60 protein-coding genes and 1 tRNA gene (2 of these 61 only partly in view) are annotated in these 54512 nt (G+C 67.9%); 32 read left to right on the top strand and 29 right to left on the bottom strand.

Annotated features, from left to right (window positions below):
* On the top strand, positions 1 to 498 hold the 3' portion of the coding sequence (cobO, locus tag JHW45_RS01835; protein WP_272859265.1) for a cob(I)yrinic acid a,c-diamide adenosyltransferase. Its footprint begins 132 nt before the window's first position; the window shows 498 of its 630 coding nt (coding positions 133–630); the start codon falls outside the window, past its left edge; it ends in the stop codon at positions 496 to 498.
* Here the strand turns inward: cobO and JHW45_RS01840 are convergent.
* On the bottom strand, positions 495 to 1037 hold the full coding sequence (locus JHW45_RS01840) for an NADPH-dependent FMN reductase (RefSeq protein ID WP_272859266.1): 543 nt from the start codon (positions 1035 to 1037) through the stop codon (positions 495 to 497). The two genes, cobO and JHW45_RS01840, sit on opposite strands and share 4 nt — an antisense overlap.
* 49 nt (positions 1038 to 1086) lie before the next feature.
* Positions 1087 to 2028: a ring-cleaving dioxygenase gene (locus JHW45_RS01845; RefSeq protein ID WP_272859267.1), complete on the bottom strand. Its 942-nt coding sequence runs from the start codon at positions 2026 to 2028 to the stop codon at positions 1087 to 1089.
* 124 nt (positions 2029 to 2152) lie between these two features.
* Between JHW45_RS01845 and JHW45_RS01850 the strand changes: the two genes are divergently transcribed.
* The gene (locus JHW45_RS01850; RefSeq protein ID WP_272859268.1) at positions 2153 to 3082 is read left to right on the top strand and encodes a LysR family transcriptional regulator; all 930 of its coding nucleotides are present in this window, start codon (positions 2153 to 2155) and stop codon (positions 3080 to 3082) included.
* A 106-nt stretch (positions 3083 to 3188) separates the two neighbouring features.
* On the opposite strand, the gene JHW45_RS01855 is transcribed toward JHW45_RS01850, so the two are convergent.
* From JHW45_RS01855 to JHW45_RS01875, 5 genes are all read right to left on the bottom strand, one after another.
* The gene (locus tag JHW45_RS01855; RefSeq protein WP_419181821.1) at positions 3189 to 4265 is read right to left on the bottom strand and encodes a DUF1513 domain-containing protein; all 1077 of its coding nucleotides are present in this window, start codon (positions 4263 to 4265) and stop codon (positions 3189 to 3191) included.
* Entirely contained in the window at positions 4262 to 5251 is a 990-nt protein-coding gene (locus JHW45_RS01860) for an imelysin family protein (protein WP_272859269.1), read from the bottom strand. Before JHW45_RS01860 ends, JHW45_RS01855 begins: the two co-directional genes overlap by 4 nt.
* Positions 5251 to 6840, bottom strand: a complete 1590-nt coding sequence (locus tag JHW45_RS01865; RefSeq protein WP_272859270.1) for a di-heme oxidoreductase family protein — start codon at positions 6838 to 6840, stop codon at positions 5251 to 5253. The genes JHW45_RS01860 and JHW45_RS01865 overlap by 1 nt, the downstream gene beginning before the upstream one ends.
* On the bottom strand, positions 6824 to 8080 hold the full coding sequence (locus JHW45_RS01870) for an imelysin family protein (RefSeq protein WP_272859271.1): 1257 nt from the start codon (positions 8078 to 8080) through the stop codon (positions 6824 to 6826). Before JHW45_RS01870 ends, JHW45_RS01865 begins: the two co-directional genes overlap by 17 nt.
* 127 nt (positions 8081 to 8207) lie before the next feature.
* A complete protein-coding gene (locus JHW45_RS01875; RefSeq protein WP_272859272.1) occupies positions 8208 to 8630 on the bottom strand; it encodes a MarR family winged helix-turn-helix transcriptional regulator in 423 nt (140 codons plus the stop codon).
* A gap of 86 nt (positions 8631 to 8716) precedes the next feature.
* Here JHW45_RS01875 and JHW45_RS01880 point away from each other — a divergent pair, with 86 nt between their 5' ends.
* Positions 8717 to 9169, top strand: coding sequence for a hypothetical protein (locus tag JHW45_RS01880; RefSeq protein WP_272859273.1), 453 nt, complete (start codon positions 8717 to 8719; stop codon positions 9167 to 9169).
* 50 nt (positions 9170 to 9219) lie between these two features.
* Here JHW45_RS01880 and JHW45_RS01885 read toward each other — a convergent pair whose 3' ends face one another.
* The 11 genes from JHW45_RS01885 to pobA are packed head-to-tail and all read right to left on the bottom strand — an operon-like array spanning position 9220 to position 18769.
* On the bottom strand, positions 9220 to 10005 hold the full coding sequence (locus JHW45_RS01885; RefSeq protein WP_272859274.1) for an SH3 domain-containing protein: 786 nt from the start codon (positions 10003 to 10005) through the stop codon (positions 9220 to 9222).
* A 35-nt stretch (positions 10006 to 10040) separates the two neighbouring features.
* Positions 10041 to 11360: a TRAP transporter large permease gene (locus JHW45_RS01890; RefSeq protein ID WP_272859275.1), complete on the bottom strand. Its 1320-nt coding sequence runs from the start codon at positions 11358 to 11360 to the stop codon at positions 10041 to 10043.
* Positions 11357 to 11887, bottom strand: a complete 531-nt coding sequence (locus JHW45_RS01895) for a TRAP transporter small permease (protein WP_272859276.1) — start codon at positions 11885 to 11887, stop codon at positions 11357 to 11359. Before JHW45_RS01895 ends, JHW45_RS01890 begins: the two co-directional genes overlap by 4 nt.
* A 24-nt stretch (positions 11888 to 11911) precedes the next feature.
* Complete coding sequence (locus JHW45_RS01900; RefSeq protein ID WP_272859277.1) at positions 11912 to 12937, bottom strand: TRAP transporter substrate-binding protein; 1026 nt, start codon at positions 12935 to 12937, stop codon at positions 11912 to 11914.
* 22 nt (positions 12938 to 12959) lie between these two features.
* The gene (locus JHW45_RS01905; protein WP_272859278.1) at positions 12960 to 14240 is read right to left on the bottom strand and encodes a lyase family protein; all 1281 of its coding nucleotides are present in this window, start codon (positions 14238 to 14240) and stop codon (positions 12960 to 12962) included.
* The gene (locus JHW45_RS01910) at positions 14237 to 15070 is read right to left on the bottom strand and encodes a 3-oxoadipate:acetyl-CoA acetyltransferase (RefSeq protein ID WP_272859279.1); all 834 of its coding nucleotides are present in this window, start codon (positions 15068 to 15070) and stop codon (positions 14237 to 14239) included. The genes JHW45_RS01905 and JHW45_RS01910 overlap by 4 nt, the downstream gene beginning before the upstream one ends.
* A gap of 8 nt (positions 15071 to 15078) precedes the next feature.
* Positions 15079 to 15702 carry a protocatechuate 3,4-dioxygenase subunit alpha gene (pcaG, locus tag JHW45_RS01915; RefSeq protein ID WP_272859280.1) on the bottom strand — a complete coding sequence of 208 codons (624 nt, stop codon included), beginning with the start codon at positions 15700 to 15702 and terminating at the stop codon, positions 15079 to 15081.
* Positions 15703 to 15704: 2 nt separating this feature from the next.
* Complete coding sequence (gene pcaH, locus JHW45_RS01920) at positions 15705 to 16427, bottom strand: protocatechuate 3,4-dioxygenase subunit beta (RefSeq protein ID WP_272859281.1); 723 nt, start codon at positions 16425 to 16427, stop codon at positions 15705 to 15707.
* Positions 16424 to 16819, bottom strand: a complete 396-nt coding sequence (pcaC, locus tag JHW45_RS01925; protein ID WP_272859282.1) for a 4-carboxymuconolactone decarboxylase — start codon at positions 16817 to 16819, stop codon at positions 16424 to 16426. The genes pcaH and pcaC overlap by 4 nt, the downstream gene beginning before the upstream one ends.
* Entirely contained in the window at positions 16812 to 17600 is a 789-nt protein-coding gene (pcaD, locus tag JHW45_RS01930) for a 3-oxoadipate enol-lactonase (RefSeq protein WP_272859283.1), read from the bottom strand. The genes pcaC and pcaD overlap by 8 nt, the downstream gene beginning before the upstream one ends.
* Complete coding sequence (gene pobA, locus JHW45_RS01935) at positions 17600 to 18769, bottom strand: 4-hydroxybenzoate 3-monooxygenase (protein WP_272859284.1); 1170 nt, start codon at positions 18767 to 18769, stop codon at positions 17600 to 17602. The genes pcaD and pobA overlap by 1 nt, the downstream gene beginning before the upstream one ends.
* A gap of 89 nt (positions 18770 to 18858) precedes the next feature.
* On the opposite strand from pobA, the gene pcaQ reads away from it, so the two are divergent.
* Positions 18859 to 19773: a pca operon transcription factor PcaQ gene (pcaQ, locus tag JHW45_RS01940; RefSeq protein ID WP_272859285.1), complete on the top strand. Its 915-nt coding sequence runs from the start codon at positions 18859 to 18861 to the stop codon at positions 19771 to 19773.
* A gap of 28 nt (positions 19774 to 19801) precedes the next feature.
* On the opposite strand, the gene JHW45_RS01945 is transcribed toward pcaQ, so the two are convergent.
* The gene (locus tag JHW45_RS01945; protein ID WP_272859286.1) at positions 19802 to 21868 is read right to left on the bottom strand and encodes a catalase; all 2067 of its coding nucleotides are present in this window, start codon (positions 21866 to 21868) and stop codon (positions 19802 to 19804) included.
* Between the two features lie 181 nt (positions 21869 to 22049).
* On the bottom strand, positions 22050 to 22907 hold the full coding sequence (locus tag JHW45_RS01950; RefSeq protein ID WP_272859287.1) for an SDR family oxidoreductase: 858 nt from the start codon (positions 22905 to 22907) through the stop codon (positions 22050 to 22052).
* Between the two features lie 253 nt (positions 22908 to 23160).
* Here JHW45_RS01950 and JHW45_RS01955 point away from each other — a divergent pair, with 253 nt between their 5' ends.
* The 6 genes from JHW45_RS01955 to JHW45_RS01980 all read left to right on the top strand — a co-directional run bounded on the left by JHW45_RS01955 (position 23161) and on the right by JHW45_RS01980 (position 28680).
* Entirely contained in the window at positions 23161 to 24279 is a 1119-nt protein-coding gene (locus JHW45_RS01955) for an alpha/beta hydrolase (protein ID WP_272859288.1), read from the top strand.
* Between the two features lie 137 nt (positions 24280 to 24416).
* A complete protein-coding gene (locus JHW45_RS01960) occupies positions 24417 to 25001 on the top strand; it encodes an NADPH-dependent FMN reductase (protein WP_272859289.1) in 585 nt (194 codons plus the stop codon).
* Positions 25002 to 25093: 92 nt separating this feature from the next.
* Positions 25094 to 25834 carry a 5-oxoprolinase subunit B family protein gene (locus tag JHW45_RS01965; RefSeq protein ID WP_272859290.1) on the top strand — a complete coding sequence of 247 codons (741 nt, stop codon included), beginning with the start codon at positions 25094 to 25096 and terminating at the stop codon, positions 25832 to 25834.
* Positions 25831 to 26850, top strand: a complete 1020-nt coding sequence (locus JHW45_RS01970) for a 5-oxoprolinase subunit C family protein (protein ID WP_272859291.1) — start codon at positions 25831 to 25833, stop codon at positions 26848 to 26850. Before JHW45_RS01965 ends, JHW45_RS01970 begins: the two co-directional genes overlap by 4 nt.
* Positions 26847 to 27602: a LamB/YcsF family protein gene (locus JHW45_RS01975; RefSeq protein WP_272859292.1), complete on the top strand. Its 756-nt coding sequence runs from the start codon at positions 26847 to 26849 to the stop codon at positions 27600 to 27602. The genes JHW45_RS01970 and JHW45_RS01975 overlap by 4 nt, the downstream gene beginning before the upstream one ends.
* Before the next feature lie 190 nt (positions 27603 to 27792).
* Positions 27793 to 28680 carry a DUF2189 domain-containing protein gene (locus tag JHW45_RS01980; protein WP_272859293.1) on the top strand — a complete coding sequence of 296 codons (888 nt, stop codon included), beginning with the start codon at positions 27793 to 27795 and terminating at the stop codon, positions 28678 to 28680.
* Between the two features lie 52 nt (positions 28681 to 28732).
* Here the strand turns inward: JHW45_RS01980 and JHW45_RS01985 are convergent, their stop codons facing one another.
* Both JHW45_RS01985 and JHW45_RS01990 read right to left on the bottom strand, forming a co-directional pair.
* A complete protein-coding gene (locus JHW45_RS01985; RefSeq protein ID WP_272859294.1) occupies positions 28733 to 29119 on the bottom strand; it encodes a YidH family protein in 387 nt (128 codons plus the stop codon).
* A 196-nt stretch (positions 29120 to 29315) separates the two neighbouring features.
* Positions 29316 to 29391: transfer RNA gene (locus tag JHW45_RS01990), tRNA-Lys, on the bottom strand.
* A gap of 98 nt (positions 29392 to 29489) precedes the next feature.
* Between JHW45_RS01990 and dapF the strand changes: the two genes are divergently transcribed.
* The 6 genes from dapF to dxs all read left to right on the top strand — a co-directional run bounded on the left by dapF (position 29490) and on the right by dxs (position 35633).
* Complete coding sequence (gene dapF / locus JHW45_RS01995) at positions 29490 to 30320, top strand: diaminopimelate epimerase (protein ID WP_272859295.1); 831 nt, start codon at positions 29490 to 29492, stop codon at positions 30318 to 30320.
* Entirely contained in the window at positions 30317 to 31570 is a 1254-nt protein-coding gene (gene mtaB / locus JHW45_RS02000; protein ID WP_272859296.1) for a tRNA (N(6)-L-threonylcarbamoyladenosine(37)-C(2))-methylthiotransferase MtaB, read from the top strand. Before dapF ends, mtaB begins: the two co-directional genes overlap by 4 nt.
* 103 nt (positions 31571 to 31673) lie before the next feature.
* Positions 31674 to 32594, top strand: coding sequence for a histone deacetylase family protein (locus JHW45_RS02005; protein ID WP_272859297.1), 921 nt, complete (start codon positions 31674 to 31676; stop codon positions 32592 to 32594).
* The gene (locus JHW45_RS02010; RefSeq protein ID WP_272859298.1) at positions 32591 to 32827 is read left to right on the top strand and encodes an exodeoxyribonuclease VII small subunit; all 237 of its coding nucleotides are present in this window, start codon (positions 32591 to 32593) and stop codon (positions 32825 to 32827) included. The genes JHW45_RS02005 and JHW45_RS02010 overlap by 4 nt, the downstream gene beginning before the upstream one ends.
* Entirely contained in the window at positions 32827 to 33690 is an 864-nt protein-coding gene (locus JHW45_RS02015; RefSeq protein WP_272859299.1) for a polyprenyl synthetase family protein, read from the top strand. The genes JHW45_RS02010 and JHW45_RS02015 overlap by 1 nt, the downstream gene beginning before the upstream one ends.
* Positions 33691 to 33716: 26 nt before the next feature.
* Positions 33717 to 35633, top strand: a complete 1917-nt coding sequence (dxs, locus tag JHW45_RS02020; RefSeq protein WP_272859300.1) for a 1-deoxy-D-xylulose-5-phosphate synthase — start codon at positions 33717 to 33719, stop codon at positions 35631 to 35633.
* Positions 35634 to 35662: 29 nt separating this feature from the next.
* On the opposite strand, the gene fliP is transcribed toward dxs, so the two are convergent.
* The 4 genes from fliP to fliF are packed head-to-tail and all read right to left on the bottom strand — an operon-like array spanning position 35663 to position 38767.
* Positions 35663 to 36376, bottom strand: a complete 714-nt coding sequence (gene fliP / locus JHW45_RS02025; protein ID WP_419181851.1) for a flagellar type III secretion system pore protein FliP — start codon at positions 36374 to 36376, stop codon at positions 35663 to 35665.
* Positions 36376 to 36633: a FliM/FliN family flagellar motor C-terminal domain-containing protein gene (locus JHW45_RS02030; protein ID WP_272859302.1), complete on the bottom strand. Its 258-nt coding sequence runs from the start codon at positions 36631 to 36633 to the stop codon at positions 36376 to 36378. Before JHW45_RS02030 ends, fliP begins: the two co-directional genes overlap by 1 nt.
* A complete protein-coding gene (locus JHW45_RS02035; RefSeq protein ID WP_272859303.1) occupies positions 36621 to 37184 on the bottom strand; it encodes a hypothetical protein in 564 nt (187 codons plus the stop codon). Before JHW45_RS02035 ends, JHW45_RS02030 begins: the two co-directional genes overlap by 13 nt.
* Positions 37185 to 37192: 8 nt before the next feature.
* Entirely contained in the window at positions 37193 to 38767 is a 1575-nt protein-coding gene (gene fliF, locus JHW45_RS02040; RefSeq protein ID WP_272859304.1) for a flagellar basal-body MS-ring/collar protein FliF, read from the bottom strand.
* 118 nt (positions 38768 to 38885) lie between these two features.
* Here fliF and JHW45_RS02045 point away from each other — a divergent pair, with 118 nt between their 5' ends.
* Genes JHW45_RS02045 through JHW45_RS02085 form a run of 9 tightly spaced genes read left to right on the top strand, consistent with a single transcriptional unit; the run spans position 38886 to position 45675 of the window.
* Complete coding sequence (locus JHW45_RS02045; RefSeq protein ID WP_272859305.1) at positions 38886 to 39362, top strand: flagellar basal body-associated FliL family protein; 477 nt, start codon at positions 38886 to 38888, stop codon at positions 39360 to 39362.
* Positions 39359 to 39709 (top strand): hypothetical protein, encoded by a 351-nt coding sequence (locus JHW45_RS02050; RefSeq protein ID WP_272859306.1) that lies wholly within the window; start codon positions 39359 to 39361, stop codon positions 39707 to 39709. The genes JHW45_RS02045 and JHW45_RS02050 overlap by 4 nt, the downstream gene beginning before the upstream one ends.
* On the top strand, positions 39702 to 40244 hold the full coding sequence (locus JHW45_RS02055; RefSeq protein WP_272859307.1) for a MotE family protein: 543 nt from the start codon (positions 39702 to 39704) through the stop codon (positions 40242 to 40244). The genes JHW45_RS02050 and JHW45_RS02055 overlap by 8 nt, the downstream gene beginning before the upstream one ends.
* Positions 40245 to 40256: 12 nt before the next feature.
* Positions 40257 to 41123: a flagellar motor stator protein MotA gene (gene motA, locus JHW45_RS02060; RefSeq protein WP_272859308.1), complete on the top strand. Its 867-nt coding sequence runs from the start codon at positions 40257 to 40259 to the stop codon at positions 41121 to 41123.
* Positions 41123 to 41401 (top strand): hypothetical protein, encoded by a 279-nt coding sequence (locus JHW45_RS02065; protein ID WP_272859309.1) that lies wholly within the window; start codon positions 41123 to 41125, stop codon positions 41399 to 41401. Before motA ends, JHW45_RS02065 begins: the two co-directional genes overlap by 1 nt.
* On the top strand, positions 41398 to 43497 hold the full coding sequence (locus tag JHW45_RS02070; RefSeq protein ID WP_272859310.1) for a flagellar biosynthesis protein FlhA: 2100 nt from the start codon (positions 41398 to 41400) through the stop codon (positions 43495 to 43497). Before JHW45_RS02065 ends, JHW45_RS02070 begins: the two co-directional genes overlap by 4 nt.
* Complete coding sequence (locus JHW45_RS02075) at positions 43494 to 44252, top strand: flagellar biosynthetic protein FliR (protein WP_272859311.1); 759 nt, start codon at positions 43494 to 43496, stop codon at positions 44250 to 44252. Before JHW45_RS02070 ends, JHW45_RS02075 begins: the two co-directional genes overlap by 4 nt.
* Positions 44249 to 45310 (top strand): flagellar type III secretion system protein FlhB, encoded by a 1062-nt coding sequence (flhB, locus tag JHW45_RS02080; RefSeq protein WP_272859312.1) that lies wholly within the window; start codon positions 44249 to 44251, stop codon positions 45308 to 45310. Before JHW45_RS02075 ends, flhB begins: the two co-directional genes overlap by 4 nt.
* Entirely contained in the window at positions 45304 to 45675 is a 372-nt protein-coding gene (locus tag JHW45_RS02085) for a hypothetical protein (RefSeq protein WP_272859313.1), read from the top strand. Before flhB ends, JHW45_RS02085 begins: the two co-directional genes overlap by 7 nt.
* Positions 45676 to 45714: 39 nt before the next feature.
* On the opposite strand, the gene JHW45_RS02090 is transcribed toward JHW45_RS02085, so the two are convergent.
* Both JHW45_RS02090 and leuD read right to left on the bottom strand, forming a co-directional pair.
* Positions 45715 to 46791: an endonuclease/exonuclease/phosphatase family protein gene (locus tag JHW45_RS02090; RefSeq protein ID WP_272859314.1), complete on the bottom strand. Its 1077-nt coding sequence runs from the start codon at positions 46789 to 46791 to the stop codon at positions 45715 to 45717.
* The gene (gene leuD / locus JHW45_RS02095; protein WP_272859315.1) at positions 46782 to 47387 is read right to left on the bottom strand and encodes a 3-isopropylmalate dehydratase small subunit; all 606 of its coding nucleotides are present in this window, start codon (positions 47385 to 47387) and stop codon (positions 46782 to 46784) included. The genes JHW45_RS02090 and leuD overlap by 10 nt, the downstream gene beginning before the upstream one ends.
* Before the next feature lie 81 nt (positions 47388 to 47468).
* Here leuD and JHW45_RS02100 point away from each other — a divergent pair, with 81 nt between their 5' ends.
* Positions 47469 to 48023 carry a hypothetical protein gene (locus JHW45_RS02100; protein ID WP_272859316.1) on the top strand — a complete coding sequence of 185 codons (555 nt, stop codon included), beginning with the start codon at positions 47469 to 47471 and terminating at the stop codon, positions 48021 to 48023.
* Between the two features lie 47 nt (positions 48024 to 48070).
* On the opposite strand, the gene leuC is transcribed toward JHW45_RS02100, so the two are convergent.
* Positions 48071 to 49501, bottom strand: a complete 1431-nt coding sequence (leuC, locus tag JHW45_RS02105; protein WP_272859317.1) for a 3-isopropylmalate dehydratase large subunit — start codon at positions 49499 to 49501, stop codon at positions 48071 to 48073.
* Between the two features lie 255 nt (positions 49502 to 49756).
* Here leuC and JHW45_RS02110 point away from each other — a divergent pair, with 255 nt between their 5' ends.
* The 6 genes from JHW45_RS02110 to gpmI all read left to right on the top strand — a co-directional run.
* Positions 49757 to 51124 carry a mechanosensitive ion channel family protein gene (locus JHW45_RS02110; protein WP_272859318.1) on the top strand — a complete coding sequence of 456 codons (1368 nt, stop codon included), beginning with the start codon at positions 49757 to 49759 and terminating at the stop codon, positions 51122 to 51124.
* A 199-nt stretch (positions 51125 to 51323) separates the two neighbouring features.
* Positions 51324 to 51623 carry a ribosome silencing factor gene (gene rsfS / locus JHW45_RS02115; RefSeq protein ID WP_336385797.1) on the top strand — a complete coding sequence of 100 codons (300 nt, stop codon included), beginning with the start codon at positions 51324 to 51326 and terminating at the stop codon, positions 51621 to 51623.
* Positions 51624 to 51638: 15 nt separating this feature from the next.
* The gene (rlmH, locus tag JHW45_RS02120) at positions 51639 to 52106 is read left to right on the top strand and encodes a 23S rRNA (pseudouridine(1915)-N(3))-methyltransferase RlmH (RefSeq protein ID WP_272859319.1); all 468 of its coding nucleotides are present in this window, start codon (positions 51639 to 51641) and stop codon (positions 52104 to 52106) included.
* 351 nt (positions 52107 to 52457) lie between these two features.
* The gene (locus JHW45_RS02125; RefSeq protein ID WP_272859320.1) at positions 52458 to 52814 is read left to right on the top strand and encodes a DUF1127 domain-containing protein; all 357 of its coding nucleotides are present in this window, start codon (positions 52458 to 52460) and stop codon (positions 52812 to 52814) included.
* Positions 52815 to 52849: 35 nt separating this feature from the next.
* On the top strand, positions 52850 to 53089 hold the full coding sequence (locus JHW45_RS02130; protein WP_272859321.1) for a hypothetical protein: 240 nt from the start codon (positions 52850 to 52852) through the stop codon (positions 53087 to 53089).
* A gap of 155 nt (positions 53090 to 53244) precedes the next feature.
* Positions 53245 to 54512, top strand: partial view of a 2,3-bisphosphoglycerate-independent phosphoglycerate mutase gene (gpmI, locus tag JHW45_RS02135; RefSeq protein WP_272859322.1) — the 5' portion only. Its footprint extends 250 nt past the window's final position; 1268 of the gene's 1518 nt are visible here — the first part of the coding sequence; its start codon is at positions 53245 to 53247; the stop codon falls past the right edge of the window.

Genomic DNA, 54512 nt, shown 5'->3' on the forward strand with positions numbered 1-54512 from the left:
GGGTCGGGCAAGGGCAAAAGCAGTTCCGGTTTCGGCATGATCATGCGCTGCATCGCGCACGGCATGCCCTGCGCGGTGGTGCAGTTCATCAAGGGGGCGTGGGACACCGGGGAACGGCGCCTGCTGACGACGCATTTCGCCGATCTGTGCAGCTTTCACGCCATGGGCGAGGGCTTTACCTGGGAAACGCAGGACAAGTCGCGCGACATCGCCGCCGCGCAAGCGGGATGGGACCGGGCCAAGGAGTTGATCCGCGATCCGCAGATCCGCATGGTGCTGCTGGACGAGGTGAACATCGCGCTGCGATACGGCTATCTGGACGCGGCCGAACTGGTGGCGTTCCTGACCGACGAAAAACCGCCGATGACGCATGTGGTGCTGACCGGTCGCGGCGCGCCCGAGGCGGTGATCGGGATGGCCGATCTGGTCACCGAAATGACCATGATCCGCCATCCCTTCAAGGCCGGCATCAAGGCGCAGGCCGGGGTCGAGTTCTAGCGCAGGGACGCGGCGAACCCGGCGACGAACTCGGCCAGACGCTGGCGGGTCTTGTCGTCGGTCAGGTTGCCGTCCGCGTCGAACAGATCGCCGGCCCGCGACACCATCAGCCGCCCCTCGTGCCATTGCCGGGTGTTCAGCGTCCGCAAGACCTGCAACCAGTGCGTCTGCGACAGGATCGTGCCGAAACTGCCGGGCGAGGCGCCGGTGACCGCGACCGGCTTGCCCCGGAACAGCTTCAGCCCCTCGCCGCGCGACATCCAGTCGATGGCGTTCTTGAAGACGCCGGGAATGCCGTTGTTGTATTCCGGCGTGACCATCAGCAGCCCGTCCGCCTGCGCCAGCTGTTCGTTCAGCCGCTGCACGGCGGGCGGCGTGCCCGACGCCGCCTCGGCATCGCCGTCATATAACGGCACCTCGGCGATCGAGCCGATGACGATCTCGACGCCGTCGGGCGCGACCTCGCGGGCCGCGCGCAGCAGGCCGGAATTGAAGGACGCGCGGCGCAAGCTGCCGCTGAGGCCCAGGATGGTGGTCATGCACGTTCTCCGTTATGTGGCCGAAGGCGTTGCGCCTTCGGCCGTTCCGTCAGTCCAGCGGCTTCAGCCCCGCCGCGATCCGGTCGCGCTTGCCCTCGAGGAAGGGGGGCAGCGACAGGGCCTCGCCCATGGTGTCGCGCGGCTCGTCCACGTCGAAACCAGGATCGTCGGTGGCGATCTCGAACAGATTGCCCGCCGGTTCGCGGAAATAAAGCGACCGGAAGTAATATCGTTCCACCTCGCCGGAATTGGGCACGCGGAACTGTTGCAGACGTGCGGCCCATTCGGTCAACTCGGCGTTGCCCGGCACGCGGAAGGCCACGTGATGCACCCCGCCCGCGCCCTGCCGCGCCACCGGCAGGCCCGGCTGGACCGCGACATGCAGCTCTGCCGCCGCGCCGCCATCGCCCATCTGGAAGACATGGACGCGGCCCTGCCCGTCGGGGGCGGCATAGTCGCGCACCTGTTGCATGTTCAGCACCTGCGTCAGCACGGCCTCGGTCTGGGCCAGTTCCGGGACCGAAATGGTGATCGGCCCCAGCCCGCGGATCTGGTGTTCGGCCGGCACCGGGCTTTTCGCCCACGCCTCGCCGGTCGGTTCGGGGGCGGCGACAAGGCGCAGGCGCTGCCCCTCGGGGTCCTCGACATCCAGACCGGGGCGGCCGTCCAGCGTGGCGATCCTGCCGGTCGAGACGCCCAGATCGGCCAGGCGCCCGGCCCACCAGTCCAGACTGTCCTCGGCCACGCGCAGCCCGGTGCCGCTGATCGAGCGGGTGCCGCGGCGTTCGCGTTCCACCGGCCATTCGAAGAAGGTGATGTCGGTGCCCGGCGTGCCGGCGCCATCGGCGAAGAACAGGTGATAGGCCGAGGTATCGTCCTGGTTCACGGTCTTCTTCACCCGGCGCAGGCCAAGGGTTTCGGTATAGAACCGGTTGTTCGCCGGCGCATCGGCGGTGATCGCCGTCAGATGATGAATGCCTGTCAGCTGCATGTTGCGGCTCCTGTGCGGTTGCTTGGTTCCTATATGGCGGGCCGGACCGTTCGCGACACCCGGCATGGGCGCAACCCTGCGTTCGGATATTGCGAACGGCGGACGGACGGCTATGGTTCCCGGCATGGATTGGCGGATCAGCGACATTCAGACCTTTCTGGCGGTGCTTGAGGCCGGCAGCATTTCGGGCGCGGCGGCGCGGGCCGATCTGTCGAAATCCGTGGTCAGCAAGCGGATCAGCGATTTCGAGGCGGCGTTGGGCGTGCCGCTGTTCATCCGCCACGCCGGCCGGATCGCGCCCACCGACAGCGCCCATGCGCTGGCCGAACGGCTGCGCCCGGCGCTGGCCCAGCTGATCGCCGCGACCGAAAGTGTGACGGGCGACGACGCGCCGCTGCGCGGCAAGCTGACGGTGGCCGCCCCGATGAGCTTTGGCGTCCGCCATCTGGGCCCGGTGATCGCGGGCTTTGCGCGCGCCCATCCCGAACTGGCGATCGTGCTGGATTACGACGACCAGCTGACCGATCTGGGCCGGGCGGGCTTTGACGTGGGGCTGCGCATCGAGCAGATGCACGACAGCACGCTGATCGCGCGCCGGCTGTGCACCGATCCGCAGATATTGGTGGCCAGCCCCGATTACCTGGCGCGGCACGGCGCGGTCGATGAACCGGGCGATCTGGCCCGCCATACCGCCATCGGCTATCTGAACGCGCGGCTGTCCCGCATCTGGCCCTTCGGCGGCCGGATCGCGCCGCCCCCCGTCGGCCGCATCACCGCCAATAACGGCGAGGCGATGCGCGATCTGGCCATCGGAGGGCTGGGTCTGGCGCTGCTGCCGCTGTTCATCGTCCATGACGCGCTGCGCGACGGCAGGCTGGTGCGGCTGCTGCCCGATCTGCCGCAGCGCGAACTGCCGATCAGCGTGGTGTGGCCGCCGGTCCGGCCGATGCCGCGCAAGACCCGCGCCTTCATCGACCATCTGGCCGGCGCGTTTTCGACCGAAGCGCCGTGGCAGCGCGGGATCGGGCCGCCTGAAAGCGGGAAGGACACATGATCCGGCGCGGCCTGCGCCGCCCTGCCGGAAAGGGGGCCTCGCCGGCCCCCTCTTGGCCTGCGGCCAATTCACCCCCGCAGGTATTTGCAAAGAGGGCGAGGGGCGATCAGGCGCCCACCGGCACCAGATGATGATCCCAGGCGCGGCCGGGTTTGCTGGCCAGTCTGCGGACCCGGCCCTCGGCGCGGATCAGCCCGCCAAGCCCGTCCGAGATGACGAAACCCGCGGCCGAGGGGGCAAGGCCGCAGACATCCTCGCGCCGGATCGTCTGAAGATGGGTGCCGGTCGCATCGAAGATCTGCACCCGCCCGCCGCGCGGCGAGCTGATCGCGACGCGGCCGCGCGCGCCGTCGAAGGCGATCGAGCCGACATAGCCGCCCATCGCCACCGCCTCGTGCAGGGGCATCCGGTCAAGGACCGTCGCCTGTCCGCGCCGGTGCAGCCCCATCAGCGGCACGCCGTCGGCCGGATCGCCCTGCCACTGCATCCCGAAGGCCACCAGCCCGTCCCGGCCCAGGGCGATGTGGCGGATCGAGTTCAGCCGCAGGTCGGCGGTCAGTTCGACCTTGTCCAGCAACTGCCCGTCCGCGCCGATATAGGCCAGGTTGGGTCGCATCGCCGGCACGTCCAGCTTCACGCCGGGCCGCGCGGGATCGCTGCGATAGCCGCCATTGGCCGCCACGATCACGTCGCCGTCGGTGCGCCGGATCTCGTGCGGGCCGATGCCGTGGGTTGCGATCTCGCCGATCCGGGTCCAGTCGCGGGCGCGCGACCACAGCCCGATCCGTCCCTGCCCGGTGGCGAAATCGTTTTCCGAGGTGCACAGGACATCGCCATTCGCGATGAAGGTGCCGTGGCCATAGAAATGCCGGCCCTGCGGGGCGTGCAGCCGCGCCATCACCGTGCCGCTGGCGCAGTTCAGCACCAGGGCGAAGGTGCCCGGACTGCGGGCGAAGGCCACGGCTTCGGGCGCGGTCGGGTGGGCGGCGGCGGCGTGGCCGCGGCCGGGCAGGGCGATGCGGAACGTGTCGGAGCCATCCTGCGCCAGACCGTACAGCGCATGGGTGCCATCCGCCTCGCGCGCGGCACCCAGCATCGCCGGGCTGCCGGCATCGGCCCAGGACAGGCGCGGCGCGATGGCGCCGGCCAAAAGCGCGGTCAGAAAGCCGCGCCGGCGCATCAATCGCCATCCTTCGAATTGAAGCCGGCGGTCAGCCCCAGCTGGCCGCCGATTTCGGCCCGGACGGCGTCGCCGACGGCGCGGATCTGCTGCGCCAGGATCTCGGCCTTCAGCCGGCCCTGCGGCGTGGCGACACCGCCAAGGCGCGGATCGTCCAGCGACCGGACCGTGGCCAGCGCGGTGGCGAAGGCCGCCTCGGTCGCGGGCAGGGGCCGGGCGGCCAGATCCAGCGCCAGATCGCGCAGCGCCTGCAACGACAGCACGATGTTGCGCTGCGGCCGGTCCGACCGCCATGCCTCGGCCAGTTTCGGGCGCGGCTTATCGAAGCTGCCCATCGGCCGGCCCAGCCGCTGATCGGCGTCGAATTCAAGCGCCGACAGCAGCGCGGTGTAGAACGCCTGCTGCGGTTCCCGGGGCGACAGATAGCGGTCGTTGCCGTCTTCGCCTGCCGCCAGCATCAGCTGCGCATGATCCTGCCAGTCGTCCTGCACCGCCTGCGCGATCGCGGCCAGATCGGCGGCGATGGCGGCGGCATAGCGGCAGGCGTAATCGTCCGCGCCATAACCGGCATCGTCGCCATAGATCAGCAGTTCCAGCGCCATCAGCCCGCGTCCGGCAATCGACACCTGCGCGAATTCCTGCGGATATTCGACCGCCGGATCGGCGTTCGCGACAAGGCCGCGGACGGTGCGCGAGACCAGTCCGCGCGGATCGGGCCAGAATTCGACGGTCAGCGCGCGACCGTCCTGTTCCAGCGGCCCAAGGCCCAGATGCGACAGCCCCATCCAGGCGTCGAAACTGTCCTGATATGCCGGGCGCAGCGCGGTCGCGGTGCAGTCGCGTTCGGCCGCTTCCGCCAGCGCGCGGGTGGCATCGGCAAACCCCGCGGTCGCGGGGCGGACATGGTCGCGCAGGACGTCCGTCACATCCGACAGCGCCGGCAGCGGCATCAGGGCGATCAGGACCGGCAGGCAGGCGGCAAGGCGCATCACAGGCTTTCCACGAATCGGATCAGCGCCGCGCGGTCGTCGGGCGGCATGTCGGTGACGGCATCGCGGGCGGGCTGCGCCTCGCCGCCATGCCACAGGATGGCTTCCAGGATCGACCGGGCGCGGCCGTCATGCAGGAACAGGCTGTGCCCGTTCACCTGCTGCGTCAAGCCGATCCCCCACAGCGGCGCCGTGCGCCATTCGCGCCCGCTGGCCAGGCTTTCGGGGCGGTCGTCGGCCAGCCCCTCGCCCATGTCGTGCAGCAGCATGTCGGTATAGGGCCAGATCAGCTGAAAGCTGTGTTCGGGCCGGTCCTGCATTCGGGCGGTCACGAATTTGGGGCGGTGACAATCGGCGCAGCCGGTGGCGTAGAACACCTGCTTGCCGCGCAGCACCGTCGGATCGTCCGCGCCGCGCCGCGCCGGCACCGCCAGGTGCTGGCTGTAGAACGTGACCAGATCCAGCGCCTCGGCGTCGATCTCGGTGCCGCGCGCGTCGCCCGCGCCGTTGGGGGCGTTCAGACAGGCGGCCTGGGCCGGCGTGCAATCGCCCGACGGCGCCGGATGCAGCGGGTTCGAGATGCCGATATCGCCCGAAAACGCGCTGGCCGACTGTTCCTCGATCGTGGGCATCCCGGCCTTCCAGCCGAACCGTCCCAGCATCGGGCGCCGATGGCGGACCGACCAGGTGATCTGCGCCCGCCCCGAAATGCCGTCGCCATCCGCATCGTCGGGGTCCGCGCCCGCCGCGATGTCGCGCGCCGGCACCGCCTCCAGCAGGCCCAGCCCGATCATCTGCGGGGCGACGCGCGGGCTGATCATCAGATCGTCGCGCAGCGGGCCATAGCCGGGATTGTCGATGCGGTATCGCGGCCGGCGCAGATGCGCGACCTCGCCGCCCGACAGGGGCACGGTTTCCTCGGTATAGGCGATTGCCATCCGCCCCTCGGCCGGGACGCCGGCGACGGACAGATCCTGCAACTGGCCGCCATAGACCGGATCGGGCCGGGTGGGGCGATAGGGATTGCCGGTGCCGGCCAGATAATCCTCGATCTCGGTGCGCGGGTCGTTGTCGGCGGCGGGAACCGACAGGCGCAGGAACATCGACCCGCCCGGCGCGTCGGGCGTATCGGGCGGATGGCCGCGCCCGTCCTTCAGGTGGCAGTTCTGGCAGGCCCGCGAATTGTACAGCGGCCCCAGCCCGTCCGATGCCAGCGTCGATGCGGGCGAGGATACCCACAGCTTGCGAAACAGCCCGTTGCCCAGCTTGAAGCGCAACTCGCCCTCGAACGAGATATTGCCCGACGGCAGCGAGAACGCGTCGGCGTCGTCGCGCGCCCGCACCGTCGCCGCGCCGCCGGGATTGACCTCGAACGGCTCGGGCGCGCTGAAATCGGAGGTCGGCGCGACGACCGCGGCGATCCGCGCCGCCTCGTCCGGGGTGCGGGCGGTCGCGTTCAGATGCGGGTCGTCCAGATGCAGCGCCTCGGCCGAGGGCAGCGGCGTCTGCGCCAGCCCCGCACCCGCGACGACCAGCGCCAGCAGCGGCAGACGCCGCAGCAGGGTCAGGTGTTTACTGGAAGACCGCATCCGGCGCATCGAGGCTGTCCGAGCCTTCGAACCCAATCTGTTGCAGGCCCAGCGCGTCGACCGCGCGTTCGATGTCGCGGGTCTGGGCGACCAGCGCATCGACGGCGGCCATGATCAGCGCCTCGCCCTCGGCATTGCCGCGCGCCAGAAGCTGGTCATACGAGGTTCCGGCCTCGGCCACGGTCTTCAGGTCGCCCAGCCGCGCGACGCTGTCCGACAGCCCGCGGCGCAGCGATTCGTCGGTCGCCGGATCGGCCGCCTCGACCAGCGACGACAGGCTTTCGCCCGACACGACGCTGCCATCGACGCGCACATAGCGGCCCAGATAGACGTTCCTGATGCCGATGCCATCGTAATAATGGCTGTCATGGGTGTTGTCGGAGAAACAGTCATGCTCTTCCTCGGGGTCGTTCAGCATCACCCCCAGCTTCATCCGCTCGCCCGCCAGTTCGCCATAGGACAGGCTGCCCATGCCGGTCAGCATCGCGGTGATCGCGGCATCGGGATCGGCGGTCAGCCCCGATGCGGCCTCGCCCCCTTCGGCCCATTGCGCGGTCATCCATTCCAGATCGCTGACCAGCAGATCGGTCGCGGCCTTCAGATACGCGGCGCGCCGGTCGCAATTGTCGTTGGTGCAATCCGCGCCCTGCGCGTAATCGGTCCAGGGCCGGTCGCCCGCGCCGTGATCGGTGCCGTTCAGGTCCTGACCCCACAGCAGGAATTCGATGGCGTGGTATCCGGTGGCCACGTTCGCCTCGATGGTGTCGGCCTCGTGCAGCGTGTCGGACAGCAGGTCCGGGGTGATTTCGGTCGCGTCGATCTGGTTGCCCGAAAGGGTAAAGGTCGTGTTGCCGATCACGTTCAGCGCGGCGTATTCGTTCTCGTCCGACGCGCCGCCATAGGAGGCATCGACATAGTCGATCAGCCCCTCGTCCAGCGGCCAGGCATTCACCTTGCCCTCCCAGTCATCGACGATGGGGTTGCCAAAGCGGAACGCCTCGGTCTGCATATAGGGAACGCGCGCCTGCCGCCACGCAACGCGCGCGGCCTGCATCGTCTGGAACGAAGGTTCGGCGATCAGCGCGTCGATGGCGGCCTGCAGATCCTTGGCCTTGGTCAGGCTGTCTTCATAGGTCGCATGGGCGATGGCAACGTAATTGGCGACGACGTCCGGCTTTCCGGCCATTGCGGGCAGGGCGACCGCCGAGGCCAGGGCCGAAAGGACGAGGGTGGTCTTCATGGGCTTCTCCTGTCGGGATGCGCGTCGCATCGGTTTCGCTGTTCTGGTCCGCAACGGCACCGAAAGTCAATTCCTGACTTCTTTGCTGGGGCAATCCGGCCGCCGCGACGTCGGCGCGCCCGCCGCCCTAGCTGCCGGCGATGATCCGGCGCATCAGGTCGACGAAAACCTGCTGTTCCTGCGGGCTCAGCGGCGCCAGCGAGCGGGCGTTTTCCTGCATTGCGGCGTCGATGGCCGGGCCGCGCAGGCGGCGCGCGCGGTCGGTCAGCCAGACGCGCTGGACCCGGCCATCGGTGTCGTCCCGTTCGCGACGAATCAGGCCGTCTCGCTCCATTCGGGTCAGCGTGTTGGCCATGGTCGCCTGTTCGATATCCAGCCGCGTCACCAGCTGTTTCTGCGTCAGCCCGTCCTGTTCCCACAACTCCAGCAGCGCCGGAAACGTGCCGGTCGTCAGCCCAAGCGGCTTGATTCGCGCCGTCAGCCCGCGCGCGAACAGCCGCGCGACGTGGTTTGCCAGATAACCCGCCGACTGGTCCTTTTCAAAATCCATGCAGCTGTCATAGCAGTTGCATAGCTTGCTATACAAGTATATATAGCTTGCTATTCAACTTGGCCTGACACACACGGAGAACTCGCATGACCAAGATCATCCATCCCATCGCGGGCACCCTTGCCCTGCTGACGATCCTCAGCTTCTGGCTTGCCACCGCGCTGTCGGAACTGTTCGCGGACCAGGGCGTCGTGACGGCCGTCAAGACCGCGATCCCGTGGGGGTTCGTGATCCTCGTCCCGGCGCTGATGGCGGTGGGCGGGTCGGGCTTCCGGCTGGGCCGCCAGCGGCGCGGGCCGCTGGTCGCGGCCAAGCGCCGGCGGATGCCCGTGATCGCGGCCAACGGCATCCTGATCCTTATTCCCGCCGCCTTCTACCTGTCCGCCAAGGCGCAGGCAGGCGCGTTCGATACGGGCTTCTATACGGTTCAGGCGGTCGAACTGATCGTGGGCGGGGTCAATATCGCCTTGCTGTCAATGAACATGCGCGACGGTCTGCGGCTGGCCGGCAGATCGCGGCACCCGGCGCGGGCCTGCTGAGTCGCGGACCAGCTGGCCCGGCCGGCGCGATGGGCGCGATGGCGCGGCGATCAGTCCGGAAAGCTCCAGCCGTCATGCTCGATCCGGAAGATGCGGAAGGGGGCGTCGGCCTGGTCGCTATCGGCGCGCAGATGGAATACCGCGCTGCTGGACCGGCCGAAATTCTGGATCACGGCATTGATGCGGATCGTGCCGCGAAACATCGGGGTGTCGGGATCGGGGGCGATGCGGGTGACGCTGCCCTGAAAATCCTGCGCGTCATACAGCAGATCGGCGCCATGCCCGCGCAGATCCGGCACGATGCCCGCATGGAAGAACCTGGGCGCGTTGGCGGGCGCGAAGGGGTTTTCTTCCCGGCTGTCCGCGGTTTCGAACGCGGCATACAGGTCGTGGACGAGCCGCGCCGCCGCGTCGATCAGCGGATCGCCGGTTTGCTGCATCGGGATCTGGGTGGCATCGGTTGCCGGCGGCGCGACCGCCGGTCCCGTATCCTCCATCAGGAAACGCTGCGCGACCCAGCCCGCCTTGGCCGTATCCGCGGTGCGCATCAGGCACCACCGTTGCGGCAAGCGGGCACGCTGCGCCTGCGTCAGCCGGTTGGCGATCGAGGGGATCAGCAACGGCACGCATGTGATCTGTTCCAGCGCGCGCGCATCGGGCGGCAACTGGTCGATGACCGGATATTCGGTGCCCGGACCCATCCGCATGTTCAGCACGTCGTCCCGCGCCACGCCGGTCACGCGCCAGGCATCCGGCCCGTGCCCGTCGATTTCAGCCCAGGCCGGGCCAAGGCCCATGGCGCAGCACATCGCAAACAGGATCGTTCTCAGGCGCATCGTCTTGCCTCCATGACGGGGGTCGTTCCGGCGGTTCAGCCCAGCAATCGCACCAGACCCAAGGTGACGAAGGGAAAGGCCACAAGCGCCGCGATGCGGATCACGTCGCTGATCAGGAACGGCAGCACGCCGCGAAAGCTTTCGATCATCGGCACGTCCTTGGCCATGCCGTTGATGACAAAGACGTTCATGCCCACCGGCGGGGTGATCAGCCCGACCTCGACCACCACGACGGCAAGGATGCCGAACCAGATCAGCGTTTCTTCGCGCGGCATGCCGAAATCCAGCCCCGCGATGATCGGATAGAAGATCGGGATCGTCAGCAGCAGCATGGACATCGAATCCATCACGCAGCCCAGCACCAGATACAGCACCAGCATCGCGAGCAGGACCAGCATCGGCGTCAGGCCGGAATTCTGGATCGCATCGGCAAGCAGCATCGGCGTCCGGGTCTGCGCCAGAAACGCGTTGAACGTCTCGGCCCCCAGAAGGATCAGGAAGATCATCCCCGAGGTGACGGCGGTGCCGCGCAGGCAATCCGCGATTCCCCTCAGCCGCATCCCGCCATGCAGCACCGCCAGCAATCCGGTGCCGAAGGCGCCGACGGCGGCGGCTTCGGTCGGCGTGAACCAGCCGCGATACATGCCCACGATGACCAGCGCGAAGATCACGATCAGCGTCCAGGTCTCGCGCAGCGCGCCAAGCCGTTCGGCCCAGTTCGCGCGCGGGCCGGCCGGACCGTCATCGGGATTGCGGCTGACGAAGATGGCCACGGCGACCATATAACCGAGCGCGGCCAGCACGCCGGGCACCAGTGCCGCCACGAACATCTTGGCGATGCTTTGTTCGGCCATCAGCGCATACAGCACCAGGATCACCGAAGGCGGGATCAGGATGCCAAGCGTACCGCCCGCCGCCAGCGATCCGGTGGCCAGCGCGCCGCTGTAGTTGTATCGCTTCATCTCGGGCAGGGCGACCTGGCCCATGGTGGCGGCGGTGGCCAGCGACGAGCCGCAGATCGCGCCGAAGGCCGCGCACCCGCCGATCGAGGCCATGGCCAGCCCGCCCTTGCGATGCCCCAGAAACGCCGCCGCCGTGCGATACAGTGCCCGGCTCATCCCGGCCTTGGTGGCGAATTCGCCCATCAGCACGAACAGCGGAATGACCGACAGCGAATAGGTCGAGAACTGGTAGTAGGTCGAGGTTTTCAGGAACGCCAGCAGCGGCGTCGTTCCCGTCCACAGCCCATAGCCGCCGATGCCGACGCCCAGCATCGCGACCCCGATGGGGATACGCACCGCCATCAGCGCCAGCAGCACCGCGAACCCCGTCAGCCCGGCGGCGATCCCCGTCATGCCCGCGCCTTTCCGGCGCGCGCCATGCGCAGATGGCCGATCATGGTGGCCGCGGTGGTGGCGACCAGCAGACCCATCGCCGGCAGGACGATCACAAAGCTCCACCAGACGGGGATGCGCAGGACCATCGACTGCTCGCCGTATTGGCGCATCTCAAGCCCGCCATGGATCATGCGCCACAACAGCAGCGCGGCGATCAGCAGATACAGAAGGTCGCCCACCGCCTCCAGAAGATGGTTCGTCTGCGCGCTGGCCTTCTGGGTGAAGAAATCCACCACCACGTTCCCGCCGGTGGCCTGACACCACGGCAGAAAGCAGAAGATCGCGACGGCGCTGCCGATCTCGACCAGTTCGAAATCGCCCGGAATCGGCGCGCCCAGGATCGTCCGCTTAGCGACGCTGACGACCGTCATCAGCATCATCGCCAGCAGGGCAAGCCCGCCGAGACCGGCAACCGCGCGGCACAGCGCCGTCAGCCAGCCGGGCAGCGGCACGGGATGGGCGTGTTCGGTCAGCGGTTCGTCCATGGCGTGCCCCCCTCGCGGTCCGCGTTACTCGGCCTGCGCCTGTTCCAGCATGGAACGCGCGTCTTCCAGCATCGCCTGCCCGTCATGTCCGGCATCGTCCATGGCCTGCACCCATGCGTCGATGACCGGCTGGCTGGCGGTTTTCCATTCGTCCAGATCGTCCTGGGCAATGATCGTGATCGTGTTGCCGGCATCGACGGCCTTCTGCCGTTCGGCCTCTTCGGCCTGATCGAACGCCTCGCCTGCCAAGGTGGCCAGCGCGGTGCCGGAATTGTCGTCGATCACCTGTTTCAGATCGTCGGGCAGGGCGTCATAGGCCCCCTGATTCATCACCAGCGCCATGACCGAGGTGGACAGCCCGCCATTCTCGCGCCCGAACTCGGTGTGATCCTTGGTGACGCTTTCGATGCGCAGGCTGCCGAACACCTCCCACGGGATGACCGCGCCGTCGATGACGCCGGTGGTCAGGGCCTGCGGCACCTCGGGGACGGGCATGCCCACGGCCGTCGCGCCAAGCGCGTTCAGCCCGTCGGTCATGGTGCGCGAGGGCGCGCGGATCTTCAGCCCCGACCTGTCGGCCATCGCCGCGACCGTCCTGTCCTTGGTGTGCAGCTTATAGGCGGCGGGCGCGTGGATCAGCAGCGGATGCACATCCTTCAGCTCATCGCCCAGATATTTCGCCTGATAGTCCTGCAACGCCATCGTGGTCTCGGTCGCGGTGCCGGCCATGAAGGGCAACTCGAACGCCTCGGCCATCGGGAACCGGCCCGGTGTATAGCCCAGCAGCGTCCATGCCACGTCCACCACGCCGTCGCGGGCCTGGTCGTAAAGCTGCGGCGGCTTGCCGCCCAGCTGCATCGAGGGATAGATCTGCACGTCGATGCGGCCGCCCGACTGCTCCTCGACCGCCTGTTCCCACGGTTCCAGCACGCCTTTCTGGATCGGCGCGTCGGCCGACAGGAAGTGATGGACGCGCAGCGTGACCTCTTGCGCGGCGGCGGCGGTGGTCATCGCGGCGGCGGCGACGCTGGCAAGCAACAATCTGTTCATGTGGTTTCCTCCCGTTGATCTGTCATGTCCGGGCCTGCGCGGCGGCATCGCCCGTGTTCCGTTCGGGCGCAAGGATATGCGCCCAGTCATGGCCCGGCGCGTGGCGCGACAGCGCCCCGGCCAGGGTTTCGGTCCTGTCCGCCGCAAGATCGGCCAGCGCCGCGGCGACCAGCCGCAGGGCGCCTGCGCGCGGCATGTGGCGGGCAAGGTGAAACCCCGCCGCCTCGGCCAGCATCGCGCCGCGATCATCGGCAAAGCTGCGCCCGATGCCGCAGGACAGGGGCGTCAGCGTCTCGGCCAGGTCCTGCGCCAGACGCAGCGCGGCGCCGGTGCGGATGACCATGTCGGGCAGCACCTGCCATTCGATCGCCAGCGCGCTGCCGTCGCGTTCCTGCGCGTGCACCATCGCCTGATGCAGCGTGCCGACCGCCCCCGCGTTCAGCCGGGCGATGCCGACCAGCGCCTCGGCCGCGACTGGGTTCGATTTCTGCGGCATGGTTGACGATCCGCCGCCCGTGCCTGCCGCGACCTCGCCGATGCCCGACTGTCCCAGCAGGATCAGATCGGAGCCCATCTTGCCCAGGCTGCCGGTGACAAGCCCCAGCCAGCCGCCCAGTTCCACGATCCCGTCCCGCGCCGCGTGCCAGGGGATATCGGGCGCGGACAGATCCAGTTCGTCCGCCAGCGCCTTGCGGATCGCGGGCATCTGCGGCGCCAGCGCGGCGCCGGTTCCCGCCGCGCCGTAAAGCGAGACATGCAGCAGGCGCGGGCGCAGTTCGGCCAGCCGCTGCCCATGCCGGGCCAGCGGCGCGCGCCAGACGGCGATCTTGGCCCCCAGCGTCGTGGGTGCCGCGACCTGGAACCGGGTCCGCGCGGGGATCGGCAGATCGGCATGGTCCGCTGCCTTCGCGGCCAAGGTCGCGTCCAGCCGCAGCAGCCTTTCGTGAAGGATCTGCAACGCCTCGCGCAGTTGCAGGATCAGCGCGCTGTCCTGAATATCCTGCGAGGTGGCGCCGAAATGCACCCAACCGGCATGATCCGCACAGGCATCCTTCAGCGCGCCGACCAGCGCCTGCGCCGGAATCCCGGCCCTGGCGGCGGGCAGGGCCAGATCGCGCGGGTCCGGCGACAGATTGTCGGCCGCGTGCGCGATGGCGTCGGCCGCCGCCTGCGGGATGATGCCCATGCGGCCCTGCACCCGCGCCAGCGCGCCCTCGACCCGCAGCATCGCGGCAAGCTGGGCCGGCGCGTCCATGATCGCGCCAAGCCGGTCGTCGGCGAACAGGCCGTCGGTCAGGGTCATGCGGCGGTCAGGCCCAGGATCTGGCGCGCCTGCGCCGGCGTCGCCACCGCCCGGCCGTATTTGCCGCACAACTCGACCGCGCGTTCCACCAGCGCCGCGTTCGAGGGCGCCAGCGTGTCGCGGTCCAGCCGGACATTGTCCTCAAGCCCGGTGCGCGCGTGACCGCCCGACGAGATGGCCCATTCGTTCAGCGTCAGCTGGTTCGGCCCGATGCCGGCCGCGCACCACGGCGCGTCCTCGCCAAACAGCCGCGCGACGGTGCGGATGTAGAAATCGAGCACCTCGCGATCCGCCGGCATGGCGTTCTTGACGCCCATCACGAACTGGACATAGGGGCGGTCGCGCAACCGCCCGTCCTGCCACATCTTCGCGGCCTGGAAGATATGCGACAGATCGAAGGCCTCGATCTCGGGCATCACGTCGTGTTCGATCATCTGCGCGGCCAGCCAATCGACCAGATCGGGCGGGTTTTCATAGACGCGGGTCGGGAAATTGTTCGACCCGACCGACAGGCTGGCCATGTCGGGCGACAGCGGCAGCATCCCGCCCCGTGCCTGTCCCGCGCCGGAACGCCCGCCGGTGGACAATTGCACGATCATGCCGGGACAATGCGCCCGGATGCCCTCCATCAGCGCGGCGAAGCGGTCGGGATCGCTGGTCGGCTTGCCCTCGTCGTCGCGGACATGGCAATGGGCGATGGTCGCGCCGGCCTCGAACGCCTGATGGGTGGAGTCGATCTGTTCGGACACGGCGATCGGAACGGCGGGATTGTCCTGCTTGGTCGGCAGGCTGCCGGTGATCGCCACGCAGATGATGCAGGGTGTGGTCATGATGGCCCTCAGATGTCGAAAAAGACGGTCTCGTCCTCGCCTTGCAGGCGGATGTCGAAACGATACCGCGGGACGCCGTCGCGTTCGCCGTCGCGGCGCGCGATCAGGGTCGCGCGGCGCCGTTCCCATTCGATCAGGTTGATCACCGGATCGTCGGCATTCGCCTGCGCCTCGTCCTCGAAATACATGCGCGTGTTCAGGCCAAGATTGATGCCGCGCGCCACGATCCACAGGTTCAGATGCGGCGCCATCGGGCGGCCGTGGCGGCCCATCACCGCCCCCGGCTTGACCGTGTCGAAACCCCATTCGCCGGTTTCGAAATCGGTGATGACCCGGCCCCAGCCGCGAAACCCGTCCTCGACCTCCTTGCCGCCTTCGGGATGGGCGTAATAGCCGTCGGCATTGGCCTGCCAGACCTCAAGCAGGACGTCCTTGACCGCGCTGCCGGTGCCGTCGATCACCAGCCCCTCGACCCGGATGCGCTGGCCGCGTGCGTTCGGCCCGGCGATGTCGTGGCCCAGTTCCTGGTCATAGATATGGAACCCCGCCGCCCCCGGCGCCAGCCCGATATGGACATAGGGGCCGGCGGTCTGGGACGCGGTCTCGCGCAGGTAATGCAATGTCTGCGGCATGGTCAGTTCCCCTCCAGCCGGTTCTCGAACAGGGTCGAGCGGCGACCCCGCAGAACGATGTCGAACTTGTAGGCGATGGAATCCAGCGGGATCGTGGCGTTCAGGTCCAGCTTGGCGATCAACTGTTCGATCGCGTCGGGATCGGGAATCGTCTGCACGATCGGGCAATGCGGGATCAGGGGATCGCCCTCGAAATACATCTGCGTGATCAGCCGCTGCACGAAGCCCGAGCCGAACACCGAGACGTGGACATGCGCCGGCCGCCAGTTGTTGACCCAGTTGCGCCACGGATAGGCGCCGGGCTTGACCGTGCGGAAATAGTAATAGCCGTTCTCGTCCGTCAGCGTCCGCCCGCAGCCGCCGAAATTGGGGTCGATGGGCGCCAGATAGGTGTCCTTGCGGTGGCGATAGCGTCCGCCGGCATTGGCCTGCCAGATCTCGACCAATGTCTCGGGCACCGGGCGGGCGTTTTCGTCCAGCACGCGGCCGTGGACGATGATGCGTTCGCCCACCGGGTCGCCGTCCTTGGCATAGTTGCGGATCAGGTCGCGGTCGATGGGGTCGATGTCGCCGTGCCCGAAGACCGGGCCGGTAATCTCGCTGAGGGAATTCTGCAACGAGATCGGCGCATAGCGCGGGCTGCGCGCCGCCGATGTCTTGTAATTCGGGGTCAGGGCGGGCGGATGCACGTTGCGGTCGCGCTGATAGAATTCGGCATGTTTCATCTGCGGTCCTCGGGGTCTTGCGCATCCATCTGGGCAAAGGTCTCGCGGGCCAGTTTCAGCGCATGGTTGGCGCACGGCACGCCGGCATAGATCGCCACGTGCTGGAACGCCTCCAGCACGTCGCGGCGGCTGGCGCCGGTGCGGGCGGTGGCGCGGATATGCATCGGAATTTCCTCGAAGTTCTTGGTCGCGGCCAGCAGCGCCAGGGTGATCATCGACCGTTCCCGGCGGCTGATCCCGTCGCCGGCCCAGACCGTTCCCCAGGCCGCGTTGGTGATCAGATCCTGGAACGGCGTGTCGAGATCGGTCTTGGCCGCCTCGGCCCGGTCCACATGGGCATCGCCCAGAACCTCGCGCCGCACCTGCATCCCGCGCTGGAAGCTGTCAGACATGGCCGATCTCCTTCAGAAAGCGGGTCAGGATGGCGGCGTATGCGCCCGGCGCTTCGACGCAGGGAATATGGCCCGCGCCGTCGATGACGTCGAACCGCGCATCCGCGATCAGATCGGCGGTGTCGCGCACAAGGTCGGACGGGGTCGAGCCGTCAAGCGCGCCTGCGATCAGCTGCACCGGCAGGTCAAGCTGCGCCGTCGCGTCGCGCAGATCGGCCGAGGCCAGCGCCGCGCAGCACGCCACATAACCTTCCAGCGGTTGGCGTTCCAGCATGCGTTGCCAGGGCGCGGCGGCACCGCTGTCGCGGAAGGCGGGCGAGAACCAGCGTTCCATGGTCGGGGCAGCGATGCTGGCCAGCCCGTCCGCGCGGATCGCGGCGATGCGGTCGTTCCACATCGCGGCATCCCCGATCCTTGCGGCGCTGTTGGAAATGACCAGCCCGGCCAGCAGGTCGGGATGGCGCGCGGCCAGCGACTGCCCGATCAGCCCGCCGATGGACAGGCCGACGAACACGACCCGCGACAGGCCGACATGGCGGATCAGCCCGGCCGCGTCATCGGCCATCTGTTCGATGGAATAGGGACCGGGGGTTTCCTGGGACAGGCCGTGGCCGCGCTTGTCATGGCGCAGGATGCGCAGCCCGTCGGGCAGATGCGGCAGCAACGGGTCCCAGACCCGGAAATCGGTTCCCAGAGAGTTGGAAAAGACCACGGCCGGGCCGTCCACCGGCCCCTGATCGGCATAGTGCAGATCGACATCGTTTACCCGTGCGTTCAGCATCAGTATGGCAACCCCACATAATTTTCCGCAAATGCCTGCTGCTGTGCCCGGTTGTCGCGCAGGAAGGCGATATCGGCCTGCTGCATCTTCAGATCGAACGGGCTTTGATCGGGATAGCGGTGCAAAAGCCCGCTGAACCACCAGCTGAAGCGTTCCGCCTTCCAGACCCGCAGCAACGCCCGTTCGGAATAGCGGTCGATCCCCTCGCTGTCGCCGTCTTCGTAATACTGGCGCAGACCGTGATACAGGTAATGCACGTCGCTGGCCGCCAGGTTCAGCCCCTTGGCGCCGGTCGGCGGCACGATATGGGCGGCGTCTCCGCACAGAAACAGCCGGCCCCACCGCATCGGCTCGGTCACGAAGGACCGCAGCGGGGCGATGGATTTCTCGATGCTGGGGCCGGTTTCCAGCCGCTCGGCGACGGAGTCGGGAATGCGCCGCTTCAGTTCCGACCAGAAGGCCGCATCGGTCCAGTCATCGGGGTGATCGGACAACGCGCACTGGATGTAATAGCGCGACAGATTCTCGTTCCGCATCGAACACAGCGCAAAGCCGCGGTCGGAATTGGCATAGATCAGCTCGTCATGCACCGGCGGCGTGCGCGACAGGACGCCCAGCCAGCCGAAGGGATAGGTCTTTTCGTATTCGCGCCGCACGTTCAGCGGAATGGTCTGGCGGCTGATGCCGTGGAACCCGTCGCAGCCGGCGACGAAATCGCAGTCCAGCCGGACCTCATGGCCGTTTTGGGTAAAGGTCACGCTTGGCGCGTCGCTGTCGGCACCGTGGATCTGGACGTGATCGACGTTGAATTCGGTCCGTGCGCCGACCGATTCGCGGGCATCGTAAAGATCGCGCGTCACCTCGGTCTGGCCATAGACGATCACCGGCGTGCCGGTCAGCGTCTTGAAGTCGATATGGAACATCTCGCCCTCGACGGCGATCTGGGTGCCGTCATGGACATGGCCTTCGCCGTGCAGCCGGTCGGCCACGCCCGCCTCTTCCATCAGCTTGACCAGCCCGGTTTCCAGAACGCCGGCCCGGATCCGCCCCAGGACATAGTCGCGCGTCTTGCGTTCCAGAACCACCGCCTCGATGCCGCGGCGATGCAGAAGCTGTCCCAGCAACAGACCCGACGGGCCTCCGCCGATGATGACGACCTGTGTGCGCATACGACCCTCCTCCTGTGGCAAACCATCACATATGGAAATCACCAAGTAAAATGAGATATTCGCGTCGATACTTGCCGAAACGGGAAAGCATGGACCGGCGCATCAAGATCAGACATCTTCAGGCCCTGGCCGAGATCGTCCGTCAGGGCAGCTTGAAGGCGGCGGCGCGGCATCTGTTCCTGACGCAGCCGGCCATCTCGCGCACGCTGACCGAGCTTGAGGATATCGCCGGCGCGCAATTGCTGAAACGCGGTCGCGGCGGCGTGTCGTTGACGCCCGAGGGCGAGTTCTTTCACGGCTATGCGCAGCGCAGCCTGTCGGCGTTGGAGGAGGGGCTGGCCGGGATTCACGATGCCGGCCGCGAAGGCGCGATGCGGCTGCATGTCGGCGCGCTTCCGTCGGTCGCCGCCCGCCTGATGCCCGAGGCGGTGGCCGAGCTGTCGCGTCTGGCGCCGCGGATGCGGCTGACCATCGCCGACGGCGCGCACGGACATCTGACCGCGCTGCTGCGCGCCGGCGATCTTGATCTGGTCATCGGCCGTCTGGGCGATCCGGCGACGATGCAGGGTCTCAGCTTCACCCAGCTTTATCTTGAGGATGTGGCGGTGGTGGTCCGTCCCGGCCATCCGATCCTGTCCGATCCCGATCTGCGCCGCGTTCAGGATTTCCCGGTGATCTACCCGCCGCCCTCGGCCGCGATCCGGCCCTTTGTCGAACGGCTGCTGATCGCCAACGGCATGACCCGGCCCGCGCGCCGGATCGAGACGGTGTCCGGCGCGTTCGGCCGCGTTCACGTGCGCCAGAGCGATGCGGTGTGGTTCATCTCGTCCGGGGTGGTCGCGCGCGAGGTGGCGGATGGCAGGCTGGTGCGGCTGCCCATCGCGACCGGCCTGACCGAGGGGCCGATCGGTCTGATGGTGCAGGCCGACAGCGCCGACAGCCCGGCGCGCGAAATCTTCGCGCAGGCGGTCGGGCGGGCGCTGCGGCGTCTTGGCCTGTGTTAGCGGCCCTGCACCGCAGCGCCCGGAACGATCACCCGGCTAGCCGGTCTTCGCGTTCCCAGAACCGCAACCCCCGGCATGTCCTGACGAAGCTGTCGATATCGTCGGCATCAAGCTTCAGCATCCCATCATCCGCGTCCGGCAACGCCCCCACCGCCTTCAACAGCGGCGCGGCCGCGTCGGTCCAGCCGATGAACTTGGCGTGGGCAAAGGCATCGCTGGCGAAATCCTGCGACGGCTTGTCGCCGGCCAGCTTGCGGCCCTCATCCTCGGACAGCACGATGGCCACCGCGTCGAACAGGACCGACGGGCCGCCGTCGATCTTTTCGTCCGCCGGCTTTCGCGTACCGTCCGACAGCGTGACCCCCTGGATATGGGGCGCGACGATGGCCACCATCGCGCCTTCCGCCTTGAACGCCTTTTCGATGGCCGAAACCAGTGCCGCATCGGCCCCGTCGGACAGATACAGGCCCAGCTTGCGGCCCGCAAAGCTGTCGGGGCCGTTCTTCAGAATGCTGAGCGCGTCCGACGGCGGCAGATCGGTGATCGGCTCGCGCGCGGGCTTTGCGGGCTTCGGCATGTCGGTCACGCCCAGACCCTTGGCGACGGCATGGGCCAGATCGTCATGGACATTCATCAGATGGCTCAGCATCCGCAGCCGGATCTTTTCGTGCTGGCATTTCGACAGCTCGAACGTATAGCCGGCGGCGATATGGCGCTGTTCCACGGGGGTCTGGCTGATCCAGAACTGGCGCGCCTGGCTGTAGTGATCGGCGAAGGTTTCCGACCGCGTGCGCTGCTTTCGGCCCTCGACCTGTTCGGGATAGCTGGTAAAGCCGAGCTGCGGGTTTTCGCGCGGACCGCCATCCTCGCCCCAGCTGTTGGGTTCGTAATTCGCCCGGCCTTTGGGGTTCATCATCGCCATGTGCCCGTCCTGCTGGAAATGATGGATCGGGCATTTCGGGGCGTTGATCGGGATATGGGTAAAGTTCGGTCCGCCCAGCCGCTTGGTCTGCGTGTCGAGATACGAGAAATTGCGCCCCTGCAACAGCGGATCGTTGGTGTGGTCGATGCCGCGCACGATGTTCTGGGTGCAGAACGCGACCTGTTCGGTCTCGGCAAAGAAATTGTCCACATTCGCGTCCAGCGTCAGCGTGCCGATGATCTGGACCGGAACCTGTTCCTCGGGGATGATCTTGGTCGCGTCGAGGATGTCGAATTCGAAGCTGTCCGCGAAATCGTCGTCGAACACCTGGATGCCCAGATCCCATTGCGGGAAATCGCCCGCGTCGATGGCGTCCCACATGTCGCGGCGGTGGAAATCGGGATCGGCGCCGTTGATCTTGACGGCCTCGTTCCAGACGACCGATTGCAGCCCCTGACGCGGCTTCCAGTGGAACTTGACATAGTGCGACTGGCCGTCGGCGTTGACCAGCCGGAAGGTGTGGACGCCGAACCCCTCCATAAAGCGGAACGAGCGTGGAATGGCGCGGTCCGACATCTGCCACATCGTCATGTGCACCGCCTCGGGCGACAGCGAGATGAAGTCCCAGAAATTGTCATGGGCGGATTGCGCCTGCGGAAAGCCGCGATCCGGCGCCTCCTTGACCGAATGCACAAGGTCGGGAAACTTGATCGCGTCCTGGATGAAGAAGACGGGAATATTGTTGCCGACCAGGTCCCAGTTGCCTTCCTGCGTATAGAATTTCGTGGCGAACCCGCGCACGTCGCGGGCCAGGTCGAACGATCCCTTGTTGCCGGCCACGGTCGAGAACCGCGTGAAGGTCGGGGTCTTTTCGCCTTCGCGCTGGAATATGTCGGCGCAGGACAGTTCCGGGATGGCCTTGGTCAGTTCGAAATGACCGTGCACGCCATAGCCGCGCGCATGGACCACCCGTTCGGGAATGCGTTCGTGGTCGAAGTGGAAGATCTTTTCGCGCATCACGTGATCTTCCAGCAGGACGGGGCCGCGCGCCCCGGCCTTCAGCGAATTCTGGTCGTCCGCAATCGGCCCGCCCTGGGCCGTTGTCATCGTCCGGTCGCGCGACGTGGTCTGCTGCCGCGGCTCTCCGCCGTCTCCCAGTTCCAGTTCTTTCATGTCCGATCCCCATTGTGTCCGAAGGTTAGCGGGGACGCGGAAACGATGCCCGTGGCATCCGCCCTCCCCCCTGTTTCGCGATGGCCCGGCATGCCTGCCGGCTGCCGGCACGAAACGCGGAACCCGGGCGGAAGTTTCGCGAAATCCGCAGCCTTGCGCGGCGTGGGTTCCGGCCCTGACATCAGATCATCGGCTTGCCGCCGGTGACCGCAACGATCGCGCCCGAGACATAGCTGGACATCGGATCGGCCAGCATCACATAGGCCGAGGCAAGCTCGACCGGCTGCGCGGGCCGGCCCATCGGATAGTTCTTGCCGAAATTGGCGACCTTTTCCGCGTCCATGCTGGCCGGGATCAGCGGCGTCCAGACCGGGCCGGGCGCGACCGCGTTCACGCGGATGCCGCGTTCGGCCAGCATCTGGGCTAGACCCATGGTGAAGTTCTGGATCGCGCCTTTCGTCGTGGCATAGGCCAGCAGGGTCGGGTTCGGATCGTCGGAATTGATCGAGGCCGTGTTGATGATCGCCGAGCCGGGCTGCATATGTCCGACCGCCGCCTTAACCAGATAGAACATCGCGTGGATATTGGTGGCGAATGTGTATTGCCATTCCTCGTCCGAGATCTGTTCGAGATCGTCGAACGTCATCTGATGGGCGGCGTTGTTCACCAGAATGTCGATCCTGCCGAACCGGTCGGCGGCTTCCTGGATCACGCGCTGGCATTCCTCGGGGCGGGACAGGTCCGCGGCGATCCGCAGACAGTCGCGCCCGGCGTCCTCGACCAGCGCGGCGGTCGATTTCGCATCCTCGGTTTCCTTCAGATAGACCAGCGCGATGTCGGCGCCCTCGCGGGCATAGGCAATCGCCGTGGCGCGTCCGATGCCGCTGTCCGCGCCGGTGATCACGGCGGTCATGCCCGACAGCCGGTCGCGGCCTTTCCAGCTGTCCTCGCCGTGGTCGGGAACCGGGTCCATCTTCTGGAAACTGCCGGGCAGGTCCTGCTGCTGTTCCGGAAATGGCGGTTTTGGAAACTGTGTCATCTGTCAACCTCCTGGTTGCATGTGCCTGCGCCCCTGCCTGCGCCCCTTGCTGCGGCGGTGCCGGGACGAATCGCCTGTCGGTCGAAAACCGTTCCGCGCGGCGGCGGTTCCCCGCGCCGGAGAAATCCGCCGATCCGCGCCGCGTGTCAGCTTCCCGGCGTGACGTGGCGGGAGGGTCCGACCGCCCGTCTTGACGCGTTCTGGCGCCCGATCTAGACCGCAGCCGGTTTTTTCCGGCAGCAGGATGGCGCAGATGGCGGCAGGGCATCACGGACCGGCATCAGGCCAGCATCGCTTGCAGGCGGCGGTGTCGCCCCGGATCGGCCGGTGGATGGCGGTTCTGATGACGGGCATCCTGCTGGCCGGCTGCGCCGACCGGCCTGGGCCGCAATCGCTGTTGCCGGTCATGGGCGCGCCGCGCGCCGCGGCCGAACTGACGGTCTTTACCGCCACGGATCGCGCGCTGGCCGCGACGCAGCCGCCCGTTTATGGCGGCGGTCGCGGGCCGATGACCTATGAGCGATACGCGCTTGACGCCGGTGAAGGCGACGTTGCCCCTTCGGCGGATGCAGACTTTGCGGTGGTCGCGCGGCAACGCCTTGACCGCGCGGGCTTTCTTGACCGTGTCGGCGATCTGGCCGCGCAGCCCGACCACAAGATCGTCGTCTTCGTGCACGGCTACAACAACAGCTATCAGGAGGCGGTGTTCCGGCTGGCCGATCTGGCGCTTGAGGTCCGCCAGCAGGCGGTGCCGGTGCTGTTTTCCTGGCCGTCCGAGGCGACGGTGACCGGTTATGTCTCGGATCGCGATTCCGTGGCCTATGCGCGCGGCGATCTGGCCGATCTGCTGACGGACCTGACGGCGACGGGCAGGCCGGTCGTCCTTGTCGGTCACAGCATGGGCGGTTGGCTGGTGATGGAGACGCTGCGGCAGTTGCGACTGGACGGGCGCGGCCATGTGATCGCGGGGCTTGAGGTCGGGCTGGTATCGCCGGATATCGACCTTGACGTGTTCCGCACGCAGGTCATGGCGGTGGGCCGGCTGTCGCCGCCGCTGACGGTGCTGACCTCGCCCGACGACCGGGTGCTGGCGGCCTCGGCCCGCGTGGCGGGGGGCAGGATGCGGCTTGGGGCGGTGCGCGCGGACGATCCGCAGATCCGCCGGATGGCGCAGCAGGCCGGGGTCAGGCTGATCGACATCTCGGCCCTGCCGGCCAGCGACGCGACCAATCACGACCGGATGCTGGCCGTCGTGGCGCTGCGCGCCGCGCCGGTGCGCTCCAACCCGCTTGAGGATCTGCGCCAGACCGGGGCCTATGTTCTGGGCGGCGCCGGTCGGCTGATGAACCGGACCGGGCTGGTCGGCCCCTGATCCGGCCGGCCGCGCAGTCGCCCGATTGACCGCTTGTGCCGCGCCGGCGATCCGTGCTGTCATCGACGGGCTGCGCCCGGCGCACCGCGCCGGACACGGCGCGCCGACGACCGCCAGGGAAATAAAAGGAGAATCGCTTGTCCCAGGAACAGACCCCGCGCCTGCATGTCATCATCGCCTCGACCCGCCCCGGGCGGATCGGTCCGTCCGTCGCGCGATGGTTTCACGACTTCGCGGCCGGACATGGCGGGTTCGACGCGCATCTGGTCGATCTGGCCGATTTCAACCTGCCGGTCTATGACGAGCCTGTTCACCCGGCCCGCGGCGATTACCGCAACGCGCACACGAAAGCCTGGGCCGACAGCGTGGCGGCGGCCGACGCCTATGCCTTCGTGACGCCGGAATACAATTTCTTCCCGACGCCCGCATTGGTGAACGCGCTGAACTATGTCTATCGCGAATGGAACTACAAACCCTGCGGCTTTGTCAGCTATGGTGGGGTATCGGGCGGATTGCGGGCGGTGCAGGCGACTAAGCTGCTGGTGACGACGCTGAAGATGATGCCGATGGTCGAAGGGGTGGCGGTGCCGATGGCCGCATCCATGATCGACGACAACGGGGATTTCGGGTCGAACGACCTGATCGACAAGTCGGCGACGACGCTGCTGGACGAGATGCGCCGCTGGACAATCGGCCTGCGCGCCATGCGCGAGGCGGGCTGAGCGGGGCGGGGTGAACCGCGCAACAGGACGACACCGGGCAAGCGGAGTTTCAGGGAGGGGACCGGAATGAACGGCGATCCGGACGGGCGGCGATGCAGGCGGGCCTGACGCCGCAGATCCTGCCCGCCGCGGCGGACGCGGTGCTGGTCCGGTTCGCGCTGCGGGCCGAGCCGCAGGCGATGGCGGCGGCGCAGGTCATGGCCCGCCAGCTTGACGCCGACACGCCCGAGGGCGTGGTCGAGATTGCGCCGGCCCTGGTCTCGGTCCTGCTGCGCTTCGATCCGGCAGTGGTGTCCCGCGACGATCTGGTCCGGGCGCTGTTGCCGCAGGCCACGGCCATCGCAGAGCAGCGACCGGACCCGCCCCCGCCGCTGCGCCGCTGGACGATCCCGGCAGTTTTCGGCGGCGAACACGGCCCGCATCTGGACGACGTCGCGGGAAGTCTGGGCCTGTCGCCGGATCAGGCCGTGCAGCAGCTTTGCCGCGCCGATCTGCGCGTGCTGACCATCGGCTTCGCGCCGGGCCAGCCCTATATCGGGCTGCTGCCGCCGGCGTGGGACCTGCCGCGCATGGCGGATCTGGCCCCGCGCGTGCCCGCAGGCGCGGTGGTGGTGGCGGTGCGCCAGATCGTGATGTTCGGTGCCGCCTCGGCGACCGGGTGGCGTCAGGTCGGATGCAGCGCCTTTCGCACCTTCCTGCCCGACCGCGAGACGCCGATGCCGCTGCGCGCCGGCGACGCGATCAGATACAGCTCCATCCCGGCCGAAGAAATGGCCGAACTGTCGAAACGGTCCGACGGCATGGGCGGCGCAACGGTCGAGGTGCTGGAATGACCGCCATCCGCATCGAAAAAGTCGCGGGCATGCTGACGGTGCAGGACATCGGCCGGCCCGGCCATCTGGCGCAGGGGCTGTCGCGCGGCGGCGCGATGGACCGGCTGGCCCTGATCGAGGCGGCGGCCCTGCTGGGCGCCGACCGTCCGCTGGCCGCGATCGAGATGGCCGGCGCGGGCGCGCATCTGTCGGTCGCCGCGCCGATGCGCATCGCGCTGACCGGCGCGCCCATGACCGCGATGCTGGACGATGCACCGCTGCGCTGGCACGCAAGCCATCTTGTGCAGCCGGACCAGACCCTGCGGATCGGGTCGGCGCAGGCGGGGGTCTATGGCTATGTCACGCCGGCGGGCGGGCTGCGGACGCCGCTGTGGCTGGACAGCCGCGCCGCGCATCTGAACATCGGCATCGGAAGGATGCTGAATGCGGGCGACAGGCTTGACTGCGGCGACGATCCCGCGCCGCAGGGCGCTTCGCGCATTGTCGAACCCGAGGCACGGTTTCAGGGCGGCGAATTGCGCGTCACCGACGGCCCCCAAACCGCGCTGTTCGACGACGATGTGCTGGAGGCGTTCTTCAGCACCGGTTTCACGCGCGGCAGCCGCGCCAACCGACAGGGAATACAGCTGGACACCGACAGCCGCTTCACCTCGAATCACGCCGCCGGGCTGGCATCTGACATGATCGGGCCGGGCGATCTGCAAATGACAGGCGACGGTCTGCCCTTCGTGCTGATGGCGGAATGTCAGACCATGGGCGGCTATCCCCGGATCGGCCGGATCGTGCCCGCCGATCTGCCGCGCATGGCGCAGGCACCGGCGGGATCGACCCTGCGGTTCCGGCGGCTGACATGGCCCGAGGCCGATGCCGCCTTCCGAACCGAGGCCGACACGCTGCGCGAGGTTGCGGCGCGCTGCCGGAACCTGATCCGCGATCCGGCGACGATCCCGGATCTGCTGTCCTATCAACTGATCGGCGGCGTCACCGCGGGCCGCGAACTGGAGGCCGGGCGATGAAGATCGACATGAATGCCGATATGGGCGAAAGCTTTGGACCCTGGCGGATGGGCAACGATCAGGCGTTGCTGGACCATGTGACCTCGGCCAATATCGCCTGCGGGTTCCATGCCGGCGATCCGGACGTGATGGCGCGGACGATGCGGATGGCGGCGCAGAACGGCGTCGGCATCGGCGCGCATCCGGGGTTTCACGACCTTCAAGGCTTCGGCCGCCGGCGGATGCGCCTGTCCTCGGACGAGATGGGCAACATGGTCGCCTATCAGCTTGGCGCGGCGCGCGGCATCGCGGCGGCGGCGGGGGCGCAGGTGCGGCATCTGAAACTGCACGGCGCGCTGTCGAACATGGCCTCGGAGGATGCCGGCATCGCGCGCGCCTGCTTTGACGCGGCGCTGCGGGTCGATCCGGATCTGATCCTCGTGGCGCTGGCCGGAACCGCGATGGAGGCCGCCGCCCGCGATCTGGGCGCGCGCGTGGCCGCCGAAATCTTTGCCGACCGCGCATACGAGGACGACGCATCGCTGGTCGATCGTAGCAAGCCGGGCGCGGTGCTGCACGACCCGGTCGCGGCCGCCGAACGGGTCATCGCCATGCTGCGCGACAAGGCGATCCACAGCATCGGCGGCAAGCGCATCCCCTGCCGGATCGACACCGTCTGCATCCATGGCGACGGACCCGAGGCGGTGCCGTTCGCCCGCCAGTTGCGCCGGGAACTTGCCGCAGCCGACATCCAGCTGCGCATGTTCGACTGACGCGGGCGCGGCTTGTGCGCGGGCGTGGCCGGATCACACAGATGTGCAGCCGCCCAATCCAAGGGTGAAACTGGGCCGCGGGTCTGCTATCCTGCGGTTGAACATCGTTCAGCCCGCTGGATTTTCAGGGCAGGTCCCGACCGCTTCGGCCTGCCCGGTCCCCGGGCCCCTGAAGGGGGAGGAGGCAGCCATGAATGACAAGACAATCGGAAACCCGGTCAGCTGGGCGGCGCAGAAAGTGGCCGGGATGGGCCGCGGCGTCGGCTCGGCCGTGGACGGGATCAGCAGCCACGATCTGGCCCGCCCGCAGATCAACAGGATCGGCGCGGACGACATCAGGTCGGCGCTGAAGAAGGGCGTCGAGGATTTCGGGGCGCTGCGATCGGACGTGATCTTTCTGGTGGTGCTGTATCCGGTGATCGGCTTCGTGCTGGCGCTGTGGTCCTTCAACACCGACGATCTGCACCTGCTGTTCCCGCTGGTCGCGGGGTTTCCGCTTGTCGGGCCGGTCGCGGCCCTGGGGCTGTACGAGTTGAGCCGGCGTCGCGAACGCGGCGAGGACGCGAACTGGAGCGCGGCGCTGGACACGCTGACCGGACGGATTCTGGGGCCGGTGATCATGCTGTCGCTGCTGCTGGTGGCGATCTTCACGCTGTGGATGCTGGTCGCGCACGCGATCTGGTCCGCAACGCTTGGGCCGGCATCCTATGACGGGCTGTGGGACTTTCTGGGCACGACGCTGAGCACGGCCGAGGGCTGGACGATGATCGTCGTCGGACTTGCCGTGGGCTTCGTGTTCGCAGCGGTCACGCTGTGCATCAGCATGGTGTCGTTTCCGATGATGATCGACCGGCAGGTCGGCGTGCCGGTCGCGCTGGCGACCTCGTTCGCGGTCGCGCGGCGCAATCCGGGCACGACCGCGTTGTGGGGCCTTGTCGTCGCCGTGGCGCTGATGGTGGGCATGATCCCGCTGTTCGCCGGTCTGGTCGTGGTGCTGCCCATCCTTGGCCACGCGACCTGGCATCTTTACCGCAGCGCGGTGGCCGAACCCGAAATCGCGAGCCGGGCGGCCGCCTGAAAAACGCCGGACCGCGCGCGATGCGTGCGCGGTCCGCACGTTCCTCTGCCGGCTACAGCAGCAGCAGGATCACCCCCGTCGCCAGCGCGCCGACCGTCAGGATGATGGCCAGGATCAGCATCCGGGTCTGGGATTGCCCCTCGATGTCGTGCTGATCCATCCGGGCGCGGGCACGCCGGCATTTCAACACCGCCGCCCAGAAGATGAGGATCGCGGCGAGGATGAAGATTTCGGCCGCGCTTTTGGCGATCCAGGTTTGCTCGCTGTCCTTGAACACCGCCTTCAGGCCAAGCGCCAGCGCAACGCAGGCCATCCCGGTGCGCATCCATCCGGCGAATGTCCGTTCGTTGGCAAGGACGGTGCGATCCTCGGCCCATGCGGTTCGGGTATCGGCAAGATCGTCCGCGTCGGGATCGTCCGGCGTCTTGGTGTCAGGCAATGGCGTGATCCTTGGCAAGTGACGGGCGGGAGCCCGATGCCAGTCAACCATGTTCAGCGCCATCCGGCCAAGGGCCACGGCAATGCGCGGCACATGAAAGACGCGAAACCCTGTCCGATATTAACCGGCATCCGCGCGGCGGTCCGGTTCCGTCCGGTCGGCGCGGCATCCAGGAATCGGCAAAAAACGGATGAAGTGGTGAGCCCGACAGGATTCGAACCTGTGACCCACTGATTAAAAGTCAGTTGCTCTACCAACTGAGCTACGGGCCCATCGCACGGGCCGCTTACTAGGATCGGGGGCCGGGGGCGTCAAGCGGAAAAATCGGGACCACTGGCGCAACTGCCTGCGCGGGTCTATATGGCGCGGCATGAACACGCGCCCTCTGGCCGGCCTGCCATTCATGAAGATGCACGGGCTGGGAAACGATTTCATGGTGATCGACCTGCGCGCGGGCGGCACGGCGCCCGCGCCGCAGACCATCGCGCGTCTGGCCGACCGCCATCGCGGCGTCGGTTTCGATCAGTTCGCGGCCATCTCCCATGACGACGATGCCGATCTGCGGCTGAGGTTCTGGAACGCCGACGGCTCGACCAGTTCGGCCTGCGGCAACGCGACGCGCTGCATCGCGCGCTTCGTGATGGACCAGACCGGCCGCGACCGGCTGCGCCTGCGCACCGATCACGCGGTCCTGCTGGCCGAGGATGCGGGGCAGGGATCGACGCGGGTGAACATGGGCGCGCCGGTGCTGGACTGGCAGGCGATCCCGCTGGCGCGGGCGGTGGATGTCGATCATCTGCCGGTGCCGGGCGATCCGGTCGCCACGGGCATGGGCAATCCGCACATGACGTTCTTCGTGCCGGACGCGGATGCCGTCGATCTTCAGGCGTTCGGGCCGGCGCATGAACATCACCCGCTGTATCCCGCCCGCACCAATGTCGAGATCGTGCAGGTGATCGCCCCGGATGAGATCAGGCTGCGGATCTGGGAACGCGGGACCGGCCCGACGCTGGCCTCGGGGTCGTGTTCCTGCGCGGCGGCGGTGGCCGCGGCGCGGCGCGGGCTGACCGGGCGACGGGTCCGGGTGCATGTGCCCGGCGGCACGCTGCTGATCGACTGGCGCGAGGACGGCGTCTGGATGGAGGGGCCGACCGCGCATGTGTTTTCGGGTGTGATCACGCCCGACTGGCTGTCGGCATGAGCGCGCCGGTCTTTTCCACCCTTGGCTGCCGCCTGAACGCCTATGAGACCGAGGCGATGCGCGAGATGGCCGAGGCTGCCGGCCTGACGGGGGCGGTGGTGGTGAACACCTGCGCCGTGACGGCCGAGGCGGTGCGCAAGGCGCGGCAGGAGATCCGCCGGCTGGCGCGCGAGAACCCGGGCGCGCCGGTGATCGTGACCGGATGCGCCGCGCAGACCGAGCCCGAAACCTTTGCCGCGATGCCCGAGGTGACGAAGGTCATCGGCAATCACCAGAAGATGCAGCCCGAGACCTGGACCCGGCTGCACGCCCCCGATCTGATCGGGGACACCGAAAAGATCCGCGTGGACGACATCATGTCGGTCCGGGAAACCGCCGGCCATCTGATCGACGGGTTCGGGCGGCACCGCGCCTATGTGCAGGTCCAGAACGGCTGCGATCACCGCTGCACCTTCTGCATCATCCCCTATGGGCGCGGCAACTCGCGCAGCGTGCCGGCGGGGGTGGTGGTCGAACAGATCCGGCGGCTGGTCGGGCGCGGCTTCAACGAGGTGGTGCTGACCGGCGTCGATCTGACCTCCTGGGGCGCGGATCTGCCGGGGACGCCGCGTCTGGGCGATCTGGTGATGCGGGTCCTGCGGCTGGTGCCGGATCTGCCGCGCCTGCGCATCAGCAGCATCGATTCGATCGAGGCGGACGACAACCTGATGCTGGCCATCGCCACCGAATCGCGGCTGATGCCGCATCTGCACCTGTCGTTGCAGGCGGGCGACGACATGATCCTGAAGCGGATGAAGCGGCGGCATCTGCGCGACGATGCGATCGGGTTCTGCGACGAGGTCCGGCGGCTGCGGCCCGACATGGTGTTCGGCGCCGACATCATCGCCGGATTCCCGACCGAGACCGAGGCGATGTTCCGCAACAGCCTGGACCTGGTCGAGGAATGCGGCCTGACATTCCTGCACGTGTTCCCCTATTCCGCCCGCAAGGGAACGCCCGCCGCGCGGATGCCGGCGGTGCCCGGCCCCGCGATCCGCGAACGCGCCGCCCGGCTGCGCGAGGCGGGCGACAGGGCGCTGCGCCGCCATCTGGACGCGCAGATCGGCCGGTATCACCGCGTCCTGACCGAGGGCAGCCGGATCGCGCGGACCGAACAGTTCACCGAGGTCGCGCTGAGCCACGACCGGCCCGAGGGCACGTTGCTGGATCTGCGGATCACCGGCCATGACGGGCGCAGATTGACCGCGTGAGGCGTCGTTTGCCGCTGACGCGGCGATGGCAAGGGGGCGCTGCCCCCTTGCACCCCCGAGGTATTTGGGAAGAGTGCGAGGAGCAGTCAGAAAGGAACGCCCGATGACAACCCTGCTGTTTTCGCATCCCGCCGCCGCGGCGCATCTGATGCCGCCGGGACATCCCGAACAGGTGGCCCGCCACGGAGCCGTGCTGGAGGCGCTGGCGGGGCTGGATCTGCAACGGCGCGAGGCACCCATCGCCGATGACGCCGACATCCTGCGCTGTCACCCAAGGCGGCATCTGGACCGGATCCGCGCGGCCGCACCGGACCAGGGGTTTCACATGCTGGACGGCGATACCAGCATGTCGCCCGGCAGCCTCGAGGCGGCGTTGCGCGGCGTCGGCGCGGCCTGCGCCGCCGTCGATGCGGTGCTGGCCGGCGAGGCAAGCAGCGCCTTTGTCGCCATGCGCCCGCCCGGTCACCATGCCGAGCGCGAGACGCCGATGGGGTTCTGCCTGTTCGGCAACGTGGCCATCGCCGCCATGCGCGCGCTGGATCATCACGGGCTGGACCGGGTCGCGGTGCTGGATTTCGACGTCCACCACGGAAACGGCACGCAGGATCTGCTGTGGGAGGAAAAGCGGGCCTTCTTCGCCTCGACCCACCAGATGCCGCTGTATCCGGGCACCGGCGCGCCGTCCGAAACCGGGGCGTTCGGGCAGGTCATGAACGTGCCCTTGGCGCCCGGATCGGGCGGGGACGAGGCGCAGGCGGCGTGGCGCACGATCCTGGACCGCTGCCGCGAATTCGGACCGCAGCTGATTCTGGTGTCTGCCGGGTTCGACGCGCATCGCGACGATCCGCTGGCGCAGCTGAACTGGGACGATGCGGATTTCGCCGCCATCACCCGGCTGATCTGCGATGTGGCGGGGTGGTGCGGAGTGCCGGTGGTATCCTGTCTGGAAGGTGGCTATGATCTGGCCGCCCTGGGGCGGTCGGTTCGCGCCCATGTCGAGGTGCTGATGGAGACCGGAAGATGAGCGAGATCGAGAACCTGTCCTTCGAGGACGCGATGCGCGAACTGGAGGCGACGGTCGGCAAGCTTGAGACCGGCGAGGCCACGCTGGAGGAATCCATCGCGCTGTATGAACGCGGCGCCCGTTTGCGCGCGCATTGCGAAAAGCGGCTGCGCGAGGCCGAGGAGCGGGTCGAGAAGATCACCCTGTCGGCCAGCGGCCAGCCGACCGGCACGGAACCGGTCGAGGGCCAGTGATGCAGGCGCGTCTGGATGAGGTGAAGGCGCAGCTGCGCGGCGCGCTGGACGCGGCGCTGGCCCAGTATCCCAAGGGCGAACTTGCCGATGCGATGGCCTATGCCACGGTCGGCGGCAAGCGCATCCGCGGATTTCTGGTGATGGAATCGGCCCGCCTGCACGGCGTTCCCGATGAGGCCGCCCTGCCGGTGGCGGCGGCGGTCGAGGCGCTGCACGCCTATAGCCTGGTGCATGACGATCTGCCGGCTATGGACGACGACGATCTGCGCCGCGGCATGCCCACCTGTCATGTGCAGTGGTCCGAGGCGACCGCGATCCTGGCGGGCGACGCGTTGCAGGCGATGGCGTTCCGGCTGCTGACCGACGACGCCATCGGCGATGCCGAGGCGCGGCTGCGGATCGTGCGCGCCTTTGCCGACGCGGTGGGCGCGGGCGGCATGGTCTGGGGTCAGGCGCTGGACATTGCCGCCGAAAGCTCGGTCCAGACGCTGGATCTGAAGGCGATCACGCGCTTGCAGCGCGCCAAGACCGGGGCCCTGATCCGTTTCGCGGCGACCGCCGGCGCGCTGATCGCGGGCGATGATCCCGATGCGCTGGACCGCTATGCCGCGGGGCTGGGGCTGGCGTTCCAGATCGCCGATGACATTCTTGACGTGGTCGGTGACGAGAACGTGACCGGCAAGCGCGTCGGCAAGGACGGCGCCGCCGGCAAGGCGACATTCGTGTCGATTCTGGGGCTGGAGGGTGCGCGGGACGAGGCGCGGCGGCTGGTGCACGAGGCGCAGACGGCACTGGACGGTTACGGCGAGGCCGCCGGAAACTTGCGGGAACTGGCGCGTTTCGTTATCGAACGCGACACCTGACAAACGCCCGCCCGGAGGGCCACAGCATGACCGACCGCCCCGACACGCCCCTGCTTGACCGGGTCACCCTGCCCTCGGACCTGAAGACCCTGTCCGACCGAGAATTGCGGCAGCTGGCCGACGAGTTGCGCACCGAGACCATCAGCGCCGTCAGCGTGACCGGCGGACATCTGGGTGCGGGGCTGGGGGTGGTCGAACTGACCGTGGCCCTGCATGCGGTCTTCGATGCGCCGCGCGACAAGATCATCTGGGATGTCGGGCATCAATGCTATCCGCACAAGATCCTGACCGGGCGGCGCGACCGCATCCGCACCCTGCGCAGCGGCGGCGGTCTGGCCGGGTTCACCAAGCGCGCCGAAAGCCCCTTCGACCCGTTCGGCGCCGGCCATTCCTCGACCTCGATCTCGGCCGCTTTGGGCTTTGCCGTGGCCCGCGATCTGGGCGGCGATCCGGGCGATGCGATCGCGGTGATCGGCGATGGCGCGATGAGCGCGGGGATGGCCTATGAGGCGCTGAACAATGCCGGGCATCTGGGCAAGCGGCTGATCGTGATCCTGAACGACAACGAGATGTCCATCGCGCCGCCGGTGGGCGCGATGTCGTCCTATCTGACGCGGCTTTACACGGGCGGGCCGTTCCAGGAACTGAAGGCTGCGGCCAAGGGCGCGGTCGGCATGCTGCCCGAGGCGCTGCAGGAAGGGGCGCGGCGGGCCAAGGAGATGCTGAAAGGCATGGCCGTCGGCGGCACGCTGTTCGAGGAGCTGGGCTTTTCCTATATCGGGCCGGTGGACGGTCACGACATGGAACAGCTGCTGCCGCTGCTGCGCACCGTCAAGGCGCGGGCGTCGGGTCCGGTGCTGATCCATGCGGTCACGCGCAAGGGCAAGGGCTATGCGCCGGCCGAGAATGCCGCCGACCGCGGCCATGCGACATCGAAATTCGATGTCGTCACCGGCGTGCAGGCCAAGGCCAAGTCGAACGCGCCCAGCTATACCTCGGTCTTTGCGCGCGCGCTGATCGATCAGGCCGGGCGCGACGACCGCATCGTCGGCATCACCGCCGCGATGCCCGACGGCACCGGCCTGAAACAGTTCGCCGAGCGTTTTCCGCGCCGCAGCTTCGATGTGGGCATCGCCGAGCAGCACGCGGTGACCTTTGCCGCCGGGCTGGCGGCGGGCGGGATGAAACCGTTCTGCGCGATCTATTCGACCTTTCTGCAACGCGGCTACGATCAGGTGGTCCATGACGTGGCGGTTCAGGGCCTGCCGGTCCGCTTCGCCATCGACCGCGCCGGGCTGGTGGGGCAGGACGGCCCGACCCATGCCGGCGCCTATGATATCGGGTTTCTGGCGAACCTGCCGGGCTTCGTGGTGATGGCCGCCGCCGATGAGGCCGAGCTGGTGCACATGGTCGCCACGGCGGCGGCCCATGACGACGGACCCATCGCCTTCCGGTTCCCGCGCGGCGAGGGGGCAGGGGTCGAGATGCCGGCGCGCGGCCGGGTTCTGACGATCGGCAAGGGCCGGATCGTCCGCGAGGGGTCGGGGGTCGTGCTGCTGTCCCTTGGCACGCGGCTGGCCCCGGCGCTGGAGGCGGCCGAGGCGCTGGCGGCGCGCGGCATCCGCCCGACCGTGGCCGATGCGCGTTTTGCAAAGCCGCTGGACCGCGACCTGATCCTGAAACTGGCGCAGGACCATGAGGCCCTGATCACGCTGGAAGAGGGCGCGGTGGGCGGGTTCGGCAGCCATGTCGCGCAGCTTCTGGCCGAGGAGGGCGTGTTCGACCGCGGGCTGAAATTCCGCTCGATGGTGCTGCCGGACCGGTTCGTGGATCACGACGCCCCCTTCGCCATGTATGACGTGTCGGCGCTGAACGCCCGCCATATCGAGGCGAAGGTGCTGGACGTTCTGGGGATCGAACGGCTTGCGGATCTGCGCGCCTGACCGGGCAGGGACGGACGGACGGACGCGCGTCATTGATAGCTGCGTACCAGCGCGCCCGCGATCATCGACCAGCCGTCGACCACGACGAAGAACGCCAGCTTGAAGGGCAGCGAGACGACGACCGGCGGCACCATCATCATGCCCATCGACATCAGCACCGCCGACACGACCAGATCGATGATCAGGAAGGGCAGGGCGATCAGGAACCCGATCTCGAAGGCGCGCTGGATCTCGGACAGCATGAAGGCCGGGACCAGCACCGACAGCCGGTCCGCCGGCGCGGCGGGATCGGGGGCGATCTCGGCCAGGCCCTGCAACGTGTCGGGATCGGTGCGCGCCGACATGAAGCCCTGAAAGGGAAGGATGCCGCGCTGGAACGCCTCGGCGATGCCGATGCTGCCGTCGCGCAGGGGGGCGCCGGCCATCTGCCATGCCTCGCGCAGGACCGGGTCCATGATGAACCATGTCAGAAACATCGCCAGGCTGACGATCAGCATGTTCGGCGGCGCCTGTTGCAGCCCGATGGCCTGACGAAGGATCGACAGCACGGTGACGATGAAGGGAAAGCACGTCACCATGATCGCGATCCCCGGCGCCAGCGACAGCGCGGTCAGCGCAAGCACGATCAGCACCGCGTTCTGGCCCAGACCTGCCGCCGCCTGCCCCGGATCGGGCAGGCCCTGCGCCAGCGCGGCCGAGGGGACCAGGGCCAGCAGCGCGACCGCAACCGCGTGCAGGCGGATCACACCGCCTCCGTCGCGCCGACGATGCGCACGCACAGCCGTTCCTCGGGCGATCCGTCGCCGGTCAGTTCGCCGCGCGCGATGACCCTGTCGCCCACGCAGATCTCGACCCCGTCCTCGATCGGCTGATCCAGCATCAGCACGTCGTCGGGCCGCAGCGCGGACAGCTGCGCCACCGTGCGGCGGGTCCGGCCCAGGCGGATCGTCACCTCAAGCTGGATGTTGTCGGTGTCGATCAGGTGCTTCAATGCGTCCATGACGATTCGTCCCCGGAGATATCGGAAATCAGCGCGCGCATGTCCCGGCCAAGGCGGTCCGGGCAGAACTCGATCCGCCCGCCCTCAAGCGACAGGCTGATGCGGTCGGTGTCGGACGGCTCAAGCTCGATCCCCTCGATCCCGGCATCCGCCAGACATCGCTGGACCAGCCCTTGCAGCCGGTCGCTGCAGGCGATGCGCGCGCGCAGCGGCGCGGCTTTCTGCGCCAGCCGTTCCAGTTCGGCCGTCAGCGCGTCGCGCAATCGCGCCGAGTCCGCCGCCGGCGCCAGATTGTCGAGGATCGCATCGAGGATCGGGGACAGCGCCGCGGCCGCCTCGGCCCGCAGCGCGGCCCGGCGCTGCGCATCCTCGGCAAGCGCCACGGCCAGCCGCTCAAGCCCCGCGCCCAGATGTCGCATCTGGTCGTCGTGGCTGCGGGCAAGGCCCGCCGCCAGACCCTCGGCATGCGCGCGGTCCAGCGCATCACGGTCGAAGATCTGTTTCGTGTCCCGACCCGCAAGCGCGGCGGTGAAGGATTCCAGTCTGAACATGGCCTGCGTCAATGCGCGTTCTCCTTGTTGTCGATCCAGCCGGACAGGATCTTGATGCTTTCCTCGTGCCGGTCGCGCATCATCGTGCGCAGCCGGGCGACGGGATCGCCATGCGGCAGCGACAGATGCTGCGGCGGCTCAGGCGCGATCAGCTGCGGTGCGGCGGCCTGCTGCGGCGCGTCTTGCTCGATCGTGCCGGTCACGGGTGCCGGGACGGCGGCGCTGTCGTCGGCCAGGGCGGCGGGGGCGGCCTGCACGGCGGCGCGTGCGCGCAGCACCGGGCGCAGGATCGCCAGCATCACCGCCAGCGCGAACAGCCCGATCAGCGCAAGCCGGATCAGCCCGTTCACCTCCAGCCGGTCCAGCAGACCCGGCCGCGCCAGCGTGCCGTTGTCGCCCAGGCTTGCGAAGGGCAGCGATTTCACCGTGATCAGATCGCCGCGCGTCTCGTCGAAGCCCGTGGCCGAGGCGACCAGTTCGCGCAGGACCGCAAGCTCGGCCTCCGCGCGCGGCACCAGCTGCGTCTGACCCTGCGCGTCGGTCTGGGCCACGCCGTTGACCAGCACGGCGACGGTCAGGCGGCGGGTCGCACCGGGCTGACGCTGGATTTCGCGGGTGACGCGGCTGACTTCGTAATTGGCCTGTTGGCGGTTTTCCGACCGCGAGGCCTGCGAACCGTCGCCCTGGCTTTCTTCGGCATCCGGCAGGTTCGAGGCGGCCGTCACCGCGCCGGCGCCGGTCGAATTGCTTTGATCGGTGGTTTCCTCGGTCACCTGAGAGATCAGGGCGCGCTGATCGGGATCGTAACGCTGTTCGGTCATCAGCTCGGTTTCGGTGACCAGATCGAGGTTCAGTTCGACAATGGCATTGCCGGGGCCGACATGCGGTTCCAGGATGCGTTCGACATTGCGCTTCATGTCGGCGCCGCGATCCTGTCCGGCCGTCTCTTCGCTGGCCGACACGATGCCGCGCTGCGAATCGATCACCGTCACGCTGTCGGGCGACATCCCCGGCACGCCCGACGACACCAGAAAGCGCAGCGCCGCCGCCTGATCGCGCGTGATCTGCTGGCCGTTGGTGGTCAGCGTGACCGAGGCGCTGCCGGTCAGGTCGCGCCGATAGCCGCGCCCGTTCTCGACCGCCAGATGCACCCGCGCGGACTTGACGTTGGGCAGCGCAAGGATGGTGCGGGCCAGTTCGCCCTCTTTCGCGCGCCAATAGGCGGCGTCGAACATCTGCGATGTGGTGCCGAAGCCGGAAATGCCGTCCAGCAGCTCATATCCCGCGCTGCCCGATGCCGGCAGGCCCTGCGAGGCCAGGTCCATCCGCAGCCGGTCGCGCTGATTCGCGTCGACCCAGATCGTGTCGCCGCGCACCTCGTATGCGACGCCGGCACGTTCGATCCCGGCGATGACCTCGCCCGAATGTGCCGGGTCCAGCCCGCCATACAGCATCGACATGCCCGGACGGCTGGCCAGCCAGCCAAAGCCGGCGATGGCCAGAAACGTGGTCAGAAAGGCCGCCGCCAGCACGATCTTCTGTTGTGAGCTTCGCTCGTTCCAATAGTCCTGCAGTTTTTGCAAAACCGGCCCTTTCCGAATCAGCGTCAGGTTTTCCGTCAGGCCCTTGATGACATGTCCGATCTTAAGATTTGGTTAGTCGCGTGGTGCTAAATCCGGTTCATCACGACGGAGAATCACCATGTCCGAAACGGTCGAACCGCCGCCCCCGAAAGCGTCCCGAACGCGGGCAATGCTGATCCCGCTGCTGGCCGCGATCGTGCTGGGCGGGGCCGGATTCGCCTCGACCTATCTGGGGCTGTGGTCGCCCGCCGCGCTGCTGGCCGGCGCGTCCGACGCCGCCGGCCACGACCCCGTGTCGCAGGCGGTTTTCGTCGATGTCCCGCGGATCGAGCTGAACATCCCCGGCGGGGCCGGACGCAGCCTTGTGCTGAGCGCGGCGATCGAGACGGACGTGGCCCATCGCGCCGAGGTCGAACACCTCATGCCCCGCGTGGCCGACGCGTTCACCGGCTTTTTGTCCGCAATCGACCCCGCCGCCTATGACAAGCGCGGCGTGCTGGAAATCATCCGCGGCGAGTTGGCGATGCGGACCCGTTACGTGCTGGGCGACACGCCCGTGAAGGATATGCTGATCACGGAGTTTCTCATCAGATGAGTATCGAAACCCTGCTTCAGGCCGCGCTTGCCGTGGCCTCTGTCGGCCTTGCTGGCTTCTGCCTGGTGCTGGCGCGTCGCCTGCGCCGGCTGAACGATCTGGAAACGGGCCTGGGCGGCGCGATCGCGGTCATGGCGGCCGAGGTCGACCGGCTGGAACGCGCCATCGTCGCCGCGCGCAGCGAGGCCACCGACGCCAGCGAAAGGCTGGTCGCCGACATCGCCCGCGCCCGCAAGGAACGCGCGATGTGGGATCTGCGCCAGCGCATCGACGCGGCCGCCACGCCCCAGACGCGGCCGGTTCCCGCCCGCCGGCTTCGCAAGCGCGCCGTGAACGCCGATGCGTAGGTCGGTGCTGCCCTGGCTGGCGCTGGTCTTTTCGGTTCCCGCGCTGGCGGCGGTCTGGCAGACGCAGGATCTGTCGCGCGTCTTTGCCGCCTTTGCCGAACCAAGCGGGTTGTTGCAGGGCTGCGGCGACGTTCCCGAGGCGGTCGCCCTGGCGGGCGAGCTGCGCGACCGCGCGCTGCGGATCGAACGCTATATGGAAAGCATCGAGACGCGAAAGGCTCAGCTGGCGCAGGCCGAACAGGCGCTGCAACGCAAGCTGGTCGAACTGAAGGCGCAAAAGGGCGGCATCCGGTCGCGCAGCGACAGCGCGACCGAGGCGGTCCGTTCCGACATCGAACGGCTGGTCGCCGTCTATGACCAGATGAAGCCGGCCGAGGCGGCGGCGATTCTGACCAATCTTCCGGCGGATTTCGCGGCCGAGATCCTCATGCGCGTCCGCCCCGAAACCGGCGCCCGCATCATCGCCGCGGTCGAGCCGCGACAGGCGGCGCTGATGACCGCCCAGATGGGCGCGCGCAGCGTCCGCAAACAATAGGGGACATCCGCCATGTTCGGCTTTATCGGCATCTTCGTCACCTTCGCGATGGTCTTCGGCGGCTATCTTCTGGCCGGCGGAAAGATGGGCGTCATCACCCATGCGCTGCCGTTCGAGATGATGATGATCATGGGCGCGGCGATCGGCTCGTATCTGCTGTCCAACGACAGCCATGTGCTGAAGGCCACGCCGGGCGGGCTGAAGCGTGCCTTCAAGGGCGCGCATTGGACCGCGCAGGATCATCAGGACGTGCTGTGCCTGATGTTCCAGCTTCTCAGGATCGCGCGCGAGAATCCGGTCGCGCTGGAACAGCATATCGAACAGCCGAACGATTCGGCGATCTTCACCGCCTATCCGCGTCTGCTGGCCGATCACCACATCGTCTCGCTGATCGCGGATACGCTGCGCTCGGCCAGCCTGAACTATGACGATCCCTATCAGGTCGAGGAAATGCTGTCGCGCCGCATCGCCATCCTGCGCGAGGAAGAGATGCATGTGCCCCACGCGCTGCAGACGATGGCCGATGCGCTGCCCGCGCTGGGGATCGTCGCCGCGGTGCTGGGCGTGATCAAGACCATGAGCGCCATCGACCAGCCGCCCGAGGTGCTGGGCAAGATGATCGGCGGCGCGCTGGTCGGCACGTTTCTGGGGGTGTTTCTGGCCTATGGTTTCGTCGCGCCGCTGGCCAACCGGCTGGGCGGGGTGATCAAGCAGGATCTGGGGTTCTATGACGTGATCAAGTCGGTTCTGGTCGCGGGCCTGCACCAGCACGCCACCAATCTGTGCGTCGAGGTGGGGCGGCAATCGGCACCCGAACATGTCCGGCCCAGTTTCGACGTGCTGGAAACGGCGCTGCGCGACCTGAAGAAGGCGGCGTGATGCTGGCGGCGGCGATTCTTGCTTTGGCGGCGGGCACCGGCGAGGCGGCGACCGCGCTGCCGCCCGATCTGGCGGCCTATGCCGCCACCGCCGCCACCTGGCTGCTGGAGGGCGAGAGCCTGCCGCCGGATTACCGCGTGCAGCTGATGCGGATGCCGCCGGCGCACAGATTGCAGGCCATCGTGTTTCTCAGGCGGGCGGGGCTGCTGCGGGCCGATCCCTGGACGCTGGAAGACATCCTGAAGCCCGCCGCCGATCCGCACGGAGACCGCGAATGAAGGCCGTCGCCGCCGTTGGCCCAAGGGCCGGAAGGGTTCTGGATGCGCCGCTGATGATCACCGGTCTTCTGGTGCTGATCGTCATCTCGCTGGTCATTCCGCTGCCGCCCGGCCTGCTGGATTTCGGCATTGCGCTGTCGATTGCCACCGCGACGCTGGTTCTGGTCATGGCCTCGCTGGTCGAGAAGCCCGCTGATTTTCAGGCGTTTCCGGTTCTTCTGCTGGTCAGCCTGGTGATCCGGCTGTCGCTGAACGTCTCGTCGACGCGGCTGATCCTGACCGAGGGTCATACCGGCACCGATGCGGCGGGGCAGGTCATCAACGGGTTCGCCGCCTTCGTCGCCGGCGGCTCTCTGCTGGTCGGGCTGACGGTGTTTGCGGTGATCTCGGTCGTGAACTTCATGGTCATCACCAAGGGCTCGGGCCGCATGGCCGAGGTCGCGGCGCGGTTCGCGCTGGATTCGCTGCCCGGCAAGCAGCTGGCCATCGACGGCGATCTGAACGCCGGCGCCATCGACCACGAGGAAGCCAAGCGCCGGCGTGCGCAGGAACAGCGCGAGATCAGCTTTTTCGGCTCGCTGGACGGCGCGTCGAAATTCGTCAAGGGCGATGCGGTGGCGGGGATCGTCATCACCCTGATCAACCTGCTGGTCGGGCTCAGCGTCGGCATCGTCGTCCACGGGATGAGCGTGGGCAGCGCGGTCCAGACCTATTCCCACCTCACCATCGGTGACGGGCTGGTCAGCCAGATCCCGGCGCTGATCACCTCGATGGCGGCGGCGTTGCTGCTGTCGCGCGGCGGCGCGACCGATACCACCGCCGATCTGATCTCGCACCAGTTCGTGCGGGGCTGGCAGCCGGCGGCGGTGGTCGGCGCGTCGATGGTGCTGATGTCGTTCGTGCCGGGGATGCCGCGGCTGCTGTTTCTGGCGCTGGCCGGGGCGATGGCGGCCGCGTCGTTCGCCATCGCGCGTCACCGGCTGCGGCAGGCGGAACAGCCCGCGCCGGCGGCCGAAACCGATCCCGCCCCGCGCGCGGCCGGCCGCATCGGCGATGTGCTGGATACCGACGATATCAGCGTCGAGATCGGGGCGGACCTGATCGTGACGGCGCTGGACCAGGCCAGGGGGCTTGGCAACCGGATCGGCAATCTGCGCATCCATATTGCCCGCAGCTTTGGCCTGATCCTGCCCGATGTCCGCATCACCGACACCGACGATCTGGCGCCGGGCGACTACCAGATCCGCATCCACGGCGTGGTCCGGGGCCGCGGCAGCCTGCGGCCGGGCGAGGTGCTGGCGCTGGGCGCGGATGGCGTGCTGGACCGGATCGGCGGGCTGGCCGTCAGTGAACCCGTCTATCACAGCCCCGCGCGCTGGATTCCGCGTCAGGATCAGGACGAGGCCGCGACCATGGGCGCCACCGTCGTCACACCGATGGAGGTTCTTTCCACGCATCTGATGGAGGTGGTGAAGACCCATCTGGCATCGCTGCTGACACTGGGCGCGATGCAGCGCCAGATCGAAGAACTGAAATCCCTGTCCGATCCCGCGCGGGCCGAACGCAACCGCCGCTATCTCGACAGCATGATTCCCGACAAGGTGACGCCCGAACTGCTGCTGGCGATCCTGCGCGCGCTGCTGGAGGAGCGGATCTCGATCCGCAACCTGCCGCTGATCATCGACGCGATCTGCGAGTTCAGGACCATCGACTCGGTCGAAACGGTGTATGAGCTGGTGCGCAAACGGCTGCGCGGCCAGATCACCCAGCACTACAGCGACGATGCCGGCCGCGTCCTGGCGTTGCAGCTTCATCCGGCGTGGGAGGCCGAGTTCGTGCGCGCCGATGCCGAGACCGGACGCGCCGGCGGCGGCGCGCTGACCCCGGCGCTGTCGCGCAAATTGCTGGAATCGACGCGCCGCGCCATGGCGCTGACGCAGGGCGGCGCGCAGATCGTGATCGTGGCCCCCGACCACCGCAGGCGCACCATCCGCGCGGTGCTGGGCTCGAACGGCGTCGCCCTGCCGGTTCTGGGGCTTGAGGAAATCGACCCCGCCGCCGACCTGAACCTGGTCGGCACCATCGAGGCCGCATGATGTGGCAGCTTGTGAACCAGTGGGTGCCGGGCCTCGATTGGGGCATGGTTCTGGTCTATGCCCGCGTGCAGGCCTGCCTGCTGATCGTGCCGGGCTTGGGTGAGCGGGTGATCCCGGTCCGGGTGCGGGTCGGGATCGCGATGGCGGTCACGCCGCTGCTGGCCGGGCTGGTCGGCGCGGTTCCGCCGCCGCAGGCGGCCCCCGCCCTGATCGCGCAGATCGCCGGCGAAATGCTGATCGGGCTTGCCGCCGGGGCGCTGCTGCGGCTGCTGGCGCTGGCGCTGGATGTGGCCACGACGGCGATCGCCGCGACCGCATCGCTGTCGCAGATCGTCGGCGTCCAGAACGAGGCCGCGCCCCATCCGGTGGGAAATCTGCTGCATCTGGGCGGGATGGCGGTGATCATGGCCTTGGGGCTGCCGATCATGCTGGTGCGGATGCTGGCCGACAGCCTTGCGCTGTGGCCGCCGGCGGGCTGGCCCGCGATCCAGGGGCTTGCCGATGCGGCGGTCGCGATGGTGTCGCACAGCTTTGCGCTGGCGATGATGCTGGCCGCGCCGTTCACCCTGGGCGGGTTTCTGTTTCAGGCCCTGTCGGGCGTGATCAACCGGGTCATGCCGGCGCTGCCGGTCGCGTTCATCGGCTCTCCGGCGTCGATCATGCTGGCGCTGGCCGCGCTGGCGCTGATGGCGCCGATGCTGATCGCGCTGTGGGCCGACGCGGTTCTGGGCTTCACGCTTCCGAGGGCACGATGAGCGAGGACAACACCGACAAGCCGTTCGAGGCGACCGAACAGAAGCTGCGCAAGGCCAGGGAAAAGGGCGACATTCCCCGCGCGAGCGAACTGAACGTGGCGGCGATGTATCTGGGCGCGTGGCTGGCCTTTGCGACCGGCGCGGGCTTCGCGGTGCGGCATTGGCTGGCGATGGCCAGCCGCGCCATGGGGGCCGAGGGGTGGCCGCTGGACTCGGTCTTCGGACTGGCGGCCGCGTTGGGGCGCTTTGCCAGCATGGCGGTGATCGGGCTGGTCACGGTCTCCATGGTCGCCATCGTCGTTGCGCTGATCGCGCAGCGCGGGCTGGTCTTTGCGCCGCAGAAACTGGCCTTCGATGTCAGCCGCATCAACCCGGTGAAGACGGCGGGCCAGAAATTCGGTGCCTCGGGGCTGATGACCTTCGCCATCTCGTTCGGCAAGGCGGGGCTGGTCTGCATCGGCGGCTGGTATCTGTTCGCAGCCCTGCTAGACCGGCTGGCCGGCAGCGCGATGACCGGCGCGGGCTGGGTCGCGGGCCTGCCGCTGCTGATCGGCCAGGTGCTGATGATGGCGGCGGCGATCTCGGTCGGGTTCGCGGTGCTGGACATGCTGTGGAAACGCCATGACCACCGGCGCAAGAACCGCATGTCGCGCAAGGAGATGGAGGACGAACACAAGGACTCCGAGGGCGATCCGCATCTGAAGGCCGCGCGTCGTCAGCGCGCGGTGGACATCGCCACGCGCCAGATGCTGGCCGATGTCGCCCGCGCCGATGTGGTGATCGTCAACCCGACCCATTACGCCGTGGCCCTGCAATGGCAGCGCGGCAGCGGTCGGGCCCCGGTCTGCCTGGCCAAGGGAACCGACGAGGTCGCGGCCCGCATCCGAAAGCGGGCGCGCGACGGCAACATCCCGGTCTGGTCGGACCCGCCCTGCGCGCGCGCGATCCACGCCACGGTCGAGATCGGTCAGGAAATCCGGCGCGAACATTTCGCCGCCGTCGCCGCCGCGATCCGTTTCGCCGAAAAGATGCGCGAGAAGATGCGGGCGGGATGGTAGGGCAGGGACGCAAACTGGCGCAGCTTGAGCGGATCGCGCGGCTGAAGGCCGAGCAGGAGCTGAAAAAACTGGCCGCCTTCAGCCTTCACATGAGCGCCGCGCGCGAACAGGTCGCGGCCCTGCAAGTTGCGCTGGACCAGAGCTATGCCAGCGTCGCCCCGCTGAGCGTGTCCGAGGCGCGGATGGCCAACGCTCAGGCCGGCCGTGCGGCGCGCGAATTGCGCCGCGCCGATCAGGAACTGGCGCGGATGACCCCGCGATTCGAGGCTGCGCGACGCGACGCCGCGCGCGAATTCGGGCGGGCGCAGATTCTGCTGGAACTGGTGAAACGCCAGACGGATAAGGCGGGGCGGGACCGATCCTGACGGGGCAGGGCGACCCCGGATCGCCGTTCGGCGCCGGTCTTAGCGATCCCCTGCGGCGGCGATCGGTGCAGGCGTTTGCGCGGGCGACAGCTCCAGATCGACCCAGACCAGGCGGTGATCCGAGGCGGCTTCGACCGCCTCGGCCAGCGGCTCGCCCGGTGCGGGCCACAGCACGCCGCTGGCCATGACGTTCAGCGTTCTCGCCGGCAGCAGGTAATCGACGCGCAGGTTTCCGGGCTCGTCGTCGTCGAAATCGGCGGTGTCCAGCGCCGGATCGCCCCGCTGCCCTGCATTCGCCCCGGTCTGCGGCGGCTGCCACGCGCCGCGCGGTTGCGGGTCCTGCGCGATGCGCAGCAGCGACTGCACCGCCTGCGCGCGGCCGTCGCCGTCGATCAGGTCCAGATTGACATTGCCGGCCAGCACGAACGGCGCGTCGGGCAGATGGTGCAGCCAGAAGGCGGCCTCGTCGTGATTGCGCCGCCCGTTGCGATCCTCGGGTCCGTCGAAGACGGGGGGCGTCGCCGCCCAAGCCAGCAGGTGCAGAACACCCTCGGGCGTCCGCACGGGCACATCCCAATGCGCGGTCGAGGACAGGCGCTGGACCGAAGCCGCCTCATCCGTGCTGTCCGGCATCAGATGACCCGGCAGATCGCGCCACAGCGTATCGGTATAGTCGGTGACCGGGCCAAGCGGCAGCCGCGACAGCACCGCCATGCCGTTCTGGCCGGTGAACTGGCCCCAGCCCTGCGCATCGTCCGCCTCGCCCAGACGGCCGTCCCGATCCAGATCCAGTCCGGTGGCCATGCCGCTGTTGGGACGCGCGGCAAAGCGGTGGGGCAGGTCCAGCCCGGCGCCGCGCAGCGTTTCGGAAAATCGTTCCAGCGCGCGGCCGTCATGGTCCCAGTCGAACCCGGTCAGCAGGATCGCATCGGGGGCGGCGGCGGCGATGACCGTGGCCGCGGCCAGAACCTGCGGATCGCCCCGGTCGATGTCGCGCAGCAGCAGGCCCGGCCCCTTGCGGGTCAGTCCGGGGTCCCACGTGGCGATGCGGACCGGTTCGGCCGGGGCGGGCGCTGCCGCCAGAAGCCACAGGCAGATTGCGGCCCTCAGACCCAAGGGCGGGCCTGCGCCATCTGGCTTTCATAGCTGTCGATCGCGGGCGCCTTTTCCATCGTCAGGCCGATATCGTCCAGACCGTTCAGCAGGCAGTGCTTGCGGAACGGGTCGATGTCAAAGCCGAATTCCTGCCCGTCCGAGGCGCTGACGGTCTGGTTTTCCAGATCGACGGTCATGCGGGCATTGGCGCCCTTGCGCGCATCCTCCATCAGCACGTCCACCGCCTCCTGCGGCAGGGTGATCGGCAGGATGCCGTTCTTGAAGCAGTTGTTGAAGAAGATGTCGGCGAAACTGGTCGAGATGACGCAGCGTATGCCGAAATCCAGCAGCGCCCAGGGCGCATGTTCGCGCGAGGAGCCGCAGCCGAAATTGTCTCCCGCGATCAGGATCTGCGCATCGCGATAGGCCGGCTGGTTCAGCACGAAATCGGGATTTTCGTTGCCATCGCGGTCATAGCGCATCTCGTCGAACAGGTTCACGCCCAGCCCCGTTCGCTTGATCGTCTTCAGGAACTGCTTGGGAATGATCATGTCGGTGTCGATATTGACCAGCGGCATGGGGGCGGCGATGCCGGTCAGGGTGGTGAACTTGTCCATCTGATCCTCGAAAGTTTATGTCTGGTCCGGGGCTTGCAGGCGCTGCTAGGTTGCCTTCGCTGCGACAGGTTGGGGGTGGGCATGGAAATTCTGAACTGCGTGGCGGCGGCGTGGCAGCCCCGCATCGGCGATCCGGACGTGACCGGGTGGCTGACGGTGCTGGCCTATCTGCTGTGCTTCGTGCTGGCCTTTCAGGTCTGGCGCCGGCTGGGGGACCGGCGCGGCCGCCTGTTCTGGGGCCTGATCGCGCTGCTGATGCTGTTTCTGGCGATCAACAAGCAGATGGATCTGCAAAGCGCGCTGACCTCCCTGGGCCGCTGCATGGCCAACGCACAGGGATGGTATGACAGCCGCCGGATCGTCCAGCTTGGCTTCATCCTGGTGCTGCTGTGGGGCGTCGGGTGGCTGCTGCTGGTGCTGATGCGGCGGATGCGCGGCCAGCTTGGCCGGCATGGCGTGGCGCTGGCCGGTCTGGCGATCCTGTGCGCCTTTGTCGTCGTGCGGGCGGTGGGGTTTCACCACATGGACGCGCTGATCGGAAGCCGGCAGCTTGGCGTCAGCACCAACTACCTGTTCGAGAACGCCGGTCTGGTGCTGATCGCGCTGAACGCGGTCTGGCTGCTGCGGCGCGGCTGAAACCCGCCTGCGGATGTCGTTCATGGCCAACGGACGCGCATCGCGGCCTAGACCGTCTGCGCCATCAGGTCGCGCACATCGGTCAGGTGCCCGGCGACGCCCGCCGCGGCCGCCATCGCGGGCGACATCAGGTGGGTGCGACCCTTGTAGCCCTGTCGCCCCTCGAAATTGCGGTTGCTGGTGGCGGCGCAGCGTTCGCCGGGGGCAAGCTGGTCGGGGTTCATGCCCAGACACATCGAACAGCCGGCCAGCCGCCATTCGAAGCCGGCATCCAGGAAGATGCGGTCCAGCCCCTCTTCCTCGGCCTGCGCCCGCACCAGGCCCGAGCCCGGCACCACCATGCCGCGCACGCCGGAAGCCAGCTTGCGGCCGCGCAGAACCTCGGCCGCGGCGCGCAGATCCTCGATCCGGCCGTTGGTGCACGACCCGATGAACACCGCGTCGATGGCGATGTCGGTCAGCTTCGTGCCCGCCGTCAGGCCCATGTAATCCAGCGATCGGCGCGCGGCGTCGATCTTGCCGCCGGTGAAATCCTCGGGCGCGGGAACGCTGGCGGTGATCGGCAGCGCGTCTTCGGGGCTGGTGCCCCAGGTGACGGTGGGGGCGATATCCTCGGCCCGGATAGTCACGACCTTGTCCCAATGCGCGTCCGCGTCGCTGGACAGGGTCTTCCACCATGCCAGCGCGGCCTCCCACTGGGCGCCCTTGGGGGCATGGGGGCGGCCCCGCACATAGGCGAGGGTGGTCTCGTCCGGCGCGATCAGCCCGGCGCGCGCGCCGCCCTCGATCGCCATGTTGCAGATGGTCATGCGGCCTTCCATCGACAGGTTGCGGATCGCCTCGCCGCAATATTCGATGACATGGCCGGTGCCGCCGGCGGTGCCGGTTTCCGCGATGATCGACAGCACGATGTCCTTGGCCGTCACCCCCGGCGCCAGCCGGCCGGTGATTTCCACCTTCATGTTCTTGGATTTCGACTGGATCAGCGTCTGCGTGGCCAGCACGTGTTCGACCTCGGACGTGCCGATGCCGTGGGCCAGCGCGCCGAAGGCGCCATGCGTGGCGGTGTGGCTGTCGCCGCAGACGACGGTCATGCCGGGCAGGGTCCAGCCCTGTTCGGGGCCGACGATATGGACGATCCCCTGCCGGATGTCGTTCACCGGGTAATAGTTCACCCCGAAATCGCGGGCGTTGCGGTCCAGCGCATCGACCTGGATGCGCGATTCGGGATTCTCGATCCCGTCCTCGCGGTCCAGCGTGGTCGGCACGTTGTGATCGGGCACGGCGATGGTGCGTTCGGGGGCGCGGACCTTGCGCCCGGTCATGCGCAACCCTTCGAACGCCTGCGGGCTGGTCACCTCGTGAACCAGATGGCGGTCGATATAGATCAGGCAGGTGCCGTCTTCCTGGCGGTCGACGACGTGGGCGTCCCAGATCTTGTCATACAGGGTGCGCGGCGCGGGATGTGGCTGGGTCATGGCGGTGTGGCTTTCGGCTGTGAGGCTTCGATCTGGCGGCGGACGGCTGCGGTCTGGCCGCAGCCCGTCACAGTCGCGCGGTGATGCAGCGCGATTCGCCGAAGAACCGCGACGGCAGTCGCGCCCGGTCATGGATGTCGAAATAGATGAACCCGTCCATGCATCTTTATTAAGCCCGTTCGGGCGTTGACACAAGATGCGCGGGCTTGCCCCGCCGCCCCGGCCCGGTATCTAATCGCCACGGGAGGACCGCGAATGGAAGAACTGAACCCCGAGGTCATCGATGCCGCGCAGGGGCTGTGGTATCGGATCTCGCTGTTCATCGACACGCTGCTGCTGCCTTCGCGCTTCTACCAGTTGCCGGTCATCGCAGTCCTGATCCTGCTGGCATGGCTGATGGCGCGGTTTCTGTCGCCGCGGCTGACGCGCTGGCTGCGGACGCGGAAGAACTGGCCGAAATGGCGACTGCGGGTCGGGTTGCTGGTCGATCGCCGGCTGGCGCTGATCCTGTTCACGCTGATGGCGTGGATCGTGGTTCTGGTTATGCGTGAGGTCACCTATTCGTTCCGCAGCCAGATGATCGAGCTTGCGGCCTCGATCGCGGCGGCGTGGACGGCGATCTTCTTTCTGATGCGGGTGATCCGGAACCGTTTCCTGCGCCGGATCGTCAGTTGGGCGGCCTGGATCTGGGTCACGCTGCATCTGCTGGGGCTGACGGCCTCTGCGGCCGAGATCCTGGACAGCCTGGCGCTGAATGTCGGCGAGTTCAGGATGTCGGCGCTGACGGTGCTGAAGGCGCTGGCGATCACCGGGCTGATGATCGCGGGTGCGCGGATGCTGTCGCGCATGATCACCGGGCGATTGTCGCAGAACAACGACATCTCGCCCACGATGCGCGTGCTGACGGCCAAGCTGTTGCAGGTGGTGCTGTTCAGCCTGGCGGTGATCGTCGGGCTGAAGGCGGTGGGCTTCGATCTGACCGGGCTTGCGGTCTTTTCGGGCGCGGTCGGCGTCGGGCTGGGCTTCGGGTTGCAGAAGGTCGTCTCGAACCTCGTGTCGGGGGTCATCATCCTTCTGGACAAGTCGGTCAAGCCCGGCGACGTCATCAGCATCGGCGACACCTTCGGCTGGATCGAGGAGCTGGGCGCGCGCTATGTCAGCGTGGTGACCCGCGACGGCAAGGAATACCTGATCCCGAACGAGGATCTGGTCACCGGGCAGGTGGTGAACTGGTCGCACACCAACAATTTCGTGCGGCTGGATATCCCCTTCGGCACCTCGTATCAGGACGATCCCCACAAGGTCAGCCAGATCGCCATCGCCGCGGCGCTGAAGGTCAAGCGGGTTCTGGCGCATCGCAAGCCGGTGTGCTGGGTGACGGGCTTCGGAAACAGCAGCGTGGATTACGTGCTGCGGTTCTGGATAGGCGATGCCGAAGGCGGGCTGACCAATGTGCGCGGGCAGGTCTATCTGTCGCTGTGGGATACGTTTCAGGCGAACGGCATCTCGATCCCGTTCCCGCAGCGCGAGGTGCGGGTGCTGAACGACGCCATCGCCCTGCGGCAGGGCAGCGACGCGCCCCCTGTGGACGCGGCAGGTCGCGAATCCGTGAGCGATGATTGAGATGGGCCGAAAAGATGCTATCTTGAGGATACCCCTGCGCCGGGGGCGATCGGCGCGCTGACCGGAGGATACAACCCTGTCACAAGACGTCTCGCCGGCCGGCAGGCCGGCCGCGACCGCCGCGGGCGACAACGAGGACGCGGATACGCGCCTTGCCCGCATCCTGTCCTCGCTGGAAGACGACAAGGCCGAGGATGTCGTGACCATCGACCTTCGCGGGCGTTCGCCGATGGCCGATCACATGGTGATCGCGTCGGGCCGCAGCGCGCGCCAGGTGGGTGCAATCGCGGAGCATCTGGCCGAGCGGATCAAGCTGGCCACCGGCCGGACCCCCCGGATCGAAGGCAAGGATGCCGGAGACTGGGTGCTGATCGACACCGACGACGTGATCGTTCACGTCTTCCGCCCCGAGGTGCGCGACTTCTATCAGCTGGAAAAGATGTGGATGCCCTCGGACACGCTGAACCGGGTGCGAGAGGCGTCGCGCCCCGTCACCTGACCGCCGGCTTCTGCAATGCGTATCGACATCGTCGCCGCCGGGCGGCTGAAAAAGGGCCCCGAGGCGGCGATGGTGGATGACTATCTTGCCCGCTTCGCCCGGACCGGGCGCGGCATCGGGCTGCCTCCGGTCGGGCTGGCCGAGATCGAGGGTCGTCGCGGCGGCGGCATGACGGCCGAGGCCGAACTGATCGCCCGCGCGATACCGGCCGGTGCCGCGCTGGTGATGCTGGACGAACGCGGCCAACAGGTCACGTCGCCCGAATTCGCGGCCCGGCTGGCCGGGTTCCGCGACGCCGCGCGCGACGTCTGTTTCGTGATCGGCGGCGCCGACGGGCTGGACCCTGCCTTGCGGGCGCGCGCCGACTGGCAGATCGCCTTCGGGTCGATGGTCTGGCCGCATCTGCTGGTCCGGGTCATGCTGGCCGAACAGCTTTACCGGGCGGCGACGATCCTGGCCGGATCGCCCTATCATCGCGACTGACCCGCCGCGTCTTGCCAAATGTCAAGACGTCGGCGCGTTTCCGCCGATGGCCGGCTGCGCGCCTGGCGTGCCGGTTGAAGAACGCGGGTGCGATGCCAACATATGGAACATGATGTACTTCGACTGTCATAGGAGGGTCCTGCGCATCGCAGGACGGCTGCTGAACCACAGCTAGCCCCGTCGCGGCTGCGGTCGGTGCCGCCATGCCGCGCGTCGGGGCCTTCTTCTATCGCACCTGTCGCATGAACACTTTCGACGCAACCGGACCGTCAGCCCAGCCGCGGGTTATGCGGCGGCGTCGGTGTGCAGGCGCTGCGTCGAATCCCCGCTGTTTTCGTGATGGAGGACGACATGCATCATGTTTCCACGACCGATTTCGACCACGCGCGCCAGTCGCGCCCCCTGAACCTGTCTCATTCGCGCACCGGTCTGACCGGCGCGCTGCAGCCCGCGCGCGGCTGGCTGGGCGACACGCTGCGCCGCTGGCGGCGCCGCAAGATGATCGCCTCGCTGAAATCGCTGGACGACCGGATGCTGGCCGATATCGGCCTGTGCCGCGGCGACATCGAAGATACCGTCGATGGCTTCAGCGACCGCGAGTTGCGCATGGCCCCCGTATCGGCGGCGCATGTGCGCCGAGAGGCGGGGTGCGACACCAGAGCGCCTAGGACCAAACACTGGTCTTCGCTAAGATGGATAGGCTGGTGAGCGAGGGACAAGCTGGCATCAGAGGAGGATACGCCATGATGATCTGCAAGGCGGATTTCGACGAGTTATTCCCATCCCTGCAACGATACCGGCGTGACCACGCACCTTGCGCGGACGACGTGCAGGACGCTGTCCCGTCCCGTCCGGACGAATCGGCGTGGGAGGTTCCGGACCCGGTCCGGGCCGGATTTGCGCTGGCCGCGATGCCTGCCGCCGCCGCCTATGGCGCGGCGTGGGCGATGGGCGATGTCTATGACCGGTGGGCCAACGGCTGATACCGGCCGGGGCACAGCCCGGCCATGCAGGATACGGCGCGGCGCGAACGGCGGATCGTTCGCGCCGCGTCTGCATTTTCGCGGCCCGTTTCCGGCGTCAGCGGTTGTCGCATCTGGCCGACAAGCGTAACAAGGCGCAAACGATCGAGGCCCGCATGACGAAACCCGTGATCCTGTGCATCCTTGACGGCTGGGGCATCTCGGACCGTCCGCAGCAAAGCGCGCCCGATCAGGCGCAGACGCCGAATTTCGACCGGCTGATGCGGGATTGTCCGAACACGACGCTGATCACCTATGGCCCCGATGTCGGCCTGCCCACCGGACAGATGGGCAATTCCGAGGTCGGGCACACCAATATCGGCGCAGGCCGCATCGTGGCGATGGATCTGGGCCAGATCGATTTGGCCATCGAGAATGGAAGCTTTTTTCACAACGACGCGCTGCATCGCTTTGTCGCCCGGCTGAAGGACAGCGGCGGAACCGCGCATCTGATGGGCGTGGTGTCGGATGGCGGCGTTCACGGGCATATCCGGCACGTTCTGGCCGCCGCAAGATCGGTGGCGCAGGCGGGTGTTCCGGTCGTCGTCCACGCGATCACCGACGGGCGCGACGTGCCGCCGCAATCCGCCAAGGGCTTCGTGACCGAGTTGCAGGGCAATCTGCCGCCGGGCTGCCGCATCGGCACCGTCATCGGGCGTTACTTTGCGATGGATCGGGACCGGCGGTGGGACCGGGTCGAACAGGCGTTGCGCGCCATCGTATCCGGGCAAGGTCAGCCGGCCGCCAGTGCCGATGCCGCCGTGGCCGACGCCTATGCACGCGGCGAGACGGACGAGTTCATCCGCGCGACGGTGATCGACGGCTTCAACGGCGCGATGGACGGCGACGGGTTCTTCTGCCTGAACTTCCGCGCCGACCGCGCGCGCGAGATCCTGTCGGCCCTGGCCGATCCCGATTTCGCCGAATTCGATGTCGGCGACCGGCCGGACTGGGCCGCGTTTCTGGGCCTGGTCGATTACAGCCAGCGGCACAACGATTTCATGACCACGGCCTATCCCAAGGCGCAGGTGGTGAACACGTTGGGCGCATGGGTGGCCGCGCACGGGTTGCGGCAGTTCCGGCTGGCCGAGACCGAGAAATATCCGCATGTGACCTTCTTCCTCAACGGCGGCAAGGAGGCGCCCGAACCGGGCGAGGATCGTTTCATGCCGCAAAGCCCCAAGGTCGCGACCTATGATCTGGCCCCCGAGATGGCCGCGGCCGAGGTCAGCGACCGGCTGGTGCAGGCCATCGGTGCGGGATACGACCTGATCGTGGTCAACTATGCCAATCCCGACATGGTCGGCCATACCGGCAGCCTGAAGGCCGCGATGCGCGCCTGCGAGGCGGTGGACCAGGGTCTGGGCCGGATGCTGGAGGCGCT

Origin of the sequence: Paracoccus stylophorae (assembly GCF_028553765.1) — a bacterium.
GTDB classification, from domain to species: Bacteria; Pseudomonadota; Alphaproteobacteria; order Rhodobacterales; family Rhodobacteraceae; genus Paracoccus; species Paracoccus stylophorae.

Excerpts from the sequence above, each read along its gene's own strand:
- motA (WP_272859308.1), top strand. The coding sequence starts at position 40,257 with ATGTTCGGCTTTATCGGCATCTTCGTCACCTTCGCGATGGTCTTCGGC.
- JHW45_RS01910 (WP_272859279.1), bottom strand. The coding sequence starts at position 15,070 with ATGACCACACCCTGCATCATCTGCGTGGCGATCACCGGCAGCCTGCCG.
- JHW45_RS01950 (WP_272859287.1), bottom strand. The coding sequence starts at position 22,907 with ATGACACAGTTTCCAAAACCGCCATTTCCGGAACAGCAGCAGGACCTG.
- JHW45_RS01845 (WP_272859267.1), bottom strand. The coding sequence starts at position 2,028 with ATGCAGCTGACAGGCATTCATCATCTGACGGCGATCACCGCCGATGCG.
- JHW45_RS02125 (WP_272859320.1), top strand. The coding sequence starts at position 52,458 with ATGCATCATGTTTCCACGACCGATTTCGACCACGCGCGCCAGTCGCGC.
- JHW45_RS02045 (WP_272859305.1), top strand. The coding sequence starts at position 38,886 with ATGTCCGAAACGGTCGAACCGCCGCCCCCGAAAGCGTCCCGAACGCGG.
- pcaD (WP_272859283.1), bottom strand. The coding sequence starts at position 17,600 with ATGCTGAACGCACGGGTAAACGATGTCGATCTGCACTATGCCGATCAG.
- JHW45_RS01945 (WP_272859286.1), bottom strand. The coding sequence starts at position 21,868 with ATGAAAGAACTGGAACTGGGAGACGGCGGAGAGCCGCGGCAGCAGACC.
- leuD (WP_272859315.1), bottom strand. The coding sequence starts at position 47,387 with ATGGACAAGTTCACCACCCTGACCGGCATCGCCGCCCCCATGCCGCTG.
- pcaQ (WP_272859285.1), top strand. The coding sequence starts at position 18,859 with ATGGACCGGCGCATCAAGATCAGACATCTTCAGGCCCTGGCCGAGATC.
- JHW45_RS02070 (WP_272859310.1), top strand. The coding sequence starts at position 41,398 with ATGAAGGCCGTCGCCGCCGTTGGCCCAAGGGCCGGAAGGGTTCTGGAT.
- JHW45_RS02015 (WP_272859299.1), top strand. The coding sequence starts at position 32,827 with ATGCAGGCGCGTCTGGATGAGGTGAAGGCGCAGCTGCGCGGCGCGCTG.
- JHW45_RS01980 (WP_272859293.1), top strand. The coding sequence starts at position 27,793 with ATGAATGACAAGACAATCGGAAACCCGGTCAGCTGGGCGGCGCAGAAA.
- flhB (WP_272859312.1), top strand. The coding sequence starts at position 44,249 with ATGAGCGAGGACAACACCGACAAGCCGTTCGAGGCGACCGAACAGAAG.
- JHW45_RS02085 (WP_272859313.1), top strand. The coding sequence starts at position 45,304 with ATGGTAGGGCAGGGACGCAAACTGGCGCAGCTTGAGCGGATCGCGCGG.
- JHW45_RS01870 (WP_272859271.1), bottom strand. The coding sequence starts at position 8,080 with ATGAAGACCACCCTCGTCCTTTCGGCCCTGGCCTCGGCGGTCGCCCTG.
- JHW45_RS02100 (WP_272859316.1), top strand. The coding sequence starts at position 47,469 with ATGGAAATTCTGAACTGCGTGGCGGCGGCGTGGCAGCCCCGCATCGGC.
- JHW45_RS02050 (WP_272859306.1), top strand. The coding sequence starts at position 39,359 with ATGAGTATCGAAACCCTGCTTCAGGCCGCGCTTGCCGTGGCCTCTGTC.
- JHW45_RS01890 (WP_272859275.1), bottom strand. The coding sequence starts at position 11,360 with ATGACGGGGATCGCCGCCGGGCTGACGGGGTTCGCGGTGCTGCTGGCG.
- pcaH (WP_272859281.1), bottom strand. The coding sequence starts at position 16,427 with ATGAAACATGCCGAATTCTATCAGCGCGACCGCAACGTGCATCCGCCC.
- JHW45_RS01875 (WP_272859272.1), bottom strand. The coding sequence starts at position 8,630 with ATGGATTTTGAAAAGGACCAGTCGGCGGGTTATCTGGCAAACCACGTC.
- JHW45_RS01850 (WP_272859268.1), top strand. The coding sequence starts at position 2,153 with ATGGATTGGCGGATCAGCGACATTCAGACCTTTCTGGCGGTGCTTGAG.
- JHW45_RS01900 (WP_272859277.1), bottom strand. The coding sequence starts at position 12,937 with ATGAACAGATTGTTGCTTGCCAGCGTCGCCGCCGCCGCGATGACCACC.
- dxs (WP_272859300.1), top strand. The coding sequence starts at position 33,717 with ATGACCGACCGCCCCGACACGCCCCTGCTTGACCGGGTCACCCTGCCC.
- JHW45_RS01970 (WP_272859291.1), top strand. The coding sequence starts at position 25,831 with ATGACCGCCATCCGCATCGAAAAAGTCGCGGGCATGCTGACGGTGCAG.
- mtaB (WP_272859296.1), top strand. The coding sequence starts at position 30,317 with ATGAGCGCGCCGGTCTTTTCCACCCTTGGCTGCCGCCTGAACGCCTAT.
- pcaG (WP_272859280.1), bottom strand. The coding sequence starts at position 15,702 with ATGCCGCAGACATTGCATTACCTGCGCGAGACCGCGTCCCAGACCGCC.
- JHW45_RS01880 (WP_272859273.1), top strand. The coding sequence starts at position 8,717 with ATGACCAAGATCATCCATCCCATCGCGGGCACCCTTGCCCTGCTGACG.
- JHW45_RS01865 (WP_272859270.1), bottom strand. The coding sequence starts at position 6,840 with ATGCGGTCTTCCAGTAAACACCTGACCCTGCTGCGGCGTCTGCCGCTG.
- JHW45_RS01840 (WP_272859266.1), bottom strand. The coding sequence starts at position 1,037 with ATGACCACCATCCTGGGCCTCAGCGGCAGCTTGCGCCGCGCGTCCTTC.
- pcaC (WP_272859282.1), bottom strand. The coding sequence starts at position 16,819 with ATGTCTGACAGCTTCCAGCGCGGGATGCAGGTGCGGCGCGAGGTTCTG.
- JHW45_RS02065 (WP_272859309.1), top strand. The coding sequence starts at position 41,123 with ATGCTGGCGGCGGCGATTCTTGCTTTGGCGGCGGGCACCGGCGAGGCG.
- JHW45_RS02030 (WP_272859302.1), bottom strand. The coding sequence starts at position 36,633 with ATGGACGCATTGAAGCACCTGATCGACACCGACAACATCCAGCTTGAG.
- JHW45_RS02130 (WP_272859321.1), top strand. The coding sequence starts at position 52,850 with ATGATGATCTGCAAGGCGGATTTCGACGAGTTATTCCCATCCCTGCAA.
- JHW45_RS02110 (WP_272859318.1), top strand. The coding sequence starts at position 49,757 with ATGGAAGAACTGAACCCCGAGGTCATCGATGCCGCGCAGGGGCTGTGG.
- pobA (WP_272859284.1), bottom strand. The coding sequence starts at position 18,769 with ATGCGCACACAGGTCGTCATCATCGGCGGAGGCCCGTCGGGTCTGTTG.
- JHW45_RS01895 (WP_272859276.1), bottom strand. The coding sequence starts at position 11,887 with ATGGACGAACCGCTGACCGAACACGCCCATCCCGTGCCGCTGCCCGGC.
- JHW45_RS01905 (WP_272859278.1), bottom strand. The coding sequence starts at position 14,240 with ATGACCCTGACCGACGGCCTGTTCGCCGACGACCGGCTTGGCGCGATC.
- rlmH (WP_272859319.1), top strand. The coding sequence starts at position 51,639 with ATGCGTATCGACATCGTCGCCGCCGGGCGGCTGAAAAAGGGCCCCGAG.
- JHW45_RS02055 (WP_272859307.1), top strand. The coding sequence starts at position 39,702 with ATGCGTAGGTCGGTGCTGCCCTGGCTGGCGCTGGTCTTTTCGGTTCCC.
- JHW45_RS02075 (WP_272859311.1), top strand. The coding sequence starts at position 43,494 with ATGATGTGGCAGCTTGTGAACCAGTGGGTGCCGGGCCTCGATTGGGGC.
- dapF (WP_272859295.1), top strand. The coding sequence starts at position 29,490 with ATGAACACGCGCCCTCTGGCCGGCCTGCCATTCATGAAGATGCACGGG.
- JHW45_RS01955 (WP_272859288.1), top strand. The coding sequence starts at position 23,161 with ATGGCGGCAGGGCATCACGGACCGGCATCAGGCCAGCATCGCTTGCAG.
- JHW45_RS02005 (WP_272859297.1), top strand. The coding sequence starts at position 31,674 with ATGACAACCCTGCTGTTTTCGCATCCCGCCGCCGCGGCGCATCTGATG.
- JHW45_RS02010 (WP_272859298.1), top strand. The coding sequence starts at position 32,591 with ATGAGCGAGATCGAGAACCTGTCCTTCGAGGACGCGATGCGCGAACTG.
- leuC (WP_272859317.1), bottom strand. The coding sequence starts at position 49,501 with ATGACCCAGCCACATCCCGCGCCGCGCACCCTGTATGACAAGATCTGG.
- JHW45_RS02035 (WP_272859303.1), bottom strand. The coding sequence starts at position 37,184 with ATGTTCAGACTGGAATCCTTCACCGCCGCGCTTGCGGGTCGGGACACG.
- JHW45_RS01885 (WP_272859274.1), bottom strand. The coding sequence starts at position 10,005 with ATGCGCCTGAGAACGATCCTGTTTGCGATGTGCTGCGCCATGGGCCTT.
- JHW45_RS01965 (WP_272859290.1), top strand. The coding sequence starts at position 25,094 with ATGCAGGCGGGCCTGACGCCGCAGATCCTGCCCGCCGCGGCGGACGCG.
- JHW45_RS01975 (WP_272859292.1), top strand. The coding sequence starts at position 26,847 with ATGAAGATCGACATGAATGCCGATATGGGCGAAAGCTTTGGACCCTGG.
- JHW45_RS01860 (WP_272859269.1), bottom strand. The coding sequence starts at position 5,251 with ATGCGCCTTGCCGCCTGCCTGCCGGTCCTGATCGCCCTGATGCCGCTG.